The sequence below is a fragment of the Polaromonas sp. CF318 genome (genome assembly GCF_000282655.1).
Lineage (GTDB): Bacteria > Pseudomonadota > Gammaproteobacteria > Burkholderiales > Burkholderiaceae_C > Polaromonas.
Genome location: NZ_AKIV01000133.1, coordinates 1 through 46,800, shown reverse-complemented (window position 1 = coordinate 46,800; position 46,800 = coordinate 1). Strand labels below are relative to the sequence as shown.

General features: G+C 63.5%; 50 protein-coding genes and 2 tRNA genes. 46 read left to right on the top strand and 6 right to left on the bottom strand.

Annotated elements, in window-relative coordinates; translation table 11 throughout:
• The first annotated feature begins 193 nt into the window (after window positions 1-193).
• The 17 genes from PMI15_RS19880 to PMI15_RS19800 all read left to right on the top strand — a co-directional run bounded on the left by PMI15_RS19880 (window position 194) and on the right by PMI15_RS19800 (window position 22,486).
• Entirely contained in the window at window positions 194-1,825 is a 1,632-nt protein-coding gene (locus PMI15_RS19880; protein ID WP_007873631.1) for an OFA family MFS transporter, read from the top strand.
• A gap of 88 nt (window positions 1,826-1,913) precedes the next feature.
• On the top strand, window positions 1,914-3,728 hold the full coding sequence (locus PMI15_RS19875; protein WP_036840256.1) for an NADH-ubiquinone oxidoreductase-F iron-sulfur binding region domain-containing protein: 1,815 nt from the start codon (window positions 1,914-1,916) through the stop codon (window positions 3,726-3,728).
• The gene (gene fdhF / locus PMI15_RS19870; RefSeq protein ID WP_007873629.1) at window positions 3,725-6,595 is read left to right on the top strand and encodes a formate dehydrogenase subunit alpha; all 2,871 of its coding nucleotides are present in this window, start codon (window positions 3,725-3,727) and stop codon (window positions 6,593-6,595) included. The genes PMI15_RS19875 and fdhF overlap by 4 nt, the downstream gene beginning before the upstream one ends.
• Before the next feature lie 41 nt (window positions 6,596-6,636).
• Complete coding sequence (locus PMI15_RS19865) at window positions 6,637-7,227, top strand: DUF3305 domain-containing protein (protein WP_007873627.1); 591 nt, start codon at window positions 6,637-6,639, stop codon at window positions 7,225-7,227.
• Window positions 7,217-7,930: a DUF3306 domain-containing protein gene (locus PMI15_RS19860; RefSeq protein WP_007873625.1), complete on the top strand. Its 714-nt coding sequence runs from the start codon at window positions 7,217-7,219 to the stop codon at window positions 7,928-7,930. Before PMI15_RS19865 ends, PMI15_RS19860 begins: the two co-directional genes overlap by 11 nt.
• A complete protein-coding gene (locus PMI15_RS19855) occupies window positions 7,857-9,986 on the top strand; it encodes a 4Fe-4S binding protein (RefSeq protein ID WP_157214687.1) in 2,130 nt (709 codons plus the stop codon). Before PMI15_RS19860 ends, PMI15_RS19855 begins: the two co-directional genes overlap by 74 nt.
• A gap of 35 nt (window positions 9,987-10,021) precedes the next feature.
• The gene (locus tag PMI15_RS19850) at window positions 10,022-10,639 is read left to right on the top strand and encodes a molecular chaperone (RefSeq protein WP_007873623.1); all 618 of its coding nucleotides are present in this window, start codon (window positions 10,022-10,024) and stop codon (window positions 10,637-10,639) included.
• Window positions 10,640-10,830: 191 nt separating this feature from the next.
• Window positions 10,831-11,037, top strand: coding sequence for a hypothetical protein (locus PMI15_RS19845; protein WP_007873617.1), 207 nt, complete (start codon window positions 10,831-10,833; stop codon window positions 11,035-11,037).
• Between the two features lie 51 nt (window positions 11,038-11,088).
• A complete protein-coding gene (locus tag PMI15_RS19840; RefSeq protein WP_007873613.1) occupies window positions 11,089-14,055 on the top strand; it encodes a formate dehydrogenase subunit alpha in 2,967 nt (988 codons plus the stop codon).
• A gap of 9 nt (window positions 14,056-14,064) precedes the next feature.
• The gene (fdh3B, locus tag PMI15_RS19835; RefSeq protein WP_007873612.1) at window positions 14,065-14,685 is read left to right on the top strand and encodes a formate dehydrogenase FDH3 subunit beta; all 621 of its coding nucleotides are present in this window, start codon (window positions 14,065-14,067) and stop codon (window positions 14,683-14,685) included.
• Window positions 14,682-14,924, top strand: coding sequence for a hypothetical protein (locus PMI15_RS19830; RefSeq protein WP_007873611.1), 243 nt, complete (start codon window positions 14,682-14,684; stop codon window positions 14,922-14,924). The genes fdh3B and PMI15_RS19830 overlap by 4 nt, the downstream gene beginning before the upstream one ends.
• Before the next feature lie 15 nt (window positions 14,925-14,939).
• A complete protein-coding gene (locus tag PMI15_RS19825; RefSeq protein WP_007873610.1) occupies window positions 14,940-16,130 on the top strand; it encodes a formate dehydrogenase subunit gamma in 1,191 nt (396 codons plus the stop codon).
• A 21-nt stretch (window positions 16,131-16,151) separates the two neighbouring features.
• Window positions 16,152-16,538: a hypothetical protein gene (locus PMI15_RS19820; protein WP_007873608.1), complete on the top strand. Its 387-nt coding sequence runs from the start codon at window positions 16,152-16,154 to the stop codon at window positions 16,536-16,538.
• Window positions 16,539-16,602: 64 nt separating this feature from the next.
• Entirely contained in the window at window positions 16,603-17,502 is a 900-nt protein-coding gene (locus tag PMI15_RS19815; RefSeq protein WP_007873606.1) for a formate dehydrogenase accessory sulfurtransferase FdhD, read from the top strand.
• Entirely contained in the window at window positions 17,499-19,028 is a 1,530-nt protein-coding gene (locus tag PMI15_RS19810; protein WP_007873601.1) for a C13 family peptidase, read from the top strand. The genes PMI15_RS19815 and PMI15_RS19810 overlap by 4 nt, the downstream gene beginning before the upstream one ends.
• A gap of 68 nt (window positions 19,029-19,096) precedes the next feature.
• The gene (locus tag PMI15_RS19805; protein WP_007873599.1) at window positions 19,097-21,658 is read left to right on the top strand and encodes an ABC transporter permease; all 2,562 of its coding nucleotides are present in this window, start codon (window positions 19,097-19,099) and stop codon (window positions 21,656-21,658) included.
• Window positions 21,659-22,054: 396 nt separating this feature from the next.
• Window positions 22,055-22,486: a group II truncated hemoglobin gene (locus tag PMI15_RS19800; RefSeq protein WP_007873597.1), complete on the top strand. Its 432-nt coding sequence runs from the start codon at window positions 22,055-22,057 to the stop codon at window positions 22,484-22,486.
• Between the two features lie 28 nt (window positions 22,487-22,514).
• Here the strand turns inward: PMI15_RS19800 and PMI15_RS19795 are convergent, their stop codons facing one another.
• Together PMI15_RS19795 and radC are read right to left on the bottom strand one after the other, a co-directional pair.
• Entirely contained in the window at window positions 22,515-23,171 is a 657-nt protein-coding gene (locus PMI15_RS19795) for a Smr/MutS family protein (RefSeq protein WP_007873590.1), read from the bottom strand.
• 9 nt (window positions 23,172-23,180) lie between these two features.
• Window positions 23,181-23,858: a DNA repair protein RadC gene (gene radC / locus PMI15_RS19790; protein ID WP_007873588.1), complete on the bottom strand. Its 678-nt coding sequence runs from the start codon at window positions 23,856-23,858 to the stop codon at window positions 23,181-23,183.
• A gap of 164 nt (window positions 23,859-24,022) precedes the next feature.
• Between radC and PMI15_RS19785 the strand changes: the two genes are divergently transcribed.
• The 15 genes from PMI15_RS19785 to PMI15_RS24930 all read left to right on the top strand — a co-directional run bounded on the left by PMI15_RS19785 (window position 24,023) and on the right by PMI15_RS24930 (window position 33,061).
• Window positions 24,023-24,511 carry a peptidylprolyl isomerase gene (locus PMI15_RS19785; protein ID WP_007873586.1) on the top strand — a complete coding sequence of 163 codons (489 nt, stop codon included), beginning with the start codon at window positions 24,023-24,025 and terminating at the stop codon, window positions 24,509-24,511.
• Window positions 24,508-25,506, top strand: a complete 999-nt coding sequence (gene ispH, locus PMI15_RS19780; RefSeq protein ID WP_007873585.1) for a 4-hydroxy-3-methylbut-2-enyl diphosphate reductase — start codon at window positions 24,508-24,510, stop codon at window positions 25,504-25,506. Before PMI15_RS19785 ends, ispH begins: the two co-directional genes overlap by 4 nt.
• Before the next feature lie 8 nt (window positions 25,507-25,514).
• A complete protein-coding gene (locus tag PMI15_RS19775; RefSeq protein WP_007873584.1) occupies window positions 25,515-26,456 on the top strand; it encodes a threonine/serine dehydratase in 942 nt (313 codons plus the stop codon).
• Between the two features lie 54 nt (window positions 26,457-26,510).
• The gene (gene serS / locus PMI15_RS19770) at window positions 26,511-27,851 is read left to right on the top strand and encodes a serine--tRNA ligase (protein WP_007873583.1); all 1,341 of its coding nucleotides are present in this window, start codon (window positions 26,511-26,513) and stop codon (window positions 27,849-27,851) included.
• Between the two features lie 35 nt (window positions 27,852-27,886).
• Window positions 27,887-27,974, top strand: a tRNA-Ser gene (locus tag PMI15_RS19765).
• A 144-nt stretch (window positions 27,975-28,118) separates the two neighbouring features.
• Complete coding sequence (locus tag PMI15_RS19760) at window positions 28,119-28,406, top strand: hypothetical protein (RefSeq protein WP_007873582.1); 288 nt, start codon at window positions 28,119-28,121, stop codon at window positions 28,404-28,406.
• A 362-nt stretch (window positions 28,407-28,768) separates the two neighbouring features.
• Window positions 28,769-29,425, top strand: a complete 657-nt coding sequence (locus tag PMI15_RS24945; RefSeq protein WP_007873580.1) for a hypothetical protein — start codon at window positions 28,769-28,771, stop codon at window positions 29,423-29,425.
• Between the two features lie 383 nt (window positions 29,426-29,808).
• Complete coding sequence (locus PMI15_RS24940) at window positions 29,809-30,123, top strand: Fic family protein (protein WP_157214686.1); 315 nt, start codon at window positions 29,809-29,811, stop codon at window positions 30,121-30,123.
• Window positions 30,124-30,303: 180 nt separating this feature from the next.
• Window positions 30,304-30,567: a hypothetical protein gene (locus tag PMI15_RS19750; protein WP_162130768.1), complete on the top strand. Its 264-nt coding sequence runs from the start codon at window positions 30,304-30,306 to the stop codon at window positions 30,565-30,567.
• A 168-nt stretch (window positions 30,568-30,735) separates the two neighbouring features.
• Complete coding sequence (locus PMI15_RS24490; RefSeq protein ID WP_081499647.1) at window positions 30,736-31,020, top strand: YHYH domain-containing protein; 285 nt, start codon at window positions 30,736-30,738, stop codon at window positions 31,018-31,020.
• A 103-nt stretch (window positions 31,021-31,123) separates the two neighbouring features.
• Window positions 31,124-31,480 (top strand): hypothetical protein, encoded by a 357-nt coding sequence (locus PMI15_RS19745; RefSeq protein ID WP_007873578.1) that lies wholly within the window; start codon window positions 31,124-31,126, stop codon window positions 31,478-31,480.
• Window positions 31,477-31,911, top strand: a complete 435-nt coding sequence (locus PMI15_RS24935) for a hypothetical protein (protein WP_157214685.1) — start codon at window positions 31,477-31,479, stop codon at window positions 31,909-31,911. Before PMI15_RS19745 ends, PMI15_RS24935 begins: the two co-directional genes overlap by 4 nt.
• A gap of 60 nt (window positions 31,912-31,971) precedes the next feature.
• Window positions 31,972-32,151: a hypothetical protein gene (locus PMI15_RS19740; RefSeq protein ID WP_007873576.1), complete on the top strand. Its 180-nt coding sequence runs from the start codon at window positions 31,972-31,974 to the stop codon at window positions 32,149-32,151.
• A 222-nt stretch (window positions 32,152-32,373) separates the two neighbouring features.
• Complete coding sequence (locus tag PMI15_RS19735; protein WP_157214684.1) at window positions 32,374-32,697, top strand: hypothetical protein; 324 nt, start codon at window positions 32,374-32,376, stop codon at window positions 32,695-32,697.
• 7 nt (window positions 32,698-32,704) lie between these two features.
• Entirely contained in the window at window positions 32,705-33,061 is a 357-nt protein-coding gene (locus PMI15_RS24930) for a hypothetical protein (protein ID WP_157214683.1), read from the top strand.
• 116 nt (window positions 33,062-33,177) lie between these two features.
• Here the strand turns inward: PMI15_RS24930 and PMI15_RS19725 are convergent, their stop codons facing one another.
• On the bottom strand, window positions 33,178-33,495 hold the full coding sequence (locus PMI15_RS19725) for a hypothetical protein (protein ID WP_007873574.1): 318 nt from the start codon (window positions 33,493-33,495) through the stop codon (window positions 33,178-33,180).
• A 141-nt stretch (window positions 33,496-33,636) separates the two neighbouring features.
• On the opposite strand from PMI15_RS19725, the gene PMI15_RS24925 reads away from it, so the two are divergent.
• The 4 genes from PMI15_RS24925 (at window position 33,637) to PMI15_RS24920 (ending at window position 35,211) form a co-directional block, all read left to right on the top strand.
• Window positions 33,637-33,770 (top strand) — tRNA-Asp (locus tag PMI15_RS24925).
• A gap of 109 nt (window positions 33,771-33,879) precedes the next feature.
• Complete coding sequence (locus PMI15_RS19715; protein ID WP_036840238.1) at window positions 33,880-34,317, top strand: DNA-binding transcriptional regulator; 438 nt, start codon at window positions 33,880-33,882, stop codon at window positions 34,315-34,317.
• A 154-nt stretch (window positions 34,318-34,471) separates the two neighbouring features.
• Window positions 34,472-34,702: a hypothetical protein gene (locus PMI15_RS19710; RefSeq protein ID WP_007873572.1), complete on the top strand. Its 231-nt coding sequence runs from the start codon at window positions 34,472-34,474 to the stop codon at window positions 34,700-34,702.
• Between the two features lie 17 nt (window positions 34,703-34,719).
• Complete coding sequence (locus PMI15_RS24920; RefSeq protein ID WP_157214682.1) at window positions 34,720-35,211, top strand: hypothetical protein; 492 nt, start codon at window positions 34,720-34,722, stop codon at window positions 35,209-35,211.
• Between the two features lie 166 nt (window positions 35,212-35,377).
• On the opposite strand, the gene PMI15_RS19705 is transcribed toward PMI15_RS24920, so the two are convergent.
• Entirely contained in the window at window positions 35,378-36,643 is a 1,266-nt protein-coding gene (locus PMI15_RS19705) for an O-antigen ligase (RefSeq protein WP_007873569.1), read from the bottom strand.
• Window positions 36,644-36,850: 207 nt separating this feature from the next.
• Here PMI15_RS19705 and PMI15_RS19700 point away from each other — a divergent pair, with 207 nt between their 5' ends.
• The gene (locus PMI15_RS19700) at window positions 36,851-37,201 is read left to right on the top strand and encodes a hypothetical protein (RefSeq protein WP_007873568.1); all 351 of its coding nucleotides are present in this window, start codon (window positions 36,851-36,853) and stop codon (window positions 37,199-37,201) included.
• 205 nt (window positions 37,202-37,406) lie between these two features.
• A complete protein-coding gene (locus PMI15_RS19695) occupies window positions 37,407-37,625 on the top strand; it encodes a hypothetical protein (RefSeq protein WP_007873566.1) in 219 nt (72 codons plus the stop codon).
• A 27-nt stretch (window positions 37,626-37,652) separates the two neighbouring features.
• On the opposite strand, the gene PMI15_RS24915 is transcribed toward PMI15_RS19695, so the two are convergent.
• Both PMI15_RS24915 and PMI15_RS24130 read right to left on the bottom strand, forming a co-directional pair.
• Window positions 37,653-37,826 (bottom strand): hypothetical protein, encoded by a 174-nt coding sequence (locus PMI15_RS24915; protein WP_007873564.1) that lies wholly within the window; start codon window positions 37,824-37,826, stop codon window positions 37,653-37,655.
• A 16-nt stretch (window positions 37,827-37,842) separates the two neighbouring features.
• A complete protein-coding gene (locus PMI15_RS24130) occupies window positions 37,843-38,157 on the bottom strand; it encodes a helix-turn-helix domain-containing protein (RefSeq protein WP_238541160.1) in 315 nt (104 codons plus the stop codon).
• 180 nt (window positions 38,158-38,337) lie between these two features.
• Here PMI15_RS24130 and PMI15_RS19685 point away from each other — a divergent pair, with 180 nt between their 5' ends.
• The 8 genes from PMI15_RS19685 to PMI15_RS19650 form a co-directional block, all read left to right on the top strand.
• Entirely contained in the window at window positions 38,338-39,219 is an 882-nt protein-coding gene (locus PMI15_RS19685) for a LexA family transcriptional regulator (RefSeq protein WP_007873561.1), read from the top strand.
• 377 nt (window positions 39,220-39,596) lie between these two features.
• Window positions 39,597-40,091, top strand: coding sequence for a type VI secretion system contractile sheath small subunit (gene tssB, locus PMI15_RS19680; protein ID WP_007873560.1), 495 nt, complete (start codon window positions 39,597-39,599; stop codon window positions 40,089-40,091).
• A 24-nt stretch (window positions 40,092-40,115) separates the two neighbouring features.
• On the top strand, window positions 40,116-41,603 hold the full coding sequence (gene tssC, locus PMI15_RS19675) for a type VI secretion system contractile sheath large subunit (protein WP_007873559.1): 1,488 nt from the start codon (window positions 40,116-40,118) through the stop codon (window positions 41,601-41,603).
• Window positions 41,604-41,860: 257 nt separating this feature from the next.
• Complete coding sequence (locus PMI15_RS19670) at window positions 41,861-42,346, top strand: Hcp family type VI secretion system effector (protein ID WP_007873558.1); 486 nt, start codon at window positions 41,861-41,863, stop codon at window positions 42,344-42,346.
• A gap of 48 nt (window positions 42,347-42,394) precedes the next feature.
• Window positions 42,395-42,808 (top strand): type VI secretion system baseplate subunit TssE, encoded by a 414-nt coding sequence (tssE, locus tag PMI15_RS19665; RefSeq protein WP_007873556.1) that lies wholly within the window; start codon window positions 42,395-42,397, stop codon window positions 42,806-42,808.
• 45 nt (window positions 42,809-42,853) lie between these two features.
• On the top strand, window positions 42,854-44,581 hold the full coding sequence (tssF, locus tag PMI15_RS19660; RefSeq protein ID WP_007873554.1) for a type VI secretion system baseplate subunit TssF: 1,728 nt from the start codon (window positions 42,854-42,856) through the stop codon (window positions 44,579-44,581).
• Window positions 44,545-45,555, top strand: coding sequence for a type VI secretion system baseplate subunit TssG (gene tssG / locus PMI15_RS19655; protein WP_007873553.1), 1,011 nt, complete (start codon window positions 44,545-44,547; stop codon window positions 45,553-45,555). The genes tssF and tssG overlap by 37 nt, the downstream gene beginning before the upstream one ends.
• 44 nt (window positions 45,556-45,599) lie before the next feature.
• Window positions 45,600-46,800 (top strand): AAA family ATPase (locus PMI15_RS19650; RefSeq protein ID WP_007873552.1); only part of this gene is annotated, 1,201 nt, incomplete at its 3' end.

The following is a 46,800-nucleotide window of genomic DNA, read 5'->3' as shown; positions in this document are numbered from 1 at the left end:
CCGGGCCGCAGGCGCAGCGGCCCCCTCGGGGGGCAGGGAGCTACACGCAGTGAGCGACCGTGGGGGCTCATTTAGTTTTTGAATCGACATATGTCTCGATTCAATTTGACCGTGTTGCCGTGCGGCCGCGACACTTCGCGCACTCGATCAGGGTGGGAAATACCAATAAGCCATAACACGGAGATAAAAAGACATGTCTGGATTCCTCGATAAAGAGCGCATCATTGCCGGCCCCGGCTTCAACCGCTGGCTGGTGCCTCCCGCCGCCCTGGCGATCCACCTGTGCATAGGCATGGCCTATGGTTTTTCGGTGTTCTGGCTGCCGCTGTCCAAGGCGCTGGGCATCAAGGAATCCATCAAATGCGGCCCTGAAGTCGGCTTTATCGCCGAGCTGTTCACCACCAGCTGCGACTGGAAAATCTCCACCCTGGGCTGGATGTACACCCTGTTCTTTGTGCTGCTGGGCATTTCCGCGGCCACCTGGGGCGGCTGGCTGGAACGCGCCGGCCCGCGCAAGGCCGGCGTGGTGTCGGCCGTGTGCTGGTGCGGCGGCATGCTGATCTCGGCCCTGGGCATTTACCTGCACCAGTTCTGGCTCATGATCCTGGGCTCCGGCGTCATAGGCGGCATAGGCTTGGGCCTGGGCTACATCTCGCCGGTCTCCACGCTGATCAAGTGGTTCCCGGATCGCCGCGGCATGGCCACCGGCATGGCCATCATGGGTTTTGGCGGCGGCGCGATGATAGGTTCGCCGCTGGCGGCCGACCTCATGAAATATTTCGCCACACCGACCAGCGTGGGCGTGATGCAGACCTTCGTCGTCATGGCTGTCGTGTATTTCGTCTTCATGATGGCCGGCGCCTTCGGCTACCGCGTGCCTGAAACCGGCTGGAAGCCCGAAGGCTGGACGCCGCCGCCCGCCGCCACCAACACCATGATCACGCAGCGCCATGTGCACGTGAAAAAAGTCTGGGGCATTCCGCAGTTCTGGCTGATCTGGATGGTGCTGTGCATGAACGTGAGCGCCGGCATCGGCGTGATCGGCATGGCCTCGCCCATGCTGCAGGAGGTGTTCGGCGGCTCGCTGATAGGCGTGAGCCAGAAGTTCGGCGAACTCGACAAGGCGCAGCTGGCCGCCATCGCCACCGTGGCCGCCGGCTTTACCGCGCTGCTGAGCCTCTTTAACATCGGCGGCCGCTTCTTCTGGGCCAGCCTGTCCGACAAGCTGGGCCGCAAGATGACCTATGTGGTCTTCTTCGTACTGGGCGGCGTGCTGTATTTCAGCGTGCCGGGCAGCGCGGCGGCCGGCAGCATTTTGCTGTTCGTCGGCGCTTTCTGCGTGATCCTGAGCATGTACGGGGGCGGCTTTGCCACCGTGCCGGCCTACCTGGCCGACATCTTCGGCACCCAGATGGTGGGCGCCATCCACGGCCGCCTGCTGACGGCCTGGGCCACGGCCGGCATCCTGGGCCCGGTGGTGGTGAATTACATGCGCGAATACCAGCTGGGGCTGGGCATTCCGCGCGAGCAGGTGTACAACCAGACCATGTACATCCTGGTGGGCATGCTGGTGGTGGGCCTGGTCTGCAACCTGCTGGTGCGTCCGCTGAACCCCAAGTGGTTCATGACCGACAGCGAGCTTGCGGAAGAAAAACGCCTGGCCCATGAAAAAGCCGTGGCCTCGGAACTGCACCGCACCAATGGCGGCAACGGCGGCGGCACGGTGAGCCCCGCGGTGGTGGTGCTGGCCTGGCTCGCGGTGGGCATTCCGCTGGCCTGGGGTATTTACCGCACGCTGCAAAGCGTGGCCAAATTTTTTGCCTGAGCTTCCCTTGTTTTATTGATTCATACATCTTTTCGTTTCAAGCCAAGCCGTTCCCGCGCCGCGCGCGGGAACGCCGGCCCAGCCAACAATGAACCATCCTGGTCGCAGTCCTGAAGTCAAGGCCGTTGCCGTCGCAACGGTCGACGAAATGCGCGAGCGCATACGCCGCAAGAGCAAGCTCAAGGGGCGCCAGGCGGACGATGCATCGCTGGACGAGGTGCGCGCGCTGATAGGCGCGCGGCCCGAGGCGGGCCACAGGCGCGACCTGCTGATCGAGCACCTGCACGCGCTTAACGACGCTTACCGCTGCCTGCATGACAGGCACCTGGTGGCCTTGGCCAAGGAGATGAACATCCCCATGGCCGAGGTCTACGAGGTCGCGACTTTTTACCACCACTTTGAAGTGATTCGCGGCGACGGCCAAGCTCCAGGCCTCACGGTGCGGGTCTGCGACGGCCTGGCCTGCGAGCTGGCCGGCGCGCAAGATCTGCTGGCGCGCCTGCCGGCGCTGCTTGGAAGCCAGGACGTGCGCGTGGTCGCCGCGCCCTGCATAGGCCGCTGCGAGCAGGCGCCCGCCGTCGCGGTGCACCAGCGGGCCGTGCCTTGTGCCACGCCGCAGGCTGTGGTCGCGGCAGTCGGCCAGGCGCAAAGCGCCGCCGGCGTCGCCCAAGCCGCCGTGCCTTTTAACGCCGTCGATTTCGCCGAACAAAGCGTGACCGGCATCGATACGGCAGCCATGCCCGCTTACACCGGCTATGCGCTGTACCGCGAACACGGCGGCTATGCGCTGGCCGCGGCGGTGGTCAACGGTGAGGAAGATGCCGAACGCATCATCAAGGCCATGGAAGACTCCGGCCTGCGCGGCCTGGGCGGCGCGGGTTTCCCGGCCGGCCGCAAATGGCGCATCGTGCGCGAGCAGCCGGCGCCGCGCCTGATGGCCGTCAACATCGACGAGGGCGAACCCGGCACCTTCAAGGACCGCACCTATCTTGAGCGCGACCCGCACCGCTTCCTCGAGGGCCTGCTGGTCGCGGCCCAGGTGGTGGGTGTGGAGGCCTGCTACATCTACCTGCGCGACGAATACCACGACTGCCGCGCCATCCTGCAGACCGAGATCGACAAGCTGCGCGCCGACCCGCCCTGCGAGCTGCCGCTGATCGAGCTGCGGCGCGGCGCGGGCGCCTACATCTGCGGCGAAGAGTCCGCCATGATCGAAAGCATAGAAGGCAAACGCGGCGAGCCGCGCATGCGACCGCCCTACATCGCGCAGGTGGGCCTTTTTGGCCGGCCCACGCTGGAGCACAACTTCGAGACCCTGTACTGGGTGCGCGACATCGTCGAAAAAGGCCCGCAGTGGTTCAGCGGCTTCGGCCGCAACGGCCGCAAGGGCCTGCGCAGCTTCAGCGTGAGCGGGCGCGTCAGGCATCCCGGCGTCAAGCTGGCGCCGGCCGGCATCACGGTGCGCGAGCTGATAGACGAATACTGCGGCGGCATGGCCGAGGGCCACGACTTTTACGCCTACCTGCCCGGCGGCGCCTCGGGCGGCATCCTGCCGGCGTCCCTGGGCGACATTCCGCTGGACTTCGACACCCTGCAGCCTTATGGCTGTTTCATAGGCTCGGCCGCCGTCATGGTGCTGGGCCACCAGGACCGCGCGCGCGACGCCGCCCTCAACATGATGAAGTTCTTTGAACACGAAAGCTGCGGCCAGTGCACGCCTTGCCGCGTCGGCACGGCCAAGGTCGCGCAGCTGATGCAGGCCGGGCGCTGGGACGGCGACACGCTGGAAGACCTCAACATCGTGATGACCGACGCCTCCATCTGCGGCCTGGGCCAGGCCGCGCCCAACCCGGTGCGCAGCATCCGGAAATATTTCGCGCATGAGATCGGAGCCGCGGCATGAACGCCCCCGCCAAACTCGCTGAAGTGCTGCCGCAAACCGTGGAGTTCAAGCTCGACGGCAAGAGCATCCATGCCTACGAAGGCGAAACCATCTTCAAGGCTGCCGCGCGTCACGGCGTGGACATTCCCCACCTTTGCTACAAGGACGGCCTGCGGCCTGACGGCAACTGCCGCGCCTGCGTGGTCGAGGTCAAGGGCGAACGCACGCTGGCCCCCAGCTGCTGCCGCAGCGCCACGGCCGGCATGGAGGTGCAGGCCCAAAGCGAGCGCGCGCTCAAGAGCCAGAAAATGGTGCTGGAGATGCTGCTGTCGGACATGCCCGACGCCGGCTACAAATGGAATGAAAAAGACGAGTCGCTGCAGCACGGCGAACTGAGCGAATGGGCAGCCCGCATGGAGGTGAGCGTGCGCCCCGAGCTCAAGGCCCTGCGCCGTGAACAGCCCGCGGCCGACGTCTCGCATCCCGCCATGGCGGTCAACCTCGATGCCTGCATCCAGTGCAACCGCTGCGTGCGCGCCTGCCGCGAGGAGCAGGTCAACGACGTGATCGGCTACGCCATGCGCGGTTCGCACAGCGAGATCGTGTTCGACCTGGACGACCCCATGGGCGACAGCACCTGCGTGGCCTGCGGCGAATGCGTGCAGGCCTGCCCCACGGGCGCGCTCATGCCCAAGTCGCAGGTCGGCTCGCAGGTGGTCGATAAAAAGGTCGACTCGGTCTGCCCCTTCTGCGGCGTCGGCTGCCTGCTGACCTACAACGTCAAGGACAACAAGATCGTCAGTGTGGACGGGCGCGACGGCCCGGCCAACCATTCGCGGCTGTGCGTCAAGGGCCGCTTTGGTTTTGACTACGCGCACAGCCCGCAGCGCCTGACGGTGCCGCTGATACGCAAGGCCGGCGTGGGCAAGGACCCCGAGGCGCTGCAAAACCTCAACCGCGACAGCGCCGACTGGTCCGAGGTGTTCCGCGAGGCGACCTGGGAAGAGGCGCTGGCGCTGTCCGCCGGCAGCCTCAAGGGCTTGCGCGACACGCACGGCAAAAAAGCCCTGGCCGGTTTCGGCTCGGCCAAGGGCAGCAACGAAGAGGCCTACCTGTTCCAGAAGCTGGTGCGCACCGGCTTCGGCTCCAACAATGTGGACCACTGCACGCGGCTGTGCCATGCCTCCAGCGTCGCGGCCCTGCTCGAAGGCGTGGGCTCGGGCGCGGTCAGCAACCAGGTCAACGACGTGGAGCATTCGGACCTGATCTTTGTGATCGGCTCCAACCCCACGGCCAACCACCCGGTGGCCGCCACCTGGATGAAAAACGCCGCCAAGAACGGCGCCAAGATCGTGCTGGCCGACCCGCGCATCACCGATATCGGCAAGCACGCCTGGCGCACCCTGCAGTTCAAGGCCGACACCGACGTGGCCATGCTCAACGCGCTGATCCACACTGTGATCGACGAGGGCCTGGCCGACCAGGACTTCATCGCGCGGCGCGCCAGCAATTACGAGGCCTTGAAAGAAAACGTCAAGGGCTACAGCCCCGAGGCCATGGAGCCCATCTGCGGCATCCCGGCGCAAACCCTGCGCGAGGTGGCGCGCGAATTCGCCAAAGCCAAGGGCGCGATGATCCTGTGGGGCATGGGCATCAGCCAGCACGTGCACGGCACCGACAACGCGCGCTGCCTGATCGCGCTGGTCACGGTGACCGGCCAGATCGGCAAGCCCGGCTCCGGCCTGCACCCGCTGCGCGGCCAGAACAATGTGCAGGGCGCCAGCGACGCGGGCCTGATCCCCATGATGTTCCCCAACTACCAGCGCGTGGACAACGCCGGCGCGCACGCCTGGTTCGAGAAATTCTGGGACACCCCGCTGGACGAAAAGCCCGGCTATACCGTGGTCGAGATCATGCATAAGGCGCTCGCGCCCGACAGCGACCCGCACAAGATACGCGGCATGTACATCATGGGCGAGAACCCGGCCATGAGCGACCCCGACCTCAACCACGCGCGCCACGCGCTGGCCAGCCTGGAGCACCTGGTGGTGCAGGACATCTTCATGACCGAAACCGCCTGGCTGGCCGACGTGGTGCTGCCGGCCACCGCCTGGCCCGAAAAAACCGGCACGGTCAGCAACACCGACCGCATGGTGCAGCTGGGCAAGCAGGCCATCACGCCGCCCGGCGAAGCCAAACCCGACCTCTGGATCATCCAGCAGATCGCGCAGCGCATGGGCCTCAACTGGAACTATGCGGGCGAGCATTCGGGCGTGGCGGCCGTCTATGAGGAGATGCGCCAGGCCATGCACGCGGCGATCTCGGGCATCAGCTGGGAGCGGCTGCAGCGCGAGTCCAGCGTGACCTATCCCTGCCTGAGCGAAGACGACCCCGGCGCGCCCACCGTCTTCATAGACCGCTTCGCCACCAACGACGGGCGCGTGCACCTGGTGCCCGCCGACATCATCCCGGCCAACGAGCGGCCCGACGCGGACTTCCCCTTTGTGCTGATCACCGGGCGGCAGCTCGAGCACTGGCACACCGGCAGCATGACGCGGCGCGCCACGGTGCTCGATGCGATCGAACCCATGGCCACGGCCTCGCTGTGCGGCGACGACCTGGCGGCGTTGGGGCTGCAGGCCGGCGACGTGATCACCGTGCAGTCCCGGCGCGGCCAGGTCGCCATCCACGTGCGGCGCGACGACGGCACGCCGCACGGCGCGATCTTCATCCCCTTCGCCTATTACGAGGCGGCCGCCAACCTGATGACCAATGCCGCGCTGGACCCCTTCGGCAAGATCCCGGAGTTCAAGTACTGCGCCGTCGCGATACGCCGCGGCGGCCAGGTGTCGGCCACCCAGGGTTATGGCGAAGGGATAGCCCGCTAGGGTCTTTGCAGCGGAAGAAGGCCCGGTCGTACACTGCGGGCATGCCCGACTTCCAGCTGCGTTCCCCCGAAACAGACGCCGGCGTGCAGCGGCCCTGCACGGCGGCGGCCGTTGTCATGCGCCGCGAACGCATCAACAACCGCTGGCAACCCTGGCGCTGGGTGCTGTCCGACGTTGTGCCCCATGAAGACGGCTTTGGCGCCGTGCCGCGGCTGCTGCTCAAGGACGAACGCGAGGAGCGCTGGCTGCACCCGGGCTTTGCGGTCGAGCTGTTCACCGACGACGCCGAAGGTTATTACCTCAATGCCAGCACCGCGCAGCCCTGCTTCTGGGTGCTGTGGCGCATGGAGGAAGAAGCCTTGCTGGCCGACGAGCCGATTGCCGTTCCCCAGACCGTGACCCTGAGCTACCACGATGCCGGCCGCTGGCTGGACGCGCAGGAAACCGTGGAGCAGGTGCCCGCGCCGCCCGAGGTGGTGTCGTGGCTGCGCGAGTTCGTCGACAAACACCATGTGGCTGAACCCAAGCGCCGGCAGCGTCCGCAAAGCTTCAAGTCCCTAAGCGACCGCTTCGGCAATCCCGCGAGTGTGAGCACAGGCAAAAAAACCGGTGGAGGCGGCCATGGCGGATGAACCCACGGGCTTCCTGGGCCGTTGGGCGCGCCGCAAGGAAGAGGCGCGCCAGGGCAAGGCTTTGGATGAGCCGGCTGCCGCTTCCGCCCCGGCTGGGTCTGTGCCGCCTGCCGCGCCTACCGCCCCCGTCCAGCCGCAGCCGGCTGCCGCAGCGGCGCCCGCGCCGGCTGATGACCAAGCCCCCAAAGTGCTGACACTGGACGACGCCAGGCTGCTGACCCGGGATTCCGACTTCAAGCCTTTTATGGCCGGCAATGTGAGCCCCGAGGTGCGCAACGCAGCCATGAAAAAACTCTTTGCCGACCCGCACTTCAATGTGATGGATGGGCTGGACACGTATATCGACGATTACTCCAAGTTCGAGCCGATTCCCGAGTCCATGCTGCGGCAGATGGCCAGTGCGAAGTTCCTCAAGCTGTTTGACGAAGAGGAAGAAAAGGAAAAGGACGAAGACAAGAAGGGCGCAGCGCACGACGCCGCGGCCCCGCCACGGGAAAGCGCGAATAACCCCACGGATGAAACCGTGGCACAGTCCTCCTATGAAAACCCGGACATAGCTCCTCCCGAGCCGGCCGGGCCCGCACAGACCAGCCAACCCGCGCCCCCCGTGGCCGGTAGCCAACCAGACCATGCCCACACTGATTTGCGACTGCAACCAGACCATGCCGCTCCAGCCCCAGGCGCTGGGCGCGGCCCTCAATGAGAGCCTGACGCTGCATTCGGCGCTGTGCCGGCGCGAAGCCGGGGCTTTCCAGAAGGCCGTGCAATCGGGCGACGACGTGGTGGTGGCCTGCACCCAGGAAAAACGCCTGTTCGCCGAGGTCGGCGCGCAAACTGAGGGTGCGACATCGGTCGTCAAGTTCGTCAATATCCGTGAGACCGGCGGCTGGAGCAAGGATGCTTCCAGCGCCGGCCCCAAGATCGCGGCACTGCTGGCCGCGGCCCAGTTGCCCGATGCCGAACCCGTGGCCACCGTGACGTACAAAAGCGCGGGCCGGCTGCTGATCGTCGGCCCGGTGGACCAGGCCGAGCAGGTGGCGGCATTGCTGGCCGACACGCTGGAAGTAACCATCTTCGCGCAGGGTGTTTCCGCGTCGGCCCAGGCTGGCTTTCCCGCGCAGGAGCGCCAATACCCGGTGATCAGCGGCGAGCGGCTTGCGCTCAAGGGCTGGCTGGGCGCGTTTGAAGCGAGCTGGGACAAGACCAACCCCATAGACCTGGACCTGTGCACGCGCTGCAATGCCTGCGTGGCCGTATGCCCCGAAGGCGCCATAGACCTGAGCTACCAGGTCGACAGCGCCAAATGCACATCGCACCGCGACTGCACGGCCGTCTGCAAGGTGGCCGGCGCGATCGACTTCAACCGCGCGCCGCAAAGCCTCACCGAAGCCTTTGACCTGGTGCTGGACCTGGGCGCCAGGCCGCTGTTCACGCTGCATGCGCCGCCGCAAGGCTATTTCGCGCAGGACGCCTCCGCCGGCCTGGCCTCGCCCGGCCTGCCGGCCACCGTGCTCAAGCTGCGCGACATGGTGGGTGAATTTGAAAAGCCCAAATTTTTTGCCTACAAACAAAAACTCTGCGCGCACAGCCGCAACGACACCGTGGGCTGCAATGCCTGCGTGGACATCTGCTCGGCCGGCGCCGTCAGCAGCGAGAAAAAGCGCCAGCAGATCGTCGTCAACCCCAATCTTTGCGTCGGCTGCGGCGCCTGCACCACGGTGTGCCCGACGGGGGCGCTCACTTATGCTTATCCGCGCGCGAGCGAGCAGGGCGTGCGCTTCAAGACCTTGCTGTCGGCCTATGCAAAAGCCGGCGGCACGCAGCCGGTCCTGCTGTTCCACAGCCAGGGCAGCGGCCAGCAGGCTGTTGAGGCCCTGGGACGCGCCGCGCGCCTGCAAAAAACCGAGCGCGGCGTGCCGGCCAATGTGATCCCGCAGGCGCTGTGGCACACGGCCAGCCTGGGCCTGGACCTCTGGCTCAGCGCCGTCGCCTTCGGCGCTTCGCAGGTCGCGGTGCTGGTGACCGACGAGGAGGCGCCGGCTTATCTCGAAGGCCTTGCGCAGCAGATGCGCGTGGCGCAAGCGCTTGTGAACGGCCTGGGCTATGCGGGCGTTCACTTCCATTTGCTGCGCGCGCAAGCCGGCGATGTCGCCGGCCTGGACGCCGGCCTGCAGGCCCTGGCCCGCAACCGGCCCGCCGTGCCCGCCGTCCCGGCGCGCTTTGCCGTTGCCCAGGAAAAGCGTAGCACGCTGGACATGGCGCTGGACCACCTGATTCAGCAGGCGCCCTCCGCCCTGCCCGAAGCGATTGCGCTGCCCGCCCAGGGCTCGCCCTTCGGCAGCCTGGTGGTCAATGCCGACAGCTGCACCTTGTGCCTGAGCTGTGTGAGCGCTTGCCCCGCGAGCGCGCTGCAGGACAACCCCGAGCGCCCGCAGCTCAAGTTCATCGAAAAAAACTGCGTGCAGTGCGGCCTGTGCGCCACCACCTGCCCCGAGGACGCGATCACGCTGCAGCCGCGCTTGCTGCTGACACCGCAACGCAAGGAGGCGAGGGTGCTTAACGAAAGCGCGCCCTACCACTGCATACGCTGCGCCAAGCCCTTCGGCACGCTCAAGGCCATAGAGTCCATGCTGGGCAAGCTGGCAGGCCATGCGATGTTCCAGGGCGCGGCGGCCGACCGGCTCAAGATGTGCGGCGATTGCCGCGTCATCGACCTGTATTCCGCCGAGAACGAGGTCAAAATCACCGACATTCGTTAGCATCCAGCACGAGAACAAGACACAAGACGCCACGCATGACGCCAGCCTCCCTGATCGCCACCACCCTGGACGAAGAAACCGCGCGCGCCGAGGTCTACGGCCTGCTGGCCGCGTTGTATTACGCCGCGCCGTCGGCCGAGCTCTATGACAACCTGCGCGTCGCTGTGACGGCCGCGCCCGCCGAAGGCGCGTTGCTGGAAAGCTCCTGGGGCGACTTGGTGGCCGCGGCGCGCGCGCAAAGCCGGGAGGCTACCGCCCAGGAGCACGATGCGCTGTTCGGCGGCGTGGGCAAGCCCGAGCTGTACCTCTTTGGTTCTCACTACCTCAGCGGTTTCCTCAATGAAAAGCCGCTGGCCGCCCTGCGCACCGAACTCGCGGCGCTGGGCCTGACGCGCGACGAGTCCATGCCCGAGACCGAGGACCACGTGGCCTACCTCTGCGAAGTCATGCGCTACCTGATCGCCGGCGACGACGTGGCCGTGGCCAACCTCACGCGGCAGCGCGAGTTTTTCGCGCGCCACCTGCAGCCCTGGCTGCCGCTGATGTGTGAGGCCATCACGCAACACCCCAAGGCGCGCTTTTACGCAGCGCTGGCGGCCTTCACCCAGACCTTCATGAGCGTCGAGGCGCAGGGCTTTGACATGCTGGCCTGAGGCTGCGCCGCTCGCAGAGGCGAATGTTTTCTCAATATGAGACAGCCCGCGGCGCGGCGATCATAAGATAGCCTATCGTTTTCCCTAGCCCCCCGGATTGAGTCGGACAAGCCATTGTGGCGCGTGGCTCTCTGACGTACAGTACTATGCAAACGGTTGCATACCGAGCAAGCCTTCCCCTGGAGAACACCATGCAGGACAGCCAGCCAAAACCCTCGCGACGGGGATTCTTTTTCGGTGCCGCCGCCACGGGCGCGGCCGCAGCGGCCGTTGTGGCCCTGCCCGGCGCGCCGGCCCTGCAGGCCGAACTCCCGGCACCCAAGCCGGCCCCTGAAAAAGGCGGCGGCTACAGCCTCTCGGAACACGTCAAGCGCTACTACAAGACCACCCGCGTCTAACCGTTCGACCGCCAGCGCCCAGCCCGGTTTCACTTTCCCACGGAGAGCTTCATGCTGCTCACGAAAAAAACTTCCGAAGTCCATCCCGCGCACCGCGCTTCCACGCGTTTTGTGCACAGCCTGTCGCGGGGCCTGTCCAATGCCCTGCCCACCATGGACCGCCGCGCCTTTTTGCGCCGCTCCGGCCTGGGTGTCGGCGTGGGCCTGGCGGCGACGCAACTGAGCCTGGTCAAAAAAGCCGAGGCCGCCGCGCCCGGCGCCACCGCTGCCGGCGGCAAGATAGAAGTCAAGCGCACGGTGTGCGGCCATTGCTCGGTCGGCTGTGCGGTCGATGCCGTGGTCGAAAACGGCGTCTGGGTGCGCCAGGAGCCGGTGTTCGACTCGCCCATCAACCTGGGCGCGCACTGCGCCAAGGGCGCCGCGCTGCGCGAGCACGGCCACGGCGAATACCGCCTGCGCTACCCGATGAAGCTGGTGAACGGCAAGTACGAACGCATCAGCTGGGACACGGCGCTCAATGAAATCAGCGCCAGGCTGCTGGAGCTGCGCAAGGAAAGCGGCCCCGACTCGGTCTACTGGGTGGGGTCCTCCAAGCACAACAACGAGCAGGCCTATCTGATGCGCAAGTTCGTGAGCTTCTGGGGCAGCAACAACTGCGACCACCAGGCCCGCATCTGCCACTCGACCACGGTGGCCGGCGTCGCCAACACCTGGGGCTACGGCGCCATGACCAATTCCTACAACGACATGCAGAACAGCAAATGCGCGTTGTACATAGGCTCGAATGCGGCCGAGGCCCATCCGGTCAGCATGCTGCACATGCTGCACGCCAAGGAAACCGGCTGCAAGCTGATCGTGGTGGACCCGCGCTTCACGCGCACAGCGGCCAAGGCTGACGACTACGTGCGCATTCGCTCGGGCTCGGACATTCCCTTCCTCTTCGGCGTGCTGTATCACATCTTCAAGAACGGCTGGGAAGACAAAAAATACATCAACGACCGCGTCTACGGCATGGACAAGGTCAAGGCCGACGTGATGGCCAAGTGGACGCCCGACAAGGTGCTGGAAGCCTGCGGCGTGGACGAGGCCACCACGCTCAAGGTGGCCACCATGATGAGCCAGAACCGCCCCAGCACCATCGTCTGGTGCATGGGCCAGACCCAGCACACCATAGGCAATGCCATCGTGCGCGCCTCCTGCATCCTGCAGCTGGCGCTGGGCAACGTCGGCAAGTCCGGCGGCGGCACGAATATTTTCCGCGGCCATGACAACGTGCAGGGCGCGACCGACGTCGGCCCCAACCCCGACTCGCTGCCCGGCTACTACGGCCTGGCCGAAGGGTCCTGGAAGCACTTCGCCAAAACCTGGGGCGTGGACTTCGACTGGATCAAGGGCCGCTACGCCTCGGCCGCCATGATGGGCAAGCCCGGCATCACGGTGTCGCGCTGGATAGACGGCGTGCTCGAGAAAAACGATCTCATAGACCAGGACGCCAACCTGCGCGGTGTGTTCTTCTGGGGCCACGCGCCCAACTCGCAGACGCGCGGCCTCGAGATGAAACGGGCCATGGACAAGCTGGACCTGCTGGTCGTGGTGGACCCGTATCCTTCAGCCACCGCCGCCATGGCCGCCATGCCCGGCAAGGCCGAGGATCAGAACCCCAAGCGCGCGGTCTACTTGTTGCCGGCCGCCACGCAGTTTGAAACCAGCGGCTCGGTGACCGCCTCCAACCGCTCGCTGCAGTGGCGTGAAAAAGTGATAGAGCCGCTGTGGGAAAGCCGCAGCGACCACATGATCATGCACCAGTTCGCCGAAAAGCTGGGCTTCGCCAAGGAGCTGTCCAAGAACTACAAGATGCAAAAGGTCAAGGGCCTGGACGAGCCCGTGCCCGAGGACATCCTGCGCGAGATCAACAAGTGCGTCTGGACCATAGGCTACACCGGCCAGAGCCCCGAGCGCCTGAAGGCGCACATGCGCAACATGCACTTGTTCGACGTCAAGACCCTCAAGTCCAAGGGCGGCAAGGACAAGGAAACCGGCTACGACACCACGGGCGACTATTTCGGCCTGCCCTGGCCGTGCTACGGCAGCCCGGAGCTCAAGCACCCCGGCTCGCCCAATCTTTATGACACCTCCAAGCACGTCATGGACGGCGGCGGCAACTTCCGCGCCAACTTCGGCGTCGAAAAAGACGGCGTCAACCTGCTGGCCGAGGACGGCTCGTGCTCGCTGGGCGCCGAGATCACCACCGGCTATCCCGAGTTCGACCACCTGCTGCTCAAGAAGCTGGGCTGGTGGAACGACCTGACCGATGCTGAAAAAACCGCGGCCGAAGGCAAGAACTGGAAGACCGACTCTTCCGGCGGCATCATCCGCGTCACTATGAAGCTGCACGGCTGCCATGTGTTCGGCAACGCCAAGGCGCGCGCCGTGGTCTGGAACTTCCCCGACGCGATCCCGCAGCACCGCGAGCCGCTGTACGGCAATCGCGCGGACCTGCAGGCCAAGTACCCCACGCATGACGACAAGAAGGCCTTCTGGCGCATGCCCACGCTGTACAAGACCATCCAGCAGAAAAACATCGCCGACAAGGTGCATGAGAAATTCCCGCTGGTCATGACCTCGGGCCGGCTCGTCGAGTACGAAGGCGGCGGCGAGGAAACCCGTTCCAACCCCTGGCTGGCCGAGCTGCAGCAGGAAATGTTCATCGAGATCAATCCCAAGGTGGCCGCCGAAAAAGGCATACGCAACGGTGAACGCGCCTGGGTCAGCACCCCCACAGGCGCGCGCCTGAACGTGCAGGCCATGGTGACCGAGCGCGTGGGCCCCGACACGGTGTTCATGCCCTTCCACTTCTCAGGCCGCTGGCAAGGCGCCGACATGCTGGCCTATTACCCCAACGGCGCGGCGCCCGTGGTGCGTGGCGAGGCCATCAACACGGCCACCACCTATGGCTACGACAGCGTCACGATGATGCAGGAAACCAAGACAACCGTCTGCAACGTCGAACGAGCATAAGGAATCACCATGGCACGCATGAAATTTGTCTGTGACGCCGAACGCTGCATCGAATGCAACGGCTGCGTCACCGCCTGCAAGAACGAGAACGAGGTCCCCTGGGGCGTGAACCGCCGTCGCGTGGTGACGCTCAACGACGGTGTTCCCGGCGAAAAATCCATCTCGGTGGCCTGCATGCATTGCAGCGACGCACCCTGCATGGCCGTCTGCCCGGTCAACTGCTTTTACCGCACCGACGAGGGCGTGGTGCTGCACGACAAGGACATCTGCATAGGCTGCGGCTACTGCTCCTATGCCTGCCCCTTCGGCGCGCCGCAGTTCCCGGCGGCGGGCACCTTCGGCGTGCGCGGCAAGATGGACAAGTGCACCTTCTGCGCCGGCGGCCCCGAAGTCAACGGCAGCCAGGCCGAGTTTGAGAAATACGGCCGCAACCGCCTGGCCGAAGGCAAGTTGCCGGCCTGCGCCGAAATGTGTTCCACCAAGGCCTTGCTGGCCGGCGACGGCGACGTGGTCGCCGACATCTTCCGCAACCGCGTGGTGCAGCGCGGCAAGGGCGCCGAGGTCTGGGGCTGGGGCACGGCCTATGGATCCAAACAAGCGGGCCAGCCGCCCGCGGGAGCCAAATCATGAAGCGCCTCGCGATACTGGTTTGCGTCACGGCGGCCTTCACCGTCTTGAGCGCTTGCGGCGAAAAACCGCAAACCCTGGGTAGCGGCGCAAGAAGCGACACCGCGGCCTTCCAGGGCACCGACAACGCCTTCGCCGCGCCCGGCTGGACCAAGGGCGACAAGGCCAGCTGGGAGCAGGGGCTCAAGGCCCGCATGCAGAACGGCCAGAACGAATACACCAAGACGGCTACGTCGAAATAGCGACCGGAGGCCCTTATGTTTCTTGCGCGACCCGTTCTCTTTTTGCTGCTAGCCGGCCTGGCCGGGTTGGCGGCCGCGCAGGCCCCCGCGCCGCAGTCCTCGGGTGCCGTCACTGCAACGCCCGCGCCCGCACCGGCTGCCGCGAACGGCATCCAGGGCCAGAACATCTTTGAGGTCAAGCCCGACGCCAGCGCCGACCCCAATTACGCCAAACAGTCCAACGGCGAACGCGCCAAGGTCCAGCCCGGCAACAACGCGCCCCTGTGGCGACAGGTGGGCGAGGGCGTTACCGGCTACAGCAGCCTGCCCAAAAGCGAAGCGCCCGAAGCCGGCAACCTGATCCAGCCCTTTGTGCAATACCCCGGTTCGCGCCTGACCAACGCCGGCGAGGCCTGGCGCCAGGTGCGCAACAACTGGATCATTCCCTACGGCGGCTCCCTGTTCCTGATCGTGCTGCTGGCGATCGCGATTTTTTACTTCAGCAAGGGTTCCATCAAGACCCATGGCGCCGATACCGGCCGCAAGATAGAGCGCTTCACGCCTTTTGAGCGCGCCGCGCACTGGTCCAACGCGATCGCGTTTTCCATCCTGGCGATCTCCGGCCTGGTGATGGCTTTCGGCAAGTTCTTTTTGCAGCCCGTCATCGGCGGTGCGCTCTTCGGCTGGCTGACCTGGGTGCTCAAGACGATGCACAACTTCGCCGGCCCGCTGTTCGCGGTGTCGCTGGTGATCGTGTTCTTCACTTTCCTGCGCGACAACTGGCCGCAAAAGGGTGACCTGCGCTGGCTGGCCAAGGGCGGCGGCTTGGTTACGGGCGGTGAAGAGCCGCCCTCGAACCGCTTCAACGCGGGCGAAAAACTCATCTTCTGGGGCGGCGTGTTTGTCCTCGGCATCGTGGTCGTATCCTCGGGTTTTGTGCTCGACAAGCTGCTGCCCGGCCTGGTTTACGAGCGCGCCACCATGCAGGTCGCGCACATGGTGCATGCCGTGGCCACCGTGCTCATGATGTGCCTGTTCCTCGGCCACATCTACCTGGGCACTGTCGGCATGCAGGGCGCCTACAAGGCCATGCGAACCGGTTATGTCGACGAGACCTGGGCGAAGGAGCACCATGAATACTGGTACGACGATATCAAGGCCGGCAACATTCCGGCCCAGCGCAGCAACACGCCTGTTGAGCCGCCCGGCCAGATCGCGCAGGCATAAAGAGCGACAAGGACCCACGCCATGAAAAAACTCCTGACCCTGGGCCTGCTGGCCGCCGCGTCGGCTACGGTGATGGCCAAGCTGCCGGCCCCGAGCGAAGAGGCCAAGGCCAAAGCCGCCGAGGCCGCTGCCAAGACGGCCTGGACCGGCAAGCTCGAGGCTTACCAACTGTGCAAAGCGCAGGACAAGGTGGCCGCCGCTTATTACAAATCGGCCAAGGCCGCCGGCAAGGACACCAAGCCGCCCGCCGCCGCGCCGGCCTGCGCCGACCCCGGCCCCTTTGCCTATACCCCGCCCGAGGCCAAGCCGCTGGAAGCCGCCGGCGCGCATTCGCCGGCCGGCAACGCCACCAGCCCGCCCAGCACCAAACAGCCCGATGCGGTCGGTAACCCCGCCAAGAAATCCTGATCCCTCCCCCCTTCCAAAAGGCCGGCTCCGCAAGGGGCCGGCTTTTTTGTTGTAGTCTTGCCGCATGCCTTCGCCATCACCTTTGCCCCGCCTGACAAACGCCAGGGCGCCCCTGACCTGCGAGGTCGAGACCGTCAATGAATACGGCGAAACGCAGCAGGTCTCCATCCCGGCCGAGCGTGCACTCACCGTATACGTCGACAAGCGTGAGCTCGTGACCTTGATGACGCTGGGCGCCCATCCCGAACTGCTGGTGCTGGGTTATTTGCGCAACCAGCGCCTGGTCAAGGATGTGGCCGACATTGATTCCATCACCGTGGACTGGGAGGTGGGCGCCGCCGCCGTCAAGACCCGCCGCGGCATTGAAGACATCGAGGAAAAAACCGCGCGCCGCGTGGTCACCACCGGTTGCGGCCAGGGCAGCGTGTTCGGCGGCCTGATGGACGAGGTGGACGGCATTGCGCTGCCTGCCGACGCGCGCATCAGCCAGGGCCAGCTCTACGCGTTGGTCAACACCATACGGCTCAAGGAAACGACTTACAAATCCGCCGGCTCGGTCCATGCCTGTGCGCTGTTCGCGATGACGGATGGGGATCCCGAGATGCTGCTTTTCGTCGAAGACGTGGGCCGCCATAACGCCATCGACACCATCGCCGGCTGGATCTGGATGCAGGCCAGCCCTTTGGTAAGCAAATCGGACAAGGTGTTTTATACGACGGGGCGCCTCACCAGCGAAATGGTCATCAAGTCCGCGCAGATGGGCGTGCCCATTGTGGTCTCGCGCAGCGGCATCACACAGATGGGGCACCAGGTGGCGCAGACGGTCGGCCTGTGCGCCATTGGCCGCGCCACCCACAAGCGGTTTGTCTGCTATGCCAATCCGCAGCGGCTCGTGCTGCAGCCCGAACTCGCGGGCGCCAGGCCTCCTGTTGTTTCGTCGTCTTCTTCCACGGCCGCTTCATGACCGACACTTCCCTCAGCCCCGGCCCCGACACGGCCATCAACCCAGCGGTACAGCCGGAAGAGGCAGCAGCCCCGGCCACGCGCCTTCCCCTTTGGCGCTGGTGTGTCGAAGGCCTGCGCGCGGGCATTTTTCTGAAACCCCGGGTCGACGGCCGCACACCGACGCCCCTGCAGGCGCTCATGCTCACCGCGTTGGTGGTTGCCGCTGAAGTCGCCCTGCTCCGGCTCGAGATCGCGGGCCCCGCGCGCCTGGACGTCCAGGCCTGGTTGTCGGCCTGGTGGACGGCCGGGCTGTTCATCGGCCTGGCCTGGTGGGCTTTTCCGTCAGCAGGGGCAGCGCAGCCCGGTGGCGAAGAGCCCCGGCGCCCCGCAGGCGTGGGTGCCGCTTTTGTGCTGTGGGTGCTTGCTTCGCTTCCCAACACCCTGGTGTACCAGTGCCTGATAGGTGCCATCTCGCATGGCTGGCTCGCGGGTGCGGTGTTTTCGCAGGCCTGGCTTTACTGGGCGTTTTATACGGTGTTCACCGCCTGGTCTTTGGGCGCGGCCATTGTGCTGGTGCTGCGCTTTACCGGCCTGACGGCGCGCGCCGCGGTGTTCGCAGTCGCCCTGGTGGCCGCGACCGGCCTCGGTACCTGGCAGTTCGACGCCCGTGCCTGGCAGCAAGACTATGAACGCGATGCCGTGGCGGACAGCAGACCTCGGCTGCAGCTGAGCCAGCAGACCTTTGAAGAACAGCAGGCGTTGTGGGAAAAAACCATGGCCGCCATCGCGCATGAGCGCTCGGGCGTGACCGACGTCTACGCCCTGGTGTTCGCCCCCTATGCCGCGGAAGACGTCTTCCTGCGCGAAAGCACCATGGTCAGCCGCGTGCTGGCCGAGCGCTTTGACGCCGAGGGCCGTGTGGTGCAGCTGGTCAACCACGCCACCACCGCGCAAACCCACCCCTGGGCCACAGCGTTCAACATGGAGCGTGCCATCGACGCGATCGCCCAGCGCATGGACCGCAACAACGACCTGCTGGTGGTCTACATGACCTCGCACGGCGCCAGCGACTTCAAGCTGGCCGCCGCCCACTGGCCGCTGGAGGTGCCGCCTGTGAGCCCCGATGAGCTGCGCGAGGCGCTGGACAGGGCCGGCGTGCGCCACCGCGTGATCGCGATCTCGGCCTGCTACTCGGGCGGCTGGGCCGACGCGCTGGCCGGCGACACCACCCTGGTCATGACGGCGGCCGACGCCACCCACACTTCTTACGGCTGCGGGCGCCGCTCCGAACTGACCTTCTTCGGCCGGGCCCTGTTTGACGAGCAGCTGCGCAAGACCCATTCCTTCGAACAGGCTTTTGCGCGGGCCGTCCCGCTGATCAAGCAGCGCGAGATCGACGCCGGCAAGGAAGACGGCTTTTCCAACCCGCAGATCCGGGTGGGCGCCGACATCGCGCCGGTGCTGCGCGCGCTGGAAAAACGCCTGGACGCGCTGCCGCCGGTTGCCGCCGCGCCCGTGGCCGCCGCCGGCGCCGCCCGGCCATAACCGCTGCATACCCCGGCTGCGAACCCGGCCATCGCCCGGGGTCGCGGACTTTGCGTTATGGTCTGCCCATGAACACCCTTTTCCTCAAGCTCGGCTGGAAAACCATGCTGCGCGACCTGCGCGCGGGCGAGTTGCGCCTGCTGATCGTGGCGGTCACCCTGGCCGTTGCGGCGCTCACCGCCGTCGGTTTTTTTGCCGACCGCCTCAAGGGCGGCCTGCAGCGCGACGCGCGCCAGCTGCTGGGCGGCGACGCCGTGATTCGCAGCGACGGCCAGACACCGGCCGCGTTTATCGCCAAGGCGCGGGAACTGGGCCTGCAGGGCATTTCCACCGTCACATTTCCCACCATGGGCCGCGCCCCCGATGCCGACGGCGGCGCCAGCAAGCTGGTGGCCTTCAAGGCCGTGCCCCAAGGCTATCCCTTGCGCGGCAGCATGAAGGTGGCCGGCAGCCTGGATGAGCCCGGCGCTGACACGCGCGAGGTGCCGGCCCCCGGCACGGCCTGGGCCGATGCCTCGCTGCTCGACGCGCTGGGCCTCAAGCTGGGCCAGACCCTGCTGCTGGGCGATGCCGGCTTCAAGCTCACGCGCATCATCGTGCAGGAACCCGATCGCGGCGCGGGCTTCATCAGCTTTTCGCCGCGCGTGATGGTCAACCAGGCCGATGTGGCGGCCACCAACCTGATACAGCCCGCCAGCCGCACCAACTACCGTTTTGCCGTCGCCGGTGACGACAAGGCGGTCAAGGCCTACGTGAAATGGGCCGACACGGAAATCAAGAAGCCTTTTGAACAATCGGGTGTGCGCGGCGTGCGCCTGGAGTCACTCGAGTCGGGCAGCCCCGAGATGCGCCAGACCCTGGACCGCGCCGAAAAATTCCTGAACCTCGTGGCGCTGCTGGCGGCCTTGCTGAGCGCGGTGGCGGTGGCGATTGTGGCGCGCGGTTTCGCGGCCAAGCACCTGGACGACTGTGCCATGCTGCGTGTGCTGGGCCAGCCCCAACGCACCATCGCGCTGGCCTACACCTTTGAGTTCGTGCTGGCGGGCCTGTTCGCCAGCGCCCTGGGCGTGGCCCTGGGTTTTGCCGTGCACTACGGTTTTGTGCTGCTGCTGGCAGGCCTGGTCGAGACTGCGCTGCCGGCCGCCACTTTCTGGCCCGTGCTGTTCGGCATGGGCATGGGCCTGACGCTGCTGCTGGCCTTCGGCCTGCCACCCGTGCTGCAACTGGCCCAGGTGCCGCCGCTGCGCGTGATCCGCCGCGACGTCGGCAACTTGAAGCCCGCCTCGCTCGCGGTGCTGGGCGTGGGCGTGGCTGGTTTTGCGGCCCTGCTGGTGGCCGCCAGCAGCGACCTGAAGCTGGGCCTGATCGCCGTGGGCGGTTTTGCCGGCGCGGTGGCGGTGTTTGCCGTCGCCAGTTTCGCCGCCGTCAAGCTGCTGCGCGCCAGCGTGCACGAGGCCACCGCGCCGCGCTGGCTGGTGCTGGCCACGCGCCAGCTTTCGGCAAGGCCGGTGTACGCCGTGGTGCAGACCAGCGCGCTGGCCGTGGGCCTGCTGGCGCTGATGCTGCTGGTGCTGCTGCGCACCGACCTCATCAGCAGTTGGCGCAGGGCCACGCCGCCCGATGCGCCCAACCGCTTTGTCATCAACGTGCAGCCCGAGCAGGGCGAGGCTTTCCAGCAGGCGCTGCGCGACGGCGGTGTGAAAAAATTCGACTGGTACCCCATGATTCGCGGCCGCCTGATCGCGGTCAACGGCAAGCCCGTCACCCCCGACGATTTTGAGGACGACCGCGCCAAGCGCCTGGTGGACCGCGAGTTCAACCTCTCCAACAGCGCGGACATGCCTTCGCACAACCAGCTCAGCGGCGGGCGCTGGACGGCCGGCGAACAAGGCGCCGTCAGCGTCGAGGACGGCCTGGCCAAGACCCTGGGCCTCAAGCTCGGCGACAGCCTGCGCTTTGACATAGGCGGCCAGGCCAGCGAGGCCAAAATCACCAGCCTGCGCAAGGTCGACTGGGGTTCCATGCGCGTCAACTTCTTTGTGATGTACCCGGTGGCCAAACTGCCGGCTGATGTGCCGGTCTCTTTTATCAGCGCCTTCCGCGCGCCCGAACCCGTGGCCGCCGTGGCAGGCCAGCCGCGGCCGCAAAGCTTTGACAATACCCTGGTCAAGGCCTTTCCCAACATCACCAATGTCGACATGAGCAGCACGCTGGCCCAGGTGCAGCGCGTGCTCGACCAGGTGATACGTGCGGTGGAGTTTTTGTTCGGCTTCACCCTTGCCGCCGGCCTGGTCGTATTGTTCGCCGCCATCACCGCCACCCGAGAAGAACGCGCCAAAGAATTCGCCATCATGCGCGCCGTGGGCGCGCGCGCCTCGTTGCTGCGCCAGGTGCAACGCGCCGAACTGGCGGGCGTCGGCCTGCTGGCCGGTTTCCTGGCCTCCGTCGTTGCACTGGCCGTGGGATGGGGCTTGGCGCGCTTTGTGTTTGACTTCAGCTGGACCGGGTCGTGGACTGTGCCTTTGCTGGGCAGCCTGGCTGGGGCTGTATTGGCTTTGGCGGCGGGGTGGTGGGGTTTACGGTCTGTCTTGAATACGCCAGTGGTGGAGACGCTGCGGAAGGCGCAGTGACGGGCGCCTTCTGAACTCCGTTCGGGCTACCCCCTGTTGAAATCTTTTTTGTTCTATTGCTGCTTTCTCTTCATGGTGTTGCTGGCCGGGGGTAGCCCGGCGGCTACTCACTTTTCTTTTGCTTCGCCAAAAGAAAAGTAAGCAAAAGAAAAGGCGACCCTGGTTGCTGCGTCCCTCCGCTTCGCTACGGGCAACCTGCGGTGCTCGGTCCAGGCGGGGTCTCGCTAAACTCGCCTTCGGCTCAGACAACGCCAGCCCTGATCCGCCTGAACCTCCGCTCCTCGGCGCATACAGAAGGGTGGGGGAAGAAATACCAAACAGCCAACAGCCGAAGACAGGCGCTGCCGTATTGGCCCCACGCCGCAACCGGCTCCCCGACCATTCGATAATCCCTGCATGCAAATAGAAGAACGCCCCCCCGGAAACCCGCCCTTCGAAACCCCCTTTGCCTGGATAGGCGGTGAGGAACGCGTCAAGGTCCTGGTCGAGCGCTTCTATGATTTGATGGACCTGGAGCCGGGCTACAAAGCCCTGCGCGCCGCGCACGGCAGCACGCTGGACAATGCCCGCCAGCGGCTGTTCTGGTTTTTGTGCGGCTGGCTGGGCGGGCCGCAGTATTACACCGACCGCTTCGGCCATCCGCGCCTGCGCATGCGCCACATGCCGCAGCAGACCGGCGGCGGCTCCATCGGGATTGCCGAGCGTGACCAGTGGCTGGCCTGCATGGACCAGGCCATGCGCGAGACCGGGGTGGATGAAGGCCTGCGCACGCGGCTCAATGCGTCTTTTTTCCAGACGGCGGACTGGATGCGCAACCGGGGCGAATAAGAGAGAGAAACCGCTGGCGTCGCGGTCTCTAGCCCTGCGCCAGCAACACCACCAGCGCCCCGGCGCCGCCCTCTGCGGGCCTGGCCTGCACAAAGGCCAGCACTTCCTGCTTCTGGAGCAGCCAGCTCTGCACCTTGCCCTTGAGCACCGGCGTTTTGCCCGGTGAACCCAGGCCCTTGCCGTGCACCACGCGCACGCAGCGCCAGCCCATCTTGTGGGCGTCCTTGATGAAATCGGCCAAGGCCTCGCGCGCGTCCTCGCGGCGCAGGCCGTGCAGATCGAGCTGGCCCTGTATGCTCCAGCCGCCGCGGCGCAGCTTGCGCACCACGTCGGGCCCCATGCCGGGCCGGCGAAAGCTCAGCGCCTCGTCGGTGTCCAGCAGGGTTTCCACGTCGAATTCGTCGGAGATCGCCTCGCGCATCACCGCGAGTTCGTCGCGCTGCTGCTGCACCGGGATGGGTGCGGCCTGCTGCACGGGCAGCGCGGCCTTGTGGCCGGGCAGGTGTTTGGCGGGCAGGGACTTGACGGCGCCGACGGCGCGCGCGAACAGCTCTTTTTCGGCTTTGGCTTTGGCCGCCGCGGCGGCCTTCGCGGCGGCGGCTTCTTTCTCAAGCCTGGCCCGGGTTTCGATCGCCTGCTTGACGGCCTTGAGGTCCTGCAGGCTTTTGAGGGCGGGGGGTTTCATGGACTCACCTTACAGCAACCCCAGCTCGGCCATGGACACCGCCTGGGTGTTTGTCACCACGAAGTGGTCCAGCACGCGCACGTCCACCAGCGCCAGCGCCGCCTTGAGGTTGTGCGTGAGCGCCTCGTCGGCGCGCGAAGGCTGGGCCCAGCCGCTGGGGTGGTTGTGGGCCAGCACCACGCTAGCCGCGTTCAGGGCCAGGGCGCGTATGACGACCTCGCGCGGGTAGACCGAGGTTTGCGTCAGCGTGCCGCGAAACAGTTCCTCGAGCACGATCAGCCGGTTCTGGCTGTCCAGGAACAGCATGGCGAAGACCTCGTGCGGCCGGTTGCCCAGCTGCAGCTGCAGGTAGTCGCGCACGGCCTGGGGCGTGTCGAACAGGGTTTTCTGGCTGAGGTTCTCGGCCAGCGCGCGGCGGGCCAGCTCCAGCACGGCGACCAGCTGCGAGCGCTTGGCGGCGCCGCCCAGTCCCTTGACGCGCTTGAGGTCTTCGGCCGTGGCGTGCAGCAACCCGGCCACGCCGCCGAAGGTATCCAGCAGTTCCTGGCCCATCTGCAGCACGTTTTTGCCGGGGATGCCGGTGCGCAGCAGCAGGGCCAGCAGTTCGGCATTGCTGAGCGCGCCGGGGCCGCGGGCCAGCAGTTTTTCGCGGGGGCGGCTGTCTTGGGGAAGGTCTTTCAGGATCATGGATCGATCTCTTGTTGTGGGCTGGCAGGGAGCGGCCAAGGAGGGCACCGCGCAAAAAAGGGCCAAAAAACCGGGTTTGGCCCGGTCAAGCGCTAGTTTCTACAATAGGGGCAGTTTACAAACACTGGGCCGCCGCTCCGGCCGGCCCCGAAAGCCCCAGCCTTATGTCCACCGTGGAACTCTCCGCCGCCCCCCTGATCCAGCAGGGCTCCTTCCTGACCCTGCATTACCGCATGGCCGGGCCCTCGGTGGGCGGGAAACCGGGCGCGGACATCATCAACACCTTCGACGGCAAGCCCGCCACCCTGAGCCTGGGCACGGGCGAGCTCTCGCCGGCCATTGAGCAGCGGCTGATCGGCCTGGCCGAAGGCACGCGCACCACCTTCGAACTGCCGGCCGGCGAGGCCTTCGGCGAGCGCAATCCCGAACTCGTGCAGTGGGTGGCGCGCAAGCTGCTCAATGAACTGGGCGACCCGGATGAGCAGTACAAGGTCGGCGACGTGGTGCAGTTCCCCACGCCCGACGGCATGGGCCAGTACGCCGGCGCGGTGCAGCAGGTCAAGGAAGGCGGCGACGCCGTCCAGTTCGACTTCAACCACCCGCTGGCCGGCCAGCCCGTGGTGTTTGAAGTGCAAGTGATTGGTGTTTTATGAACAAGGTTGTGCTTCCCCAGGAAATTTTGCTGGCCGAGCCGCGCGGCTTCTGTGCCGGCGTGGACCGCGCGATTGAAATCGTCGAGCGCGCGCTGACCAAATTCGGCGCGCCGATTTATGTGCGCCACGAGATCGTGCACAACACTTACGTCGTCAACGACCTCAAGCAAAAGGGCGCGATCTTCATCGAGGAGCTGGACGACGTGCCGCCGGGTGCCACGCTGGTGTTCAGCGCCCACGGCGTGAGCCAGGCCATCCAGAAGGAGGCCGAGCGCCGCGGCTTCCAGATTTTCGACGCCACCTGCCCGCTGGTAACCAAGGTGCATGTGGAAGTCGCCAAGCTGCACAAGGAAGGCTACGAGTTCATCATGATCGGCCACAAGGGCCATCCCGAGGTCGAAGGCACCATGGGCCAGCTTGACAGCGGCATCCACCTGGTGGAGGACGCGGCCGACGTCTGGCGCATCAGCCCGGCGCAGACCGAGCGCCTGGCCGTGGTCACGCAGACCACACTGAGCGTGGACGACGCGGCCGAGATCAGCGCCGCCGTGAAACAGCGCTTTCCGCAGGTGCGCGAGCCCAAGCAGCAGGACATCTGCTACGCCACGCAGAACCGGCAGGACGCCGTCAAGGTGCTGAGCCCGCAGGTCGACATCCTCATCGTGGTCGGCAGCCCGACCAGCTCCAACAGCAACCGCCTGCGCGAACTCGCCGCCAAGCTGGGCACCGAGGCCTATATGGTCGACGATGCCAGCGAGCTCCAGGAGTCCTGGTTCGAGGGCAAGGGCCGGGTGGGCCTGACGGCCGGCGCCTCGGCGCCCGAGATCCTCGTCAAGCAGGTGATAGACCGCATCAAGGCGCTGGGCGCGGTGTCGGTGCGCAAGATGGACGGCATCGAGGAAACCATCAAGTTCCCGCTGCCCAAGGGCCTGAAGCTCGACGCGCAGGGCCACATGCTGGAAGTCAACGACAGCCAGCTCCACCAACTCACCTGAGTTTTCCCATGACCGATCGCGACGACATCGAGCGCTGCCTGCGCACGTTCAAGGCCGGCTACGGCCACTTCATCCGCCAGACCCCGCTGTGGCAACTGCCCGGCAAGGCGCTGGGCGTGGAATGCGGCGAGGTCTGGCTCAAGCTGGAGCACCTGCAGACCGGCGGAAGCTTCAAGGCGCGCGGCATGCTCAACCGCCTGCTGTCCAACCCCATCCCGGCCAGCGGCGTGATCGTGGCCTCGGGCGGCAATGCCGGCATTGCCACCGCGGCCGCGGCCCGTGAACTGGGCGTGCGTTGCGAGGTGTTTGTACCCGAGGTTTCGCCTCCCGCCAAGCGCGCCAAGCTGGCCGCGCTGGGCGCCGAGGTGGTGGTGACCGGCGCGGCCTATGCCGATGCGCTCAAGGCCTGCCTGGCGCGCCAGCAGGAGACCGGTGCGCTGCTCACCCATGCCTATGACCAGCCCGAAGTGCTGGCCGGCGCCGGCACCATGGCCGCGGAAATCGAGCAACAGGGCGGTGTGCCCGACTCGGTGCTGGTCAGTGTGGGCGGCGGTGGCCTGATAGGCGGCGTCGCCGGCTGGTTTGAACAGCGCAGCCGCGTGGTCGCGCTGGAGCCCGAACTGGCACCCACCTTGTACAAGGCCCGTGAGGCCGGCGAGCCGGTGGATGTGGCCGTCAGCGGCATCGCCGCCGATTCGCTGGGCGCCAGGCGCATAGGCAGCCTGTCTTGGAGCGTGACGCAGGCCCATGTGCGCGACGCGCTGCTGCTGACCGACGAATCCATACGCGCGGCGCAGCTCTGGCTCTGGAAAGAACTCAAGCTGGCCGTGGAACCCGCCGCGGCCCTGCCGCTGGCCGCGCTGCAAAGCGGCCGCTACCGCCCGCGCGCCGACGAAAAGGTCTGCCTCATCATCTGCGGCGCCAACCTGGACCCGGCCAGCCTGAACTGAGGGTTGCCGGGGGAGGGGCGGGAGCCGCGCCCCCGCACAAAATACAATGGTCCCATGCTAGACATCAACCTGCTCCGCAAAGACCTGCCGTCGGCTATTCGCCGGCTGGAAACCCGCAAGACCCCGCAAACCTTCCTCAATGTGGAGGCCTTCCAGGCCCTGGAGGCCGAACGCAAGGCCCTGCAGATCCGCACCGAAGAGCTGCAGAACCAGCGCAACACCCTGTCCAAGCAGATTGGCCAGCTCAAATCCAAAGGCGAAGACGCCAGCGCTGTCATGGCGCAAGTGAGCGCTTCCAAGGCCGAACTCGAAACCTCGGCCACCCGGCTGGAGCAAATCCAGGCCGACATGCAGTCCCTGTTGCTGGCCGTGCCCAACCTGCCGCACGAGAGCGTGCCCCAGGGCGCAGGCGAAGCCGGCAATGTCGAGGTGCGCAAGTGGAGCCCCATCGAAGGCCCGGGCGGCGAACCGGCCGCGTTCGCCTTTGAGGTGAAGGACCATGTCGACGTGGGCCAGCCCCTGGGCCTGGACTTCGAGCTCGGCAGCAAGCTGACGGGCGCGCGTTTTACCGTCATGAAGGGCCCGCTGGCGCGCCTGCACCGCGCACTCGCGCAATTCATGCTCGACGTGCAGACCCAGGAGCACGGCTACACCGAGTGCTACACGCCCTACATCGTCAACGGCGATTCGCTGCGCGGCACCGGCCAGCTGCCCAAGTTTGAAGAAGACCTGTTCGCCGTCAAGAAGGGCGGGCAGGAGGGCGCGGCCGAAGCCGAGAGCGTTTCGCTGTACCTGATCCCGACGTCGGAGGTCTCGCTGACCAACTTCGTGCGCGACGAGATCGTCGCCGAGGCTGATTTGCCGCTGCAGTTCACCGCGCACACGCCGTGTTTCCGTTCTGAGGCGGGCAGCTACGGCCGTGACACGCGCGGCATGATCCGCCAGCACCAGTTCGACAAGGTCGAGATGGTGCAAGTCACCCATCCCGACAAAAGCTACGAGGCGCTGGAGGCCATGACCGGCCACGCCGAGGCCATCCTGCAAAAGCTGGGCCTGCCTTACCGCGTCATGTTGCTGTGCACCGGCGACATGGGCTTCGGCGCCAGCAAGACCTACGACCTGGAAGTCTGGCTGCCCGCGCAGAACACCTACCGCGAGATCAGCTCGGTCTCCAACTGCGAAGCCTTCCAGGCGCGCCGCCTGCAGGCCCGCTTCAAGAACGCCCAGGGCAAGAACGAATTCGTCCACACCCTCAATGGCTCCGGCCTGGCCGTGGGCCGCACCCTGGTGGCCGTGCTCGAGAACTACCAACTGGCCGACGGCTCCGTCACCGTGCCGGAGGTGTTGCAGCCTTATATGGGCGGCATCAAGGTGTTGACGCCCGCAGGAAAGTAGGCTTGCACAGCTGTTAGAATCCTGAGTCCACAACTGGAGAGGTGGCAGAGTGGCCGAATGTACCTGACTCGAAATCAGGCGTACCGCAAGGTACCGTGGGTTCGAATCCCACCCTCTCCGCCAAAATTGCATCCGGAACAATCCAGATTGATCTGAGAAATGCCTTAAAAGCCCCGTCTATCGGGGCTTTTTTGTTTTCAGACCTATGACCAGATCTTCCGGTACGCCGTCGCCCACGGGATCATCGAGCGCAACCCAGGCGCCGATGTGAAGCCGAGCAATGCCCTGAAACCCCGTACCAAGACCAACTATGTCAGGCTGAAGGGCAAGGAGTTGCCGCAGCTTCTGCGCAAGATCCACATCTATTCGACTGGGCCTGGGGGCTTTGTACCGGATGGGCTACAAGGCGTGATCGAGCTGCAACTGGCCCACCGGGAGCGAAATGAGGTCAGCGTTGCATACAACCACGCCACTTACCTTAAGGAGTGGCGGAAGCTTATGCAGACTTGGGCGGATCACTTGAACAAGCTGCGCGAAGGGCTAAGGCAGTGCTAGTACGGGCAGCCTAACGGCCGGATTCTTTATTTTTATGTCAATTTAATAAGTGAGTACATACTATCAATTGGTTGTTAAGTGTGCGAGGTGTGTATTTGCAATTGATTGCAGAGCCTTTTTTGCACTGTGCAGTTGTTGGTACGTTTCGTTCCAGTGATTGCACGGGTTATTTGCGCACTCGTCCTACGGGTAAGTATTTTCCCGTGTGTGACGATTAATCTGCGTTAACCGCTTGTTGTGATGATTTCAACGCGTAAACTTCGCTGCATCACGTATGACGGTGTATTACCAGTGAATACGCTGTGTGCAAAGTGATTACGTTTTGTGCAATACAACAAGGCGCAACAACAGAAAGGGACATCATGACTGCAGTATCTGCCTTCGGCAGCGCAGAGTTTGATGAGGTGCGTCACCAAGTCTTTCTAGTCCAGCGACTCGAGACTGCGCCCCGGTTCTGGTCCTTGGCCCTGCAAGCGGCAGTCAAGCCGTTGGCTCTATTCACTATTAAAGCGGCAAATGCCGTCACAGATTGGGCGTGCGGTTGCCTGGAGCGCAAGGCCGTACGTATGGAAACATCGAATAAATGGTTTCGTGAGCAGCACGAAGCCTTTTGCCTCCGCATCGTCACAGGGCCCACAGTTCCCAGTGAGCGCTTTATTCGGCAAATGCAAGCCGCACGCAAAGAGTCGCGCTACTACGCCAAGGTGTGTCGTACCAATATTCAAAAAAGGAAAGGTCTGTCTGTCTCAAATGACAGGCTGATTCGGGCGTATGAAAGTCTTGTGCGCGCTAGCCTCGCAACTGACTTGGAGCTTGCGTGGTATGAAAATACAGCATTGGCTGCTAGGCGCAGCGAACGAGCGCTTGTCCGCACTTATGAATTGAGCGCGGATATTGAGCGGTCACTGGCTAATTTCAATGAAGACGATCCGCTCATGGATGACCCTGAGATTCACGCAGCCGCCGTGGCTGCCGCACAGCGAATACAGGAACGTATCGTCGCGCTGCCAGCAAACTAAAAATAACCAGGTGAGGGCCGGCATTGTGACCGGGCGGAATGCAGAGAAGCCATACCGATTGCAAATACTGGACGTACGGAACCCATCCAGATCGCGCAACAGGCTTGCCGTTACGCTGCTTGGCTTTGACGACGGCCGCTCTGCAAAACCCATCGCCTCCGCCTGATTTCAATCCTTTTGATACCCGCCAAGATCACCGGTTCATGTTTTCAAACATGGCACCCCAGATGTGTACGTGCATTATCGGGAACTATCGAGGTACTGAGAGCTGTCCCGAGCTTGTAGATTGCCCCGTGGGCGTAGACCATGACCGAAACCTCGGGGTGCCGCCTGCAATCGTGGGCATCAAGATGCGTGCTTTCGAGGAGCAATGCAATCGCATCATGTTCAAGTTCACCGAATGGCTGAACAGTGATGCTGGTCGCTCCACTGTTTTGGAAGACCGCATCAAAAAGTTTGCTGTTGAAGCGGCCAAGCTGTTTGAAAGCTTCCTGACGATTCATCCTTATATGGATGGCAACGGTCATTGCGCCCGGCTTTTGTTGTTCAGACTGGCGACCTGGGCAGGATTCCCACCGCGAAACTGGGACATTGATAAAGAATTTCCCATCTACGAAGAAATCAGTCTGCACCGTTCTGCCGAGAGACGTGGCCCTTTGATGCGGCAACTGACACAACACATACTCGAGGTCATGTAATTCTGCTGGCCATCAGTCGAGTTGCCGTAACGTGGATCGCGTAAGAGCCCACATCCAAATATTTTAAAGCCCGCCTAGAGCGGGCTTTTTTACGCCCGTCACTCATCCATCTTTACTACTGGCTGCGCAAAATTTCTGTGCCGGACGCTGTCGCTGATACGATGCCGCTATCGGTCAGAAGTGGACATTGAAAGCAGCGCCTTGAACAACTCTAAGAACGATCACAAGAGGATCAAACGCGGCAAGCTCCCTGGACAAATAGGTGATGCCACCATCCAAAACCTACTTGAAGGCAAGGACGTTGCGCTTCGCCTTTCTCCAGCGGAATTGGACGTTCGAACGGCTGCGCGGGATGGCAAGTTGATTCGCGAACCGATCATTAAGAAAACCCGAGCGGTGCTGAAGGAGCGCACGCGAGATGCGGTCAAGAGAGAGCTGGAGTGACAAGTCCGCTTTGACCGCGCCCGTTACATGTCCATCTTTGCAATCAGCCGGTTCACACCATACCAATGTGGTGTGAACACGTCTTCCTTTTCGGGGTTTATATCCTCCAATTAGAGGAGGCGCTCACCGGACCCACCTGTCACCATCTGTGACAAGGCTGGAGACACCATGAAACTGTTCTGCGCACTCACGCTGCTGTTGGCATGCGGGTTGGCTGCCGCTCACTCAGGCGGTACGGATGCGCAGGGCTGTCATACGAACCGCAAGACCGGCGACCACCACTGCCACGGCGCCAAGAAGACAGCCGCGGCCGCAGCTCCATCTACGGCTCCTTCAGCCCCTGCTCAGGCCGCACCGCCGGCGAAGGGCGGCGGCCCTACCTGCTATGTCGGCCCGCGTGGTGGCACGTACACGATTACCAAGAGCGGACGGAAGAACTACGCCGGCTGCTGAGTGCTGTTTGGGAACATTCTGGGTGGTAACACGAAAATATCGCCAGAGCAGTGGCGGTGGGTTACACCAGTTGTGGCAGATGCGACGCCATATTGAGGAAAAGATGAAAGCCTTCAAGAAAATTGCCCTCTGGACAGTCGGCCTGATCGTTCTTTTGCTCGCTTACGGTTGGCTTGACTCAAAGCCTGAGGCCACCAGAATCACGGTGGTGGGATTTCTCATTTTTGGCTATTGCTACTTCGAACTCACCAAAGCAATGGAGCGACATCAAAAATCGCTTCACGAACGGTTAGACATCATCGAGAGAAAGCTTAGAGATCTGACTGACTCTCCTTTAAATTCGGCCTTTATCTCAGAAGGTCTTGGAGAATTTATTCGCGACAGAGACGAGGCCAAGCGCCAATGGGATGACGAAGCCTTGCTTGGAAAAATAGATGCCGTCATTGGAGATATCAAATGAGATTTTTTGTTTTGGTGGCAATAGCAGTGTTGGCTGGCTGTGCCTCTACTCAATTTCATCCTCTTGAGACTAGAAGCTCAAATATTCTGGAGGGTAATGGTGGAACCAAAGAGGTAGTAAATGGCATTGAGTTCTGGATTACCGGCGAGCCGCCCAGGAAATTCAAGGTGCTAGGACTCATAGATGATGAGAGACCTAGTGCCATAGTTCCGATGTCAATGAAAAAGTCAGATATCGCAGCAAAAGCCAAGGAGAGCGGAGGGGATGCCGTTGTTGAACTGAGTTCAAGCTCAAGAATAACCGGCATCTATTCTCAAGGCACCGCAAAAGCCAACGTCTACGGCTCCAATATCGTCGCCAACAGTTCTGGTTATTCCGTGCCCGTAGGCAAGAACACTAGTCGATACGCCGTCATCAAATACCTAGATTGACCGCAGTAAGATGCGGCCGATATCCGTGTGTCACCGCTGAGAAGATCCCAAGGAATAGCCGTGAAAGAAATCCGCCTCTGCTGGGCTGCGCACGTTGTTCACCATGAAGACCAGGTGAAGGACGGCGGGCTATGGATTCCGGCAACCGAAGAGACGCGTTGCGATTACGAGATCATCGCCGAAGCCGGTAACGAGTTCTATGGCGCCGGCTCACACTGGGTGGAAGAGCGCGAGGCGTAGTACGGTTCTTCATAGCGCAGGCCCCGAGCTCGCAGCCGACGTGACACAAAGTGTAGCGACTGACACCAAAGGCTGCAGCAAGGCCGGGTTAGTGCGAACCCAGGGTCGAACACTGCGGATCTTTAAATTCTGCTTAGCTACTACATTCTGAGGGGGGGCGCGAAGATCAGCCGTCTAGAATCATCCAAAGGGGGTGATATGCAACTATCCAGGAATCTCGGGGTGTTCAATCGTCGAATGGCGGATGAGCTTCGCACCACGTTCGCTGCGGACATTGAGCCGTTCGAGCTGATAGATGGAACGTTGGTGTTCCGCGGTCTGATCGAAGGGCACAGAGATCCCCACCATGTTGGGACTCACGTAGCTGTTTCGCTGGAGAAGGATGTCCGTGACGCGATGGAGCGTGCGCCGACGGCGGAGCGGGCAGAGATGGTCCAAATTTACCTTGACAGTCTTGGTACACAAGTCAAGGCTCAATACGATCCAAAGGCCATCGGGTTGGACGCGCTCGAAGTCGTCGGTACGATGCGTACCCTTCAAGGATAGAAGTCTTATGCCGTTCTGCCCAAAATGCGCCACCACAGGCGATGACAATGCGACCGCCTGCACTGTATGTGGTGCACCTCTTCCTTCGTCACAGGAATTAGCCGCGAATGGAATTCCTGAGCCACAACCCTTCACGATACGTACAATCGTTGCGATCGTTCTTGGTCTACTGAGCGTGTATTTTGGCGTTCTGTTCTTCCCCTTTGGCGTTTTACCCATGCTTGGTGGATTGGCGCTAGCAATTTGGCTGTACAAGGCGGAGGGCAAACTGTCCTTGTTCTTCGCCTATGTCTTTTCTGCTGCTGGCCTGCTTTTCGCATTTGTAGTCTTTGCAGTGCTTGGCGCGATGCTCAGTAGCAGGTAGCAGGGATACGTTCACGTTAGTGTTCTGGGAAGATCTCGCGCAGCCCGTTCGCTCTATGCAAGGCGCGTTTCACGCTGCTAATGTGAGTGCCTAATTGCCGCGCGCCTGCGGCTCTTCTATGCGCCGGCGGATCGTCGATCCTCCAGTAGGATGTGCATCTGATGATTCAGAGCAACCAGCCTGTCGGCCAGTTCGGCGGCCTTGCCGGGCACATCCTCAACCGCATATGTCCCGGTGGACATGCCGTTGTAGGTGAACTCAACAAAGTGAGCAAAACTCGGCGGGATGGCTAGAGCCTCTTGCCGGATCGCCGTTGAAATGCTGTCGTAAAGTTCTGGCTCAGTTACCAAGACATTGCCTTGGTGTGCCCTGGCAACGTAATTTCCTCGCGCTTCCTTGTCGATATCGATGTTCAGGATGAGTGAGTGGGTCATCGGTCAATGTCCGGTAATGAGCTTGCTATACATTATGGCCACCCAAACGGATGGGGCCTTGATGAGTACAGGTTTCGACGCGATAGCCAAGTTCTTCAAAGACCGAGCGGAAGATCTCAAGCGCATCGTCCGCGGCGTCAGGGGGGCGCGGAGCTTGGTGACATTGAAGGAGAGGCCTATCTGGCCGCTGAAGACATAGGCCGCAAGCACGGCTAGACGTAGAAGGTTGTCAACCTTCGGCCGAAAGGCGTGCCGGTTCGAGTCCGGTCCCCCCAACATACATCAGGTCTCCTTCCTAGCTGTGGCGGAAGCCAAGCACCCAAAAATCCAACCGGATTTCGGCAATTTATGATCGTTCTTTCATTCATTAAATGAACGAGGATCATGCCCAATATCGCCACAGTTTTGAAAGAAGAGATCGCCCGTGTTGCTCGCAAGGAAATGCGAGCCGACACGCAACAGTTGAAGAAGGCGTCCGCACACTACCGTTCGGACATCGCAGCCCTCAAGCGTCGGATAGCATCCCTCGAGCAATTGGTCAGCCGCCTGAGTAAGGCTGTTGGCAAAACAGTACCAAGCGCCTCAACTGAACAGCCCGTTGGCACTTTCCGTTTCAGTGCCAGAGGATTAGCGGCACAGAGAAAACGCTTAGGCTTATCTGCAGCAGAAGCGGGCCTCTTGCTGGGAGTGTCCGGCCAATCCATCTATAAATGGGAAAACGGAAAGGCCCGGCCGCGGGCCGGTCAGTTTGCCTCCATTGCTGCGTTGCGGAAAATGAGTAAGAAAGAGGCGGCTAGTCGCCTGGAGATGCTGACGCGCTGACTGACGGGATGGGGAAACGGAATAGACCATCGCCGATATTGATGGTGTCTAGTGTTTATGCGGTGTTTTGGCTCGTACGGAATTATCCGCCACATAAACAAGCTGCTCGCGCGTCAGACGGTCGTATAGTGAGAGCTCAGCCACGGAGGACCCCATGGAATTCAGCGATTACGATCTCGGCGACATGCTTGAAGAACTCGTGGAGGGTGGGTACATCGCGCGCAACTCGGCGGCCCACGGTGTCGCTTTGCTTTACCTGGACAAGGGGCTCAACGCTTTAACGGACAAGCAGAAGGCGGTTTACACGCGCCTAGTTGAACCCCACATGCGTGACGCGGCCACAAAACGAGAGATCGATGATGTGCTGGCGCGAAATCCAAAATAGCCAATCCGAGTCCGTTGATGAACAGCACTGAGATCGTTGCTTGGTGGGGCGCCGTTATAGCAACCACAGTTTTAACCTGGGACGTTGTTAAATGGCTTCGTAGCGGAGCGCGGCTCCGAATGAAGGTGAAGCCAAATTCACACTATCACGACAGCGAGGTGGTCCCACTGAAAAATGCGCCGGATGGAGCTTGTGGACGGGTTAAAGAGTCAATTCACATCGAGTTGGCAAACGTTGGTGCTCTGCCAACCACGATTATGAACATCAGCGCTAGACGCGCTATCCCTGGCGGATGGGTCGGCAACGATAGCTCTGCCTTTACTGTGCATTGGGGTAAAGAATTGCCCTACATGATTTCGCCAGGCGATATCTGGAGCTGTCGCGGTGATCAAGAGAAGCTTTTTAAGCTTCCTGGAACTGCGCCGTTAGAAATCATTGTGATGGTTTCCCATTTGAAGAAGCCCATGATTGAGAAGATAGTAACGACGCCAGTGAAAACGGGGGAATAGAAGGGGGAGTTAATTGCGATGCATGAGGTGGAAGTATAGGTTTCATGCGAGTTTCAAGGCCATATGGGGCAGACACCCTCGCCAAGATTGCATCCGGAACAATCCAGATTGATCTGAGAAATGCCTTAAAAGCCCCGTCTATCGGGGCTTTTTCGTTCCCGGCGGTTCAGAGGGCCTGGATCTTGTGCCGGGCTTCATCAGCGCCCTGCAGATGCGCAAACAGCAAACCCCACAGGAAATAGATGAAGATGCCGGGGTAGGGTTGCCTGAGCGTCACTTTGAAGCTGCTGTCGACCAGCACCATGAAGGCGGTCATGCCCGCCAGCCAGCAGATTTCAGCGGGCAGGGATTTGCGCTGCTGCCAGGCCTTGCGCGCCGTCAAGCCTGCCAGTGCCGCCACAGGCAGCAGCCCGACCAGGCCAAAGTTGTAGACGAGGTCCAGATACCAGTTGTGCGCGCTGGTGATGACTTCCCGCGAGGGTGGCTTGGTGTGGCCGAACACCAAGCTGCGCGGGCTTTCGGTGATCCAGCCGCCGTAGAGCTTCCAGTCGTTGACGCGCTGGGCCATGTTGCCGGGCAGCTTTCCCTGCGCAACGTCCCGGAACTTTTGCACATAGGCATTGGCGTTGCCGAACCTGTCCGTGTCGCCCTTGACGTTGCCGTAGTACAGGCTGCCCAGGAGCACTGCCGCCGCGATGCCGGCCGCGATGGACAGCAGGCCTGTCGCATGGCCGTGCGAGCGCTTCAATACCGCCGCGCCGAAAAACAGCAATAAAAATCCCGCGTAAAAGCCAATGGCCAGAAAAGCGCCGCTGGCGAGCACATACATTCCCGTGATGACCGCCAGGACACGCATAAGGTTTTTTTGGCGTTCCCACTGGTGCACCATGACAAAGCCGAATGCCACGACCAGAACGATAGGCACAAACTGGATGTGCTGGTAAATGCTGAATACATACAAATAATTCGTCAGCATCAAGCCGCCCTGGATCCAGCCGGCAAGCAGTTGCAGGGGCAAGAGCACCAGCAACACCCAGAAAAAGGCATTGGCAATCGTTTTGCGCTCGGCGCCCAGAAACAGCCCGAGCATGAAACCCATGGTGGGCAGCAGGGTTTGCGCGGCGTACAGCAGCTTGGCCGTCTGGCCGTCCGGCGCGCCTTGCGCGAAGGCGAACGACGCCGCCATGGCGCCCGCAAAGGCGGCGATGAAGGCCAGCGCCGGCCTTGCCGGGCCAAAGCTGCGCGCATGCGCGAGGATGCCGGCCACGCAGGCCGCGATGGAGATCGGCAGGGGCAGCGACCCCAGGATGCCGCGTGAGTCGTAAATGGGGTCCAGGTCTCGGTAAATGCCGCGGGAGAGCTGGACAAACAGGGGGAACACAATCGCTGCCGCGACCAGCCAGGTCGTTAGGGGGGCTATTTTTCTGGTCATAGCTTATTGTGCAGGGCATCGCGGCAATGATCGGCGGCATCGGGCGCCGCGGGCGTGCCCTCACGCATCCCCGATGGCCCAAAAAAAAGCCCGGGACAAACCGGGCGTGGAAGCTGGCAAGGCCAGCGAGGGAGGGAGCGGCTCATGACAAGCCGCGAATTGAATATAGCTGCTCATTTTCCGGGGCCTTGTAGGAGAATGCCCAAAATGCATTCCCTGATGGTTTCCAATCCCGATTCCGTCGTGGCTGAACTGATAGGCCGCATCGCGGCCATCGTGATGCGGACCTATGAGGTGGAGCAGTTGTTGCCGCGGGGCTGCGAGCACCGGCTGTCGCTGGCGGCCCATGAACTGGTCAGCGCGATCTCGACGGATGCCGGGCGCATCGATTTTTCGTGCGAGCTGACGCTGGAAGCGCGGGAGCGCGGCAGCTCCTTTCTGGTCAAGGTGCAAGGCCAGGCCGCCTATGAAAGCCCGGTCTGGCGCATCAACGAAATCTACGAGGTGGTGGTGGACCCGCTGGACCGGGGTGCCACCGGGCATGGGGCCTTGCAATAAGGCCCAGGGCCGCGATTGTCGGCTTATGGCACTCAATAAGTCCTAAGTACCAGCTTTTCTCCTGGTGATCGCGCCAATTAGGCCGAAGAAGGTGTTTTCCTACAGAGTCGCCCCTGTCTTGGGGTCTAAAGTGGGCACTGAGCAATCTGGTGCCTCCCCGCTGCAGTGGGGGCGGACGCCATGGCCATTCAAGGAGGACAACAAGATGCTCGCACTGCTCAAGGTGAAGCTTCAGCCGTCGGGGGAGTACATCCTCAAGGAAGCGGGTCAGGACATGACCTTCAATCAAACCATAGGCCCCTTGACGGATGCGGGCGAGTTCTACCGGCGTGTCGCCTCGCGCATCGCCGAGCTGGCCCGGGCCGGCATGCAGATCAAATACATCGACCACGGCGAGTACGACTCGCATCCAGGCGCACTTTGAGGCGCAGGGGAGGGGCGTCGCGCGGCCTCAAGCCAGCTCGAAATGCAGCAGCCTGATGGGATGGAGCTGCTCTTCGGCGAACTGGGTTTTGCCGATGGCGGCTTTTTCGAGGTCTTCCCGCTCGAGTTCAACCAGGATCAGCTCGTCTTCACGGGTGCGCAGGTAAATGCGCAGCTTGATGTCCTTGCCGGAAAGCAGCATGGGGCGTCCTTTGGTGTCAGGGCTTGCGGGTGCGGCTGGGCCGGGCGCCGGCCGATGTGCCCGGCGGCGCAGTTCTGTCGCGGGAGCTGGGCATGGTCACCACGATCTTGCGGGTTTGCCGGAAGGCCAGGGCCCTTGTCGCGGGGTTGCGGTAGCGGGAAGGCCACAGGGCCTGGGGCGTGGTGTCCAGGGCTTTGGCCACCAGTTGCTCGGCCGCCAGCCAGGGGCTGGTGAGCACGCGCTGGATGTGGCTGTAGCCGTTGTCGTGGGCAATCTTGCGAAGGCTGGTGCCGCGCTTGCGCAAGGCAGCAATGACGTCGGCGGGGTGCATATCCTCCTGTGAGATTGTTGTTTTATTTATGCTCATGCCCACTATTTTGAGCTTGCAAGGTATGAAGTCAAGCGTGGTTAGGCCCATAGTTATGAGTATTGCTTATATTTTTATGCGTATTTTGTAAATCAGAGGGGTTGAGGTTTGCATGTCTGTGTTCGTTGACACAAAATAGTGTTCATGAGCACAAAAGACGCGGCGCCTTCCGATCAGGCGCCTACGGAAAAAGCACCCGCCGGGCAGAGCGCCAACCAGCCCTACCCTTTGGCTTCGGTGTCGCCGGTCAAGGCGGATGAGCCGGTGGCCTGGTACCGTTACCACGCCGCGGCGGCCGCCAGCAAGGAGGAGGTCAAGATCGTCAGGACCGAGGCGCGCAACGTTTTTATGCAGCAGTTCGGCCAGCGCTGCCGGGACGCGCGCGGCGCCCGCGAGATCAACGACGTGGCGGCCGCGGTGGGCGTTCACCGCAACACCATCTGGAACGTCGAGCGCGGCGACAGCCTGCCCGATGCCTTCGAGCTTGAAGTGCTGGCCCGCGAATACAACACCACACCGACGCAGCTGCTGGGCGGTGAAGCGCAGGGCGCGGGCCGGTCCGCGGGTGTGCCCCACGGCGTGCGCGCGGCGCAGGTCGACGAATTGATCTACGTCCCGCTATTCGACCTGCGCGAGCAGGCGGAGGGGGCCGCCTTCACCGACGCCGACTCGGTGCTGGCCATGCGGCCTTTCGATGCGCAGTTCATCCGCTACGACCTAGGCATCGCGCACGACGACCTGGCGATGTTCGGCGTGGTGGGCGCGTCCATGGAGCCGTGGCTGCATGCCAGGGATTCCGTGCTGGCGGACCTGCGCGACCGCGATGCGCTGACCGAGGGTGTGCACCTGATACGCCTGGACGGCGCGCTGCTGATGAAAAGGCTGCAGCGCCTGCCCGGAAAAATCCTGCGGGTCAGCAGCTACAACCCGGCCTACGAGCCTTTCGACATCCAGGGCCACGAGTCGGCCGACCGCGACTTCGCGGTGCTGGGCCGGGTGCGTTGGGCCGGCGTGACCTTCAACTGAGGGGGCGCGCCGCGTCGCGCGGTGTTGCGGCTTTGCCGCGCCGCGCGCCGGCAAATATTTCCATCCCGGCCTTGCCGCATCGCGGCCTAGGGTTGTTCCTATGCCCCGCCGCCGGGCAAGGCGGGACACTGTGGCGCCTCGCATCGCTATGCCGCGGTGCGATGAATTTTGTCGCACAAACGTGCTACAGGTGCATGGCTTGGCCCGGCTGATTTTGCTGCATGCTTTCGCGGCCCCCGCGCTCACTTTCTCACCCGTATTACGGCTGAAACATGGCTGTTTAAATCAAAGGATATCGAGTACTATCGTTTTCGACTTGTTACACGTGTGAAACGTGTGGCCTCCCCTCAACTCTCACCGAATCGAAGGAAACCACCATGGCAACCGATGGGTCAGTAGCACCAAAAGAGCGTGTCAACATTGTTTATCGTCCCGCCACGGGGGATGCCAAGGCCGAGGTTGAGCTGCCGCTCAAGCTGCTGGTCATGGGCGACTACACCCTGCGTGAAGACGAGACGCCGCTGGAGGAAATGAAGCCGATCAACATCGACAAGGACAACTTCAACGAAGTCCTGAAGGCGCAAAAGTTGTCGCTGAGCATGTCGGTGCCCAACAAGCTGGACCCCAAGGCCGACAAGGACGCGGTGCTGGCCATGAACATCGACTTCAGTTCGATCAACGACTTCTCGCCCGACGCCATCGTCGACAAGGTGCCCGAGCTCAAGCAGATGATCGAGCTGCGCGACGCCCTGAAGGCGCTCAAAGGGCCGCTGGGCAACATTCCGGACTTCCGCAAGAAGGTCCAGGAACTGGTGCAGGACGAAGGCGTGCGCGCCCGGCTGATGTCCGAACTCGGCGTCAAGGACCAATAAAAGAACCGCACCGAAGGAATCATCATGGCTGAAACCAACAAGCAAACAGAAGCGGCGCCAGGCGCGGCGGAAGACGCGGGCGGCTCGCTGCTCGACCAGCTGGTCAACTCCGCGCGCATCAAGCAGGGCGACGACGCCTATTCCATCACCCGCCACGGCATCCAGGCCTTTGTCTCGCAGCTGCTGGAACCCCAGCGCTCGGTCGAGCGCGTCACGCAGGCCACGGTCGACGACATGATCGCCGACCTGGACAAAAAGCTCTGCGCGCAGGTCGACTCCATCCTGCACCACCCCGACTACCAGAAGCTGGAATCGGCCTGGCGCTCGCTGAAATTCCTGGTCGACCGCACCAACTTCCGCGAGAACGTCAAGATCCAGATGCTCAGCGTGAGCAAGAGCAAGCTGCTCGACGACTTCCAGGACGCGGCCGACATCACCAAGTCCGGCCTCTACAAAAACCTCTACACGGCCGAATACGGCCAGTTCGGCGGCCAGCCCTTCGGCGCCATGATCGGCAACTACGAGTTCGGCCCGGGCGGGCAGGACATCAAGCTGCTGCAGTACATGGCCAGCGTCGCGGCCATGGGCCATGCGCCCTTTATCGCCGCCACCGCGCCCGAGTTCTTCGGCGTCGAGTCCTATGAGCAGCTGCCCAACCTGAAGGACCTGGCCTCGGTCTTCGAAGGCCCGCAGTTCGTCAAGTGGAACGCCTTCCGCGAGACCGAGGACGCGCGCTACGTGGGCCTGACGCTGCCGCACTTCCTGCTGCGCGTGCCCTATAGCGCCGACACGGTGCCGACCAAGAAATTCAACTACAAGGAAGACGTCTCCGGCGGCAACAACAGCTTCCTGTGGGGCAACGCGGCCTTTGCCTTCGCCTCGCGCCTGACCGGCAGCTTCGCCGACTATCGCTGGTGCGCCAACGTCATCGGCCCGCAGGGCGGCGGCGCGGTGGAAGACCTCCCGGTCTACACCTACGAGTCCATGGGCGAGCTGCAGAACAAGATCCCCGCCGAGGTGCTGATCTCCGAGCGCCGCGAGTTCGAGCTCGCGGAGCAGGGCTTCATCGCGCTGACCATGCGCAAGAACAGCGACAACGCGGCCTTCTTCTCGGCCAACTCGGCGCAAAAGCCCAAGTTCTTCGGCAACAGCAAGGAAGGCAAGGAAGCCGAGCTCAACTACAAGCTCAGCACCCAGCTACCCTATATGTTCGTGGTGAGCCGCCTGGCCCACTACATCAAGGTGATCCAGCGCGAGAACATCGGCACCTGGAAAGAGCGCGCCGACCTCGAAAGCGAGTTGAACATGTGGATACGCCAGTACGTGGCCGACATGGACAACCCGGGCGAGGGCGTGCGCAGCCGCAGGCCCCTGCGCCAGGCTGAGATCACCGTGGCTGACGTCGAAGGCGATCCAGGCTGGTACCGCGTCGACCTCAAGGTCCGTCCGCACTTCAAGTACATGGGCGCTTCCTTCAGCCTGTCTCTCGTTGGGAAGCTCGAGAAAAAGTGACCGCCGGCGGGCGGTTTCCCGCGGGGAAAGCGCCTGTATTTCGGTTGTAACTTTGCCGCCTGGCTTCTGACATGGACCCGAAACAGGGGCCTTCCAGAATACAGGTCATGCACAGAGCAGATGTTTAAGAGATGTGCAGATCACCCGGGCAGCCATGGGGCGGGGTGGTAAAGAGGTTCAAGCCCCGCTGATTGTTGCGGGGGCCTTGAGCGGATCTGAAACAGTTTTACGACAGTACCAACTTAAAGGAAATCATCATGCCAATGCCATGCTACCTCATCCTCGAAGGCGAAAAACAAGGGAAGATCGAAGGCTCCGTCAAGGTCAAGGGCCACGAAGGCAAGATCCTCGTGCAAGCCGTGGACCACGTCATCGAGATCCCCAAGAGCCCGCAAACCGGCCTGCCCACCGGCAAGCGCGTGCACTGCCCCATGACGGTCACCAAGGAAATCGACAAGGCCACGCCCAAGCTGTTCCAGGCCCTGACCTCGGGCGAGCAGCTCAAGAGCGTGAGCCTGGAGTTCTACCGCATCTCCCCCAAGGGCACGGAAGAAAAGTACTACACCGTCAAGCTGTCCTCGGCCATCCTGACCAACGCTAGGTCCTGGACGCCCAACTGCCTGAACCCCGACAACAAGCAGATGGGCCACATGGAGGACATCTCCTTCACCTACGAGAAGATCACCTGGACCTTCGAGCCGGACGGCATCGAGGCAGAGGATTCCTGGCTCGCTCCGAAGTAATGACGGGCAAGCGGCACGCCGGCCCGGCTGAGTAGAGAGACCACAACGGTGAAGGAGCGGCGACTGCTGGAAAGAATAGCGGCCTGGGAAGACGGTGGACAACGCACCAACCAGACGCAGGTCGATATTCTTGTCCGGTCGGTCACCAACCACCTCCTGCGCCTGCTCAATACCCGGCAAGGCAGCGTGCAGCTCGATCCCCTCTTCGGCGTGCCCGACTTCACCAATATCGCCGGCGGGCTCACCGCGGGTTCCACCGGCGATATTGAAGAAGAGATCCGCCGCATGGTGCTGAAGTACGAACCCCGCATCAAGTCGCCCCGCGTGGTGATGAGCCGGGAGTCTACCGATGTGCTGTCCATCCGGTTCGCGCTGGAAGGCCGGCTTGAAGTGGATGACCGCGAGATTCCGCTTCAGCTCTCCACCACGGTTGGCGCAAACGGCAAGGTCAACATCAACTGATTTCAACGGCCCTTTAACAGTCCCCCGAGCGAGTGAAAGAACCCCATGTTCAATCGGTACTATGAAGATGAATTGAACAAGCTCAAGGGACTGGCCGTCGAGTTTTCGCAGGCCAACCCCGCGCTGGCGCCCATGCTGGCCGGCTCCTCGGCCGACCCCGACGTGGAACGCCTGCTCGAAGGCGTCGCCTTCCTCACGGGCCTGACGCGCCAGAAGCTGGACGACGAATTCCCCGAGTTCGTGCAGGAACTGGCCAACCTGCTGTTCCCCCATTACCTGCGCCCGATTCCCGCCAGCACCCTGGTGAGCTTCGAGCCCAAGGGCATGCTGGCCGAAAGCGTGCGCGTCGTCGCCGGCACCAAGATCGATTCCGTGCCGGTGGACGGCACGCCCTGCCGCTTTCGCACCTGCACCGAGTTGCAGGTGCACCCTGTCGCGCTCGAAAGCGCGCGCCTGGCCAGCGGCCCCGGCCAGGCGCCGCGGCTGGTCCTGAAGTTCGCGCTGCAGGGCGGGCTGGACGTCGCGCAATGGGCCACGCCCTCGCTGCGCCTCTTCCTGGGCGGCGGCTACACCGAGGCCTCCAAGCTGTTGCTGCTGCTGGCCAACCACGTCAAGGCGGTGAGCCTGACGCGCGGCGACGGCACGGTGGCCGAGCTCGGCCCCAAGGCCTTGCGCCAGGCCGGCTTCGACGGCGAGCTGCTGCCTTATCCCAGCCATGCCTTCCAGGGCTACCGCTGCCTGCAGGAGTTTTTTGTCCTGCCCGAGAAATTCCTCTTCGTGGACATAGTGGGCCTGGACAAGGCGCTGGCCGGCGGCAGCGGCCCGCTGTTCGAGGTTTCCGTGCTGCTGGACCACGTCCCCGACTGGATGCCGGAGATACGCGGCGACAGCTTCATGCTCAACATCGTGCCCGTGGTCAACTTGTTCGAGCACGCGGCCGACCCGGTCAATCACGAGCACCGCGCCAGCGAATACCGCCTCATGCCCGAGGCCGCCAACCGCCAGCACTACCAGATCTATTCGGTGGACCAGGTCGTCGGCTACCAGCAAGGGGCTTCGCGTGAACGTGCCTACGTGCCCTTCGGCATGCTGCGCCACGACGGCAGCAACACCCTGAGCTACCGCACCACGCTGCGCCAGGCCACGGTGGGACGGGGCAGCGAGGTTTTCCTGTCGGTGGCCTATCCGCCCGGCGACCTGCCCCTGCCCGAGACCCTGTCGGTGCGCATCACCTGCACCAACCGCCAGCTGCCGGAAAGCCTCAAGCTCGGTGACCTGAGCCGGCCCACCAGCAGCTCGCCCGACCGCATGAGCTTTCGCAACATCCGGCCCATGACCGCGCCGCTGAACCCGCCCTCGGGTGAGGCTTTGCTGTGGCGCCTGATTTCGCACGTCTCGCTGAACTTCCTGTCCATCGCCAGCGCCGAGAACCTGCGCGAATTGCTGAACCTCTATGTGTTTTCCGAGCGCCAGGAGCAGGGGCCGGAGACCGCCAACCGCCGGCGCATCGACGGCATCCAGGAGGTCACCGCCACGCCCGAGACGCGGCTGGTCGGGCGCGGCAGCCTGCTGCGCGGCCAGCAGATCCGTATCAAGTGCCGGCTCGATTTTTTCGCCGGCATAGGCGACATGTACCTGTTCGGCTGTGTCCTGGACCGTTTCATCGGGGACTACGCCGGCATCAATTCCTACACCCGCGTCGAGCTTGAAGACGCTTTCACAGGAGCAGTCTTCAAATGGCCGCCAAGATTGGGTCAGCAGCCGCTGCTGTAGAGGAGCAACTCCTCGCCCACGGCGAGAGGTTCTCCTATTTCCAGGCCATACGCCTGCTGCGCCTGTTCGGCAAGGCGCGCGGCATGACCACCGACAGCCTGCGCATACGGCCGCGGCTGAGCCTGGGCTTTCCCGAAAACGACATCGAGCGTATTGAGCCGCGCGACGGCGGCGGCTACCGCATCACGGCCAACTTCTTCGGCCTCTACGGCGTGGCCTCGCCGCTGCCCACTTACTACACCGAAGACCTGTTCGAGGAAGAGCGCGAAGGCCGCCACGCCACGCGCGACTTCCTGGACGTCATCCACCATGCGATGTACCCGCTGCTGTTCGACGCCTGGCGCAAGCACCGGCTGCAGGACCGCGTGGTGGAAGACGGCGACGCCGGCGTGCTGGACCAGCTCTATGCCTTCATCGGCCTGCGCGACGGCGACCTGCGCGCGGGCCTGCCCGCCGCCGATGGGCTGCTGCGCTACGCCGGCCTCTTCAACATGCATCCGCGCTCGGCCTCCGGCCTGCACACCCTGCTGGCCGACGCCTTCAGGCCGGCCAGGGTCTGGGTCGAGTGCTGCACGTTGCAGCACGTGCCTATCCCGGCCGACCAGCGCCTGCGCCTGGGCCTGCAGGCCCACGAGCTCGGCGAGACGACTTACCTGGGCAGCCAGATCGACGACTACAGCGGCAGCATCACCATCACGCTCAGCGACCTGCCCGAGGACTCCTTCCACCAACTGCTGCCCGGCACGCCTGGCCACGAGCGGCTGGAGTTCCTGGTGCGCTTTTACCTGATAGACCCGCTGGAAGTGCGCATCGTGCTCGAGCTGCGGCACGAGGAGGCCCGCGCCGCCCGCACGCTGGAGGCCGCCGAAGCCGCGCCGGGATCGGCCGCCACGAACTGGACGCGCCTGGGCCTGGACACCTGGCTCACGCCCGAACGCGTGCACCAGCCCACCCGCGTGCAGTTCACCCTTTAATTTTCGGCATCCCTTCTTCATACACCGCAAGAAAGAGAAACATCATGCTGCTGGTCGAATTAAAACCCCTGGTCGGACGCCTGAATGCCTTCACCAAGCAGGCGCTGGAAGACGGCGTGGGCCTGTGCGTCTCGCGCAGCCACTATGAGATCACCGTCGAACACCTGCTGGTCAAGCTCTTTGACAACGTGCAGGCCGACGTCGCGCTGCTGCTGCGCCAGAACGGCGTGGACGCGGCGCTGGTCAAGCGCGGCATCGACCGCGCCCTGGAGGACATGCGCACCGGCAACGCCGGCAAGCCGGCCTTCTCGCCGCTGCTGCTCGAGCTCATGCAGGACGCCTGGCTGATCGCCTCGGTCAACCTCGGCGAGGCCCGCATACGCTCCGGCGCCGTGCTGCTGGCCTTCCTGGCGCGCGCCAGTTACTACGCCACCGGCGACTACGCCGAGCCCCTGCGCGCGCTCAACCGCGAGAGCCTGCTGAGCGGCTTCGGCGCGACCTGCGGCGCCTCGATTGAGGAAACCCCGGGCGCCGCGGAAGGCGGCACGACCGGCGGCCAGGCGGCGGCCGGCGGCGAAGGCAGCGCCATCGCGCGCTTTTGCGAGAACTTCACCGACAAGGCGCGCAACGGCAAGATAGACCCGGTGTTCGGCCGCGACAAGGAAATCCGCCAGATGGTGGACATCCTGGCGCGGCGCCGCAAGAACAACCCCATCTGCGTGGGCGATCCCGGCGTCGGCAAGACCGCGGTGGTCGAGGGCCTGGCGCTGCGCATCGTCGACGGCGACGTGCCTGATTCGCTCAAGGACGTGACCATCCTGGGCCTGGACATGGGCCTGCTGCAGGCCGGCGCCAGCGTCAAGGGCGAATTCGAGAACCGCCTCAAGGGCGTGATCACCGAGGTCAAAGGCTCGGCCAAGCCCATCATCCTGTTCATCGACGAAGCCCACACCCTGATAGGCGCGGGCGGCCAGGCCGGCACGTCCGATGCGGCCAACCTGCTCAAGCCGGCGCTGGCGCGCGGCGAGCTGCGCACCATCGCCGCCACCACCTGGGCCGAGTACAAAAAATATTTCGAGAAAGACCCGGCGCTGGCCCGCCGCTTCCAGCCGGTCAAGCTCGACGAGCCGGACCTCGCCACGGCCGTCATCATCCTGCGCGGCCTCAAGGAAAAATACGAGGACGTGCACCGCGTCGTGATGCGCGACGACGCCATCGTCGCGGCGGCCGAACTCTCCAGCCGCT

Coding starts and splice junctions, on each gene's coding strand:
- tssG (WP_007873553.1), top strand. CDS start 44,545: ATGGCCGCCAAGATTGGGTCAGCAGCCGCTGCTGTAGAGGAGCAACTC.
- PMI15_RS24945 (WP_007873580.1), top strand. CDS start 28,769: ATGACTGCAGTATCTGCCTTCGGCAGCGCAGAGTTTGATGAGGTGCGT.
- PMI15_RS19845 (WP_007873617.1), top strand. CDS start 10,831: ATGCAGGACAGCCAGCCAAAACCCTCGCGACGGGGATTCTTTTTCGGT.
- PMI15_RS19815 (WP_007873606.1), top strand. CDS start 16,603: ATGCCTTCGCCATCACCTTTGCCCCGCCTGACAAACGCCAGGGCGCCC.
- PMI15_RS19810 (WP_007873601.1), top strand. CDS start 17,499: ATGACCGACACTTCCCTCAGCCCCGGCCCCGACACGGCCATCAACCCA.
- PMI15_RS19855 (WP_157214687.1), top strand. CDS start 7,857: ATGCCCACACTGATTTGCGACTGCAACCAGACCATGCCGCTCCAGCCC.
- PMI15_RS24930 (WP_157214683.1), top strand. CDS start 32,705: ATGCCGTTCTGCCCAAAATGCGCCACCACAGGCGATGACAATGCGACC.
- PMI15_RS19865 (WP_007873627.1), top strand. CDS start 6,637: ATGCCCGACTTCCAGCTGCGTTCCCCCGAAACAGACGCCGGCGTGCAG.
- PMI15_RS19715 (WP_036840238.1), top strand. CDS start 33,880: ATGCCCAATATCGCCACAGTTTTGAAAGAAGAGATCGCCCGTGTTGCT.
- PMI15_RS19875 (WP_036840256.1), top strand. CDS start 1,914: ATGAACCATCCTGGTCGCAGTCCTGAAGTCAAGGCCGTTGCCGTCGCA.
- PMI15_RS19685 (WP_007873561.1), top strand. CDS start 38,338: ATGAGCACAAAAGACGCGGCGCCTTCCGATCAGGCGCCTACGGAAAAA.
- PMI15_RS24130 (WP_238541160.1), bottom strand. CDS start 38,157: ATGCACCCCGCCGACGTCATTGCTGCCTTGCGCAAGCGCGGCACCAGC.
- PMI15_RS19840 (WP_007873613.1), top strand. CDS start 11,089: ATGCTGCTCACGAAAAAAACTTCCGAAGTCCATCCCGCGCACCGCGCT.
- PMI15_RS19850 (WP_007873623.1), top strand. CDS start 10,022: ATGACGCCAGCCTCCCTGATCGCCACCACCCTGGACGAAGAAACCGCG.
- PMI15_RS19745 (WP_007873578.1), top strand. CDS start 31,124: ATGAAAGCCTTCAAGAAAATTGCCCTCTGGACAGTCGGCCTGATCGTT.
- PMI15_RS19785 (WP_007873586.1), top strand. CDS start 24,023: ATGTCCACCGTGGAACTCTCCGCCGCCCCCCTGATCCAGCAGGGCTCC.
- PMI15_RS19710 (WP_007873572.1), top strand. CDS start 34,472: ATGGAATTCAGCGATTACGATCTCGGCGACATGCTTGAAGAACTCGTG.
- tssC (WP_007873559.1), top strand. CDS start 40,116: ATGGCTGAAACCAACAAGCAAACAGAAGCGGCGCCAGGCGCGGCGGAA.
- PMI15_RS24935 (WP_157214685.1), top strand. CDS start 31,477: ATGAGATTTTTTGTTTTGGTGGCAATAGCAGTGTTGGCTGGCTGTGCC.
- PMI15_RS19795 (WP_007873590.1), bottom strand. CDS start 23,171: ATGAAACCCCCCGCCCTCAAAAGCCTGCAGGACCTCAAGGCCGTCAAG.
- ispH (WP_007873585.1), top strand. CDS start 24,508: ATGAACAAGGTTGTGCTTCCCCAGGAAATTTTGCTGGCCGAGCCGCGC.
- PMI15_RS19860 (WP_007873625.1), top strand. CDS start 7,217: ATGGCGGATGAACCCACGGGCTTCCTGGGCCGTTGGGCGCGCCGCAAG.
- PMI15_RS19820 (WP_007873608.1), top strand. CDS start 16,152: ATGAAAAAACTCCTGACCCTGGGCCTGCTGGCCGCCGCGTCGGCTACG.
- PMI15_RS19825 (WP_007873610.1), top strand. CDS start 14,940: ATGTTTCTTGCGCGACCCGTTCTCTTTTTGCTGCTAGCCGGCCTGGCC.
- PMI15_RS19800 (WP_007873597.1), top strand. CDS start 22,055: ATGCAAATAGAAGAACGCCCCCCCGGAAACCCGCCCTTCGAAACCCCC.
- fdh3B (WP_007873612.1), top strand. CDS start 14,065: ATGGCACGCATGAAATTTGTCTGTGACGCCGAACGCTGCATCGAATGC.
- tssF (WP_007873554.1), top strand. CDS start 42,854: ATGTTCAATCGGTACTATGAAGATGAATTGAACAAGCTCAAGGGACTG.
- PMI15_RS19725 (WP_007873574.1), bottom strand. CDS start 33,495: ATGACCCACTCACTCATCCTGAACATCGATATCGACAAGGAAGCGCGA.
- PMI15_RS19830 (WP_007873611.1), top strand. CDS start 14,682: ATGAAGCGCCTCGCGATACTGGTTTGCGTCACGGCGGCCTTCACCGTC.
- radC (WP_007873588.1), bottom strand. CDS start 23,858: ATGATCCTGAAAGACCTTCCCCAAGACAGCCGCCCCCGCGAAAAACTG.
- PMI15_RS19805 (WP_007873599.1), top strand. CDS start 19,097: ATGAACACCCTTTTCCTCAAGCTCGGCTGGAAAACCATGCTGCGCGAC.
- PMI15_RS19775 (WP_007873584.1), top strand. CDS start 25,515: ATGACCGATCGCGACGACATCGAGCGCTGCCTGCGCACGTTCAAGGCC.
- PMI15_RS19705 (WP_007873569.1), bottom strand. CDS start 36,643: ATGACCAGAAAAATAGCCCCCCTAACGACCTGGCTGGTCGCGGCAGCG.
- tssB (WP_007873560.1), top strand. CDS start 39,597: ATGGCAACCGATGGGTCAGTAGCACCAAAAGAGCGTGTCAACATTGTT.
- PMI15_RS24940 (WP_157214686.1), top strand. CDS start 29,809: ATGTTCAAGTTCACCGAATGGCTGAACAGTGATGCTGGTCGCTCCACT.
- PMI15_RS24490 (WP_081499647.1), top strand. CDS start 30,736: ATGAAACTGTTCTGCGCACTCACGCTGCTGTTGGCATGCGGGTTGGCT.
- fdhF (WP_007873629.1), top strand. CDS start 3,725: ATGAACGCCCCCGCCAAACTCGCTGAAGTGCTGCCGCAAACCGTGGAG.
- PMI15_RS24915 (WP_007873564.1), bottom strand. CDS start 37,826: ATGCTGCTTTCCGGCAAGGACATCAAGCTGCGCATTTACCTGCGCACC.
- PMI15_RS19880 (WP_007873631.1), top strand. CDS start 194: ATGTCTGGATTCCTCGATAAAGAGCGCATCATTGCCGGCCCCGGCTTC.
- PMI15_RS19695 (WP_007873566.1), top strand. CDS start 37,407: ATGCTCGCACTGCTCAAGGTGAAGCTTCAGCCGTCGGGGGAGTACATC.
- PMI15_RS19700 (WP_007873568.1), top strand. CDS start 36,851: ATGCATTCCCTGATGGTTTCCAATCCCGATTCCGTCGTGGCTGAACTG.
- PMI15_RS19670 (WP_007873558.1), top strand. CDS start 41,861: ATGCCAATGCCATGCTACCTCATCCTCGAAGGCGAAAAACAAGGGAAG.
- PMI15_RS24920 (WP_157214682.1), top strand. CDS start 34,720: ATGAACAGCACTGAGATCGTTGCTTGGTGGGGCGCCGTTATAGCAACC.
- serS (WP_007873583.1), top strand. CDS start 26,511: ATGCTAGACATCAACCTGCTCCGCAAAGACCTGCCGTCGGCTATTCGC.